Source organism: Streptomyces termitum (assembly GCF_014650175.1).
GTDB lineage: Bacteria > Actinomycetota > Actinomycetes > Streptomycetales > Streptomycetaceae > Streptomyces > Streptomyces termitum.
In genome coordinates this window covers 1-57671 of the sequence record NZ_BMUL01000017.1, presented here as the reverse complement: position 1 = coordinate 57671, position 57671 = coordinate 1, and the positions used below count along the sequence as shown (strand labels likewise).

Sequence of the window (57671 nt, the reverse complement as noted above, 5' to 3'; positions counted from 1 at the left end):
CATCGCCATCGGCAACGCCCGGCTCTACGAGGCGGCCCGCCAGCGCGAGCGGTGGATCGACGGCTCGGTCGCCGTCACCACCGCGCTCCTCTCCGGCGGGGACGCCGACGACGCCCTCGCCGTCGTCGCCGAGCAGGCCCGGCGGCTCGCCGACGCGGACGCCGGGATCGTGCTGCTGCCCGCCGAGGAGGGCGGCCTGGAGATCGCCGCCGTCTCCTCGGGGCGGGCCACCCGGCTGCTCGGCGTGGTGATCCCGCCGGAGAGCGCGATCGTGGAACAGCTCCTGGAGGGCGAGGCGGTCTTCGTGCGGGACAGCTCCACGGACCCGCGCATGCTCAGCGGCATGCACCTCGCGTACGGCCCCAGCATGCTCCTGCCGCTCCAGAGCGGCGGCCGGGTGCTGGGGGCGCTGGCGATGCCCCGGGCGCGCGGCGCCAAGCCCTTCGCCGAGGCCGAACGGACCCTCGCCACCCAGTTCGCCTCGCAGGCGGCGCTCGCGCTGATGATGGCCGAGGCCCAGCGCGACCGGGAGCGGCTGGCCGTCTTCGAGGACCGCGACCGGATCGCCCGCGACCTGCACGACCTGGTCATCCAGCGGCTCTTCGCCACCGGGATGATGCTGGAGAGCGCCCAGCGCAAGGCGATCGTGCCGGCCGTCCGGGAGGGCGTCGGCAAGGCCGTCGACGAGCTGGACGTCACCATCCAGGAGATCCGCACGGCGATCTTCGCCCTCCAGCAGGGCCCGGCCGAGGCGCCGTCGGGGCTGCGCACCCGCGTCCTGCGGGAGATCAACATGGCGGCGGTGCCGCTGGGCTTCAAGCCCGCGCACCGGTTCCTCGGCGCGGTCGACGCCACCGTCGGCGAGCTGACCGGCAAGAACCTCATCGCCGCGCTCCGCGAGGCGCTCTCCAACGCCTTCCGGCACGCCGAGGCGGGCCGCATCGAGGTCGTCGTCGACGCGACGGTCACCCTGCCGGACGGCTCCCCCGGGGTGCGGCTGACGGTCGCGGACGACGGCATCGGCCTCCCGGAGGGCGGTCGGCGCAGCGGTCTGCGCAACCTCGCCCGCCGCGCCGAATCCCTGGGCGGCGCGAGCCGGTGCGGGCCGGGGATCGGCGAGGACGGCGGCGGGACGACGGTGGTGTGGGAGGCGCCGCTGTAGGGGCCCGGGGCCCGCGCGCCCGGTGGGGCGGGCTATTCGGCGCGGGTGGCGAGGGCTTCGGCGACGAGCTGTTCGAGGACGACGGCGACGCCGTCCTCGTTGTTGCCCGCGGTACGGCCCGAGGCGGCGGCGAGCACCTCCGGGTGGGCGTTGCCCATGGCGTAGGAGCGGCCGGCCCAGCTCAGCATCTCGATGTCGTTCGGCATGTCGCCGAAGGCCACGACCTCCTCCGCAGTGATGCCGCGCTCGGCGCAGCACAGGGCGAGGGTCGACGCCTTGGAGACGCCGAGGGCGCTGATCTCGATGAGCGCGGTGGGGCTGGAGCGGGTGAGGGAGGCCAGGTCGCCGGCGGCCGCGCGGGCCGTCGCCAGGAAGGCGTCGGGGTCCAGGTCCGGGTGCTGGGCGAGCAGCTTGAGCACCGGCGCGGCGGCCCCCGGCGCCTCCTCGTACAGCAGTTTCTCGGCGGTGGCGACGGTGGCGCCGGGGTCCAGGAAGAAGGGCGGGTACTGGGGCTCGTAGTGGATCCCGGTGGTCAGCTCGACGGCGAAGCTGGTGCCGGGGGCGGCGGCCCGCAGGGCCCGTACGACGTCGAGGGCGACGGGCCGGGCCAGCGGGCGGACCTCCAGGAAGGTGCCGCCCGCGTGCAGGTCGACGACGGCGGCGCCGTTGGCGCAGATGGCCAGGCCGTGGCCGTGGACGTGGGCGCTGACCGCGTCCATCCAGCGGGCCGGGCGGCCGGTGACGAAGAAGACCTCGATCCCCGCCCGCTCGGCCGCCGCGAGGGCGGCCACGGTGCGCTCGGAGACGGTCTTGTCGTCCCGCAGGAGGGTGCCGTCGAGGTCGGTGGCGATGAGTCGGGGAGAGGTCACCCCGCCATTGTTCCGCACCGGGCGCACGTGCGTGCGGGTCCTCGCACATCTGAGTGCGGCGGAGGGGAAGAGGCGCCGGAGCGGATGGAGGGGACGGTCATGCCCGCTGCTCCTCGTGGGGCGTACGGGGCCCGGTGCGGGCACGGACACGCGGGTCGGAGCGGTGGCGCGGCAGCAGGAAACCGGCCGCGATCAGCCACAGCAGGCCGCCGAAGCGGGCGATCGGGAGGAGGACGGCGGCGCCGTCGAACAGCAGCGTGAGGGTGGACAGCTCGGCGACGGCGGCGAGGACGAGCCCGCCGAGGGCGAGCGCGCGCGGCAGCAGTCCGGCGAGCAGGCCGGGGACGGCGATGCCCGCGACGAGCAGGCCGAGCGCCACCACGTGGCCGGGGCCGCCGGTCGCGAAGGCCAGGGAGTGGAGGGCGCGGACGACGCCGGGCTGGCCGAGCGACTCGGGCCGGGAGAGGACCCAGCCCAGCAGTCCGCACAGGCCGAGGAAGGCGGAGGCGAGCAGGCCGCCGGCGAGGGCGATGGTGGCGCCGGGGGCGCGGACGCCGAGCCGGTGGAGGCGGGCGGAGGCGGTGGCGGCGTAGAGGGCGAGCGGCACCGAGGAGCCGAACTGGAGGGCGCCGGCGATCCGGACGGCGTCCGTGTGGTCGCGGAAGTACGCCGTGATGCCGGCGGTCGCTCCGGCGCCGCCGAAGGGCGAGGGGAAGACGGCGCCGTCGGCGAGGAGGGTGCTCGTGACGAGTCCGGCGACGAAGAGGGCGGTGGAGACGAGGGCGAGCGGTCCGAGCGGGGGCCCGCCCTGGGCCTCGTGGCGCCGGGCGGTCGGGTTCTGGACGGCCATGGGTCCGGTCCGTTCTCTCGTGAGAATGGTTCACCTTGGAGAATCGTTCTTTTCGAGTACGATAACTCCGTGAGCAGCCAGGGGCAACGACCGGAGGAAGAGGGCGCGGAGGAGCACGCGGCTCCCGCGCCGCGCGGGGCGGCGTTCCTGCTCGCCCAGCTGGGGGCGCACGCGGCGGGCCGCTTCGGCGAGCGCGTCGGCGCCCTGGGGCTCGCCCCGCCGGACGTCGGCCTGCTGCGGATGATCGCCACCGCCCCGGGCCGCAGTCAGCGCTCGCTCGCCGCCGACCTGGGCGTGGTCCCGAGCCGCGTCGTCGCCCTCATCGACGCCCTGGAGCGCAAGGGCCTGGTGGAACGGCGCCGCAGCACCGAGGACCGCCGCAACTACGAGCTGTACGTCTCCGAGGACGGGCGCCGCGCCCTCGCCGGGGTCCGCGAACTCGCCACCGCCCACGAGGACGACCTCCTCGCCGCCCTGGACGGTGCCGAACGGACCCTCCTCGCCGGCCTCCTCGCCCGGGTCGCCGCCCAGCAGGGCCTCACCCCGGGCGTCCACCCCGGCTACCGCACCCTCGGCGGCGGGAAGCGGCGGGGCGGCGGGAACGGTGACGGGGGCGGTGACGGTGGCGGAGAGCGGCCGGGCAGCGGGAACGGCGGCGGGGGCGGGAAGCGGCGCGGGGGCGGCGGGGACGCGGAAGGGTGAGCCGGGGTGGCGGACACGTTCTCGTGCCCGCCACCCCGGCTCACCCTCGGCGCGTGCGCGTGCCGGCCTCTTCGCCCTCCCCGTGCGCACGCCGGGGAGGGGGTCGTGCGCTCAGCCGAGCTGGGCGAGGGCCTCGGTCGCGACGGCCTCGAAGACCCGCTGGTCGGCGGCGAAGTCCGAGTCGGGGATCGGCCAGTGGACCGCGATCTCGGTGAAGCCGAGCTCGCGGTGGGTCCCGGCGAAGTCCACGAAGGCGTCCACCGAGTCGAGCATGGTGTTCTTGTCCGGGGTGAAGCCGGTGAGCAGGACCTTCTCCAGCCCGGCCACGTCCCGGCCGGCCTCCGCGCACGCCTTGCCCAGCTTCTCGATCTGGCCGCGCAGCGCCGCCACCGACTGACCGGGGGTCCCCTCCTCGTACAGCTTCGGGTCGCCGGTCGTCACCCACGCCTGCCCGTACCGGGCGGCCAGCCGCAGCCCGCGCGGGCCGGTCGCCGCCACCGCGAAGGGGAGCCGGGGGCGCTGCACGCAGCCGGGGATGTTCCGGACCTCCTCGGCGGAGTAGAAGGTGCCCCGCTCCGACACGGCGTCCTCGGTGAGCAGCCGGTCGAGCAGCGGCACGAACTCGGCGAACCGGTCCGCCCGCTCCTTCGGCGTCCACGCCTCCTGGCCGAGCGCGGTGGCGTCGAAGCCGCTGCCGCCCGCGCCGATGCCGAGGGTGACCCGGCCGCCGGAGATGTCGTCGAGCGAGATCAGTTCCTTGGCGAGCGTCACCGGGTGGCGGAAGTTCGGCGAGGTGACGAGGGTGCCGAGCCGCAGGCGCTCGGTGGCCGTCGCGGCGGCGGTGAGGGTGGGCAGGGCGCCGAACCAGGGGCCGTCCCGGAAACTGCGCCAGGACAGGTGGTCGTAGGTGTACGCGGTGCGGAAGCCGAGTTCCTCGGCGCGCCGCCACGTGGCGGCGCCGCCCTCGTGCCAGCGGTCGACGGGCAGGATCACGGTGCTCAGACGCAGGCTCATGCGGCCGAGCCTATGCCGGAACCGGCCAGGGCCTCCTCCCGAACGGTCGTGCGGAGGAGCGGGGCGGGCGGGTCGCGGCGGGTCGCGGCGGCGGGCGGAGACGTGGGTGGGGCCGGGGTCAGCGGACGCTGCTGCTCAGCCAGGGGGTGAGGGTCATCAGGGGGACCAGTTCCTTGTAGGTGGCGCCGCCGGGCACCGGGACGATCAGCCACTGTCCGGGCGGGAAGAAGCGTCCCTTCACGTGGGCCAGACCGGTGTGGACCGCGCGGACGAATCCCGGTACCGCGTCCCTCGGCACGTCGTGGAAGTCGACGCCGTCCACCGTGATCAGCGCGTCGTCCTCGGGGAAGAGGCGCACGGTGACGGACGGGCTGCCGCCCAGTTCGACGAACGCCTCGTGCGGCAGCGAGCCGTCCTCGTCGAGGACGACGAAGGCGCCGGCGGAGGTGCGGCGGGAGGTCTGGTCCGCGCCGATGTCGTCGGTGACGGTCATCTCCAGGGCGAACTCCCGGGCGAGCGCGCGAACGGCCTCGACGGCGGCCTGGGTGCTGGGCAGATGCGGAGGAACCATGCTCCGATCATGCCCCAGAGGGTCCGGCGCCCGCGTCCCGGCCGCTCCCGGTGGCCTCACCCGGGGAAGCGGATGAACTCCGGTGGGACGGCGGGGGTCAGCCAGACCCCGTTCGCGCTGACCCGGAAGACGTGCCCGGCCCGGTGCATCGCCCCGGTGTCCACGCTCAGCACCACCGGCCGGCCGCGGCGCGCCCCGACGCGGGTCGCCGTCTCGCGGTCGGGGGAGAGGTGCACGTCGTGCCGGGCCATGGGCCGCAGTCCCTCGGTCCGGATCGCGGGGAGCCGGTCGCCGACCGTGCCGTGGTAGAGGTACGCGGGCGGCTCGGCGGGCGGCAGGTCCAGGTCGACGGCGACGGTGTGGCCCTGGCTGGCGCGGATCCGGCCGTCCTCGACCGCGAACCGCTTCTTGTCGTTGGCGGCGACCACGTGGTCCAGTTCGGCGCGGCTGATCGGGAAGCCGTGGGCGGCCGTGGCGGCGAGCAGGGTGTCGATCCCGGTCCAGCCGTGCGGGTCGAGGACGAGGCCGATCCGCTCGGGCTGGTGGCGCAGGTGTTTCGCCAGGTACTTCGACACCTTCACCGTGCGACGTTCGTCCAAGATTCTTCCCCGTTCGGGTTTGGTCCACAGCCAAGCCGAGTTATCCACAGCCTGATGAAGGATTCTGTGGACAACACCCCGTCACGGGCAAGGGATTTATTAGAGGCTGGGCGAATCAGGGTGGTATGTCGCCAATGCGTCCAATGTTCTTTTGTTGACCTCGCGTTCGGCCGCCGCCGCCACGAAGGCGGCCACGTTCTCCGTGCCGACCAGCGCCTGTACGGCCCTGATCGTGCCCGCCGGCAGCTGCACCGGGCGCGGCTCGTCACCCTGCGCCGGAGGCTCCTCGGGCGACAGGTGGAACTGGAGGTGACGGGTCGCCAGGATCCGCATCGCCCGCGCCAGCTCGGCGTCCACGGTCTGCTGCGCGAGCGGGCGCAGCCGCCGCACCATCGTCGCGGCCTCCGCCGCGTCGGAGTCCGTCGGCGGCCGGTGCTCCAGGTACCGGGCGAAGACGTGCTCGGTGGTGAACTCCAGGAACCGGGACGCTATGTGCTCGACCTGGTCCCGCAGCTCCCTCAGATGCCCGGTGATCGCGGGCAGCGGCACCCCCGCCGCGTGCAGCTCCACGGCCACCGCCAGCTCCTGGGGGCTCGGCACCAGATAGATCTCGGCGTCCGTGCCGGGCAGCCGCTCCAGGACGCCCAGCTCCACCGCCTCCCGCACCGCCTCCTCGTCCGGGGTGCCGCCGAAGCGGGCGTCCAGCTCCGCGCGGGTGATCCGGGCCGCCTCCTCGTCCGTCCACGGCCCCTGCACCTCCGCGACCAGCCCGAGCACCCCGCCGAGGCCCCGGCCGGTGTCCCACGCCTCCAGGAGCTCCTTGATCGAGGCCAGCGTGTAGCCCCGGTCGAGGAGGTCGGCGATCTGGTGCAGCCGGGCCAGGTGGCTGTCCCCGTACACGTTCGACCGGCCCCGCCGCTCCGGGCGCGGCAGCAGCCCCCGGTCCTGGTAGGCGCGGATGGTCCGGACCGTGGCCCCGCTGTGGTGGGCGAGATCCTCGATCCGGTACTCCGGCCGCACTGCTGACTGCTCGGACAAAACCGCTCCCACCGACCGCTCGTTCCACCCCGCACGGGGCCCCTCCTGCGAGGGATCGTACGACCGCCCCCCACTCCCCGGCCCCGCCCGGTCCCGCCCGGCCCCGGGCCGGCCCGCCACCTGCCGGCCCCGCCCGGCGGCCCGGTCCCGCCCGCCGACCCGGGGCCGTCCGCCCCATCCGGAGCCGTACGCCGGACCGGAGCCGTACACCCGGCCCGGAGCCGTTCCCCTCCGGCTCCCGGGACCACGGCCCGCCCGGTACGTCCCCGGGGCGGGCGGGCTACGCCGGCGGCTGCCAGCGGGCCAGGGCGCGCAGGGCGTTGGGCGCCAGCCGGGACAGGACGTGCGCGCCCCGGGCCTCCGGGGTGACCGGGACCACCGCCCGGTTGTGCAGCACCGCGTCGAGGATCGCGTCCGCGACCTTCTCCGGCGGGTAGTTCCGCAGCCCGTACATCCGCGACGCCTTGCGCTGCCGCCGCTTCTCCTCCGCCTCGTCCGCGACTCCGGCGAAGCGGGTGGTCGCGGTGATGCCGGTGTTCACGATGCCCGGGCAGATCGCGCTCACCCCGATGTCCTGGCCCGCCAGTTCGGCCCGCAGGCACTCGCTCAGCATCAGCACCGCCGCCTTCGACGTGCTGTACGCGGGCAGCGCCCGGGAGGGCTGGAAGGCGGCCGCCGAGGCGGTGTTGACGATGTGGCCGCCCTGGCCGCGTGCCGCCATCTGCGCCCCGAACGTCCGGCAGCCGTGGATCACGCCCCACAGGTTGACGTCCAGGACCCGCTTCCACTCCTCGGGGGTGGTCTCGAAGAAGGAGCCGGTGAGCCCGATGCCCGCGTTGTTGACCAGCACGTCGACGACCCCGTGGTCGGCGGCGACCTTGGCCGCCAGCTTCTCCATCTCCTGCTCGTCGGAGACGTCTGCCGTCTCGCCCCACGCCTCCGGCGCGCCGATCAGCCGGGCCATCTCCGCCGTCCGGGCCGCCCCCTCGGCGTCCCGGTCGACCGCGACGACCCGCGCCCCGGCCTCCGCGAAGGCGAAGGCGGTGGCCCGCCCGATGCCGCTGGCCGCCCCCGTGACCAGCACCAGCTGGCCGCCGAAGCGCTCCGCGTGCTCCGGCCGCACGCCCTTGCGCACGGGCTGCCCCGCCGGACGGGCGCCCCGCGCCGAGGGCTCCTCGTGGGCGCGGACGAACTCGCCTATCCAGGCGGCCAGCTGGTCCGGCCGGGTGCGCGGCACCCAGTGCTTGGCGGGCAGCGTCCGCCGGGTCAGCTGCGGCACCCAGCTGCCCAGGTCGTCGTAGAGCCGCTCGGAGAGGAAGGCGTCCCCGGTCGGCGTGATCAGCTGCACGGGCGCGTGCGCGAAGGCGTCGGGGCGGGGCCGGGAGAGCCGGGCCCGGACGTTGTCCCGGTAGAGCCAGGCGCCGTGCGCCGCGTCGCCGGGCAGCGAGGCCGTCGGGTAGTCGCCGGCCGGGATCTTCTCCAGCCGCTCCAGGAGCTTGGGCCAGCGCTTGCCGAGCGGGCCGCGCCAGGCCAGCTCCGGCAGGACCGGGGTGTGCAGCATGTACACGTACCAGGACTTGGCGCCCTGGCCGAGGAGCTGCCCGACCCGGCGGGGGGTGGGGCGGGTCATCCGGGTCTTGATCCAGTGCCCGAAGTGGTCGAGCGACGGCCCCGACATGGAGGTGAAGGAGGCGATCCGGCCCTCGGTGCGGGGCACGGTCACGAACTCCCACGACTGCACCGAGCCCCAGTCGTGCCCGACCAGGTGGACCGGCCGGTCCGGGCTGACCGCGTCGGCGACAGCCAGGAAGTCGTCGGTCAGCTTCTCCAGGGTGAAGCCGCCCCGCAGCGGCGCCGGCGCCGTCGAGCGCCCGTGGCCGCGCACGTCGTACAGCACGACGTGGAACTCCTCCGCGAGCCGCGTCGCGACCTCGGACCAGACCTCCTTCGAGTCCGGGTAGCCGTGCACCAGCAGCACCGTGGGCCGGGCGGCGTCGCCCAGCTCGGCGACGCACAGCTCGATCCCGCCCGTCCGGACCCGGCGCTCCCGCGCCCCCTTGAGTCCCGCGCCCGCCATCACACCGCTCCTTCGTTCCAGCGCCGCACGTGCGGCAGGTCGTCGTCCAGCCAGAACGCGCTCTGCTCGGGGTCCCGGGAGTCGGTGACGACCAGGATCTCCTCGAACTTCGCGCCCGTACCCCGGAATCCGAGGTGCGGCTCGACCGCCCAGAGGCCCGTCGTGGGCGGGTGGTCGGAGAACTTGTAGGGGGACCAGAGCGGCGACCAGCCGTCCCGGTGGCCGTGCAGGGCGTCGCTCGCCAGCCCCTTGAGGGACTGGGTGCCGAAGCCGAAGAGGGTCGGCGCGAACCGGCGCTCCCGCACCCGGTCGATCTTGTGGGCGATCACGCCGAAGGGATAGGCGCGGTGCCGGTTCGCGTACCCCTGGCGGACCATGAGCCGGTCCACGTCCTCGTATATCTCGCGCAGGCTGCGGCGCTCGCGCACTTCGCGGAGGATCAGTTCGCGGTGCTCGCGCAGGTCGGCGAGGAGCTTGTCGTGCAGGGGGTCGAGCCCGAGGCAGCCGCTGTACCCGATGTCCGCCGTGTACCCCTTGTACACGGGCGCCATGTCGAGGATGAACGGCATCCCCGGCTCCAGGCGCCGGTTGGTGGGGAAGAACTGGAGCGGGATCCGGAAGTCGACGAAGGCGGTGCGGTCGCCGAACCAGGCGAACGGCCGGTGGAACCAGTCCCTCACCCCGCGCTCGTACAGCCACTCCCGCTGCATCCGCGCCGCCTCGCGCTCGGTCACCCCGGGCCTGAGCTGCGCCGCGACGGCTTCCGCGCAGGCGTAGGAGAGCCGCTGGACTTCCCTGAACCCCCGCAGTTCCGCGGTCAGTTCGCTTGCCACTGCTGAGGTCATGCCACCCGCCCGTTCCTGTGAGCGCCCGATCGCCCTACGCGTTCGTAACTTGACATCGACGAATGTGACAATGACCGGCGGCTGCGTCAAGGGGTGGGGACGAGTCCCTGTGGAAAACTCCGTCCGGCCGGGACCCGACGACTTTCGTCGCGACCCGTCTCGGGGTTCGTACTCCGTAAGTCGGAGAGGCATCGATCCGTAGGGCTGACGACCCCTGTGGCATCCGCCACTACCTTCGAACCGTGACTGTGATCGCCACCGAAAGCCTCAGCAAGCGGTTCCCCCGGGTGACCGCTCTCGACCGGCTCTCCCTGGACATCGGGCCCGGTGTGACCGGACTGGTGGGTGCCAACGGAGCCGGCAAGTCCACGATGATCAAGATCCTGCTCGGGCTCGCCCCCGCCACGGAGGGCCGTGCCGAGGTCCTCGGCCTCGACGTCTCGACGCACGGCCCCGAGATCCGCGAGCGCGTCGGCTACATGCCCGAGCACGACTGCCTCCCGCCGGACGTCTCGGCCACCGAGTTCGTCGTCCACATGGCGCGGATGTCCGGCCTGCCGCCGGCCGCCGCCCGCGAGCGGACCGCCGACACCCTGCGCCACGTCGGCCTGTACGAGGAGCGCTACCGCCCCATCGGCGGCTACTCGACCGGCATGAAGCAGCGGGTGAAGCTGGCCCAGGCCCTGGTCCACGACCCCAAGCTGGTCCTCCTCGACGAGCCGACCAACGGCCTCGACCCGGTCGGCCGGGACGAGATGCTCGGCCTGATCCGCCGCGTCTGGACCGACTTCGGCATCTCGGTCCTCGTCACCTCCCACCTCCTCGGCGAGCTGGAGCGGACCTGCGACCACGTCGTGGTCATCGACGGCGGCAAGCTGCTGCGGTCCAGCTCCACCAGCGACTTCACCCGCACCACCACGACCCTCGCGGTCGAGGTCACCGACTCCGACGCCCACCCGGACGGCACCGGCGCCCTGCGCGCCGCCCTCGCCGCCGCCGGCGTCGCCCTCCACGACGGGGTCGAGGAGGGCCTGCCCGGCGCCGGCCACATCCTCCTCCTGGAGGCCGCCGGGGAGGAGACGTACGACCTGGTGCGCGACACCGTCGCCGGCCTCGGACTCGGCCTGGTCCGCATGGAGCAGCGCCGCCACCACATCGCCGAGGTCTTCCGTCCCGAGACCGCGCAGCACGAGGAGGCCCAGGCCCGATGAGTACTCCCGCCCCCGAGGCCGCCCCCGGCACCAGCCGGATCCACAACATCGGATACCGGTCCTACGAAGGCCCCCGGCTCGGCCGCGCCTACGCCCGCCGCTCGCTCTACTCGCAGTCCCTGCGCGGCGCGTACGGCCTGGGCCGCAGCGCCAAGTCGAAGGTGCTGCCGATGCTGCTGGCCGCGGTGATGTTCATCCCGGCGCTCATCATGGTCTCCATCTCGGTCTACCTGGAGGCCAAGACCCTCTTCTGGGAGTACACCCAGTACGCGGTCTTCCTCCAGCTCGTCATCGCCGTCTTCCTCGCCTCCCAGGCGCCCCAGTCGGTCTCCCGGGACCTGCGGTTCCGGACGGTGCCGCTGTACTTCTCCCGCCCCATCGAGCGGGTGGACTACGTGCTCGCCAAGTACGGGGCGATGTCCTCGGCCCTCTTCATCCTCACCGCGACCCCGCTGGTGATCATGTGGATCGGGTCGATGCTGGCCAAGATGGACTTCGCCGAGCAGGCCAGGATGTTCGGCCAGGGGCTCGTCTCCGTCGCGGTCCTCTCGGTCCTCTACGGCGGCATCGGCCTGGTCATGGCCGCGTTCACGCCGCGCCGCGGCTTCGGCGTCGCCGCGGTGATCGGCGTCCTCACCATCCCGTACAGCGCGGTCTCCGCCCTCCAGGGCATCGCCTACGCCACCGACAACACCGGCGCCATCGTCTGGCTCGGCCTCTTCTCCCCCATCACCCTCGTCATCGGCCTGCAGAACGCCTTCCTCGGCGCCCCCGCCTCCTTCCCCGCCGAGGCGCAGGTCGGGGCCGGGGCCGGGGCGGTCTACCTCGCGGTGATCCTCGCGCTCGTCGCCGCCTGCTACGGGATCCTGATGCGCCGCTACCGAAAGGTCGGACTGTGAGCACCCTGCACATCGACCACGTCTCACGCTGGTTCGGGAACGTCGTCGCGGTCAACGACATCACCATGTCGATCGGCCCCGGCGTCACCGGCCTCCTCGGTCCGAACGGCGCCGGGAAGTCCACCCTCATCAACATGATGGGCGGCTTCCTCGACCCGTCCACCGGCACCGTCACCCTCGACGGCACCCCGGTCTGGCGCAACGAGTCGGTCTACCGCTCCATCGGCGTCGTCCCCGAGCGGGAGGCGATGTACGACTTCCTCACCGGCCGCGAGTTCGTCGTGGCCAACGCGGAGCTCCAGGGCCTCGGCGCCAAGGAGGCCCAGCGGGCCCTGGCGACCGTCGAGATGGAGTACGCGCAGGACCGGAAGATCGCCACGTACAGCAAGGGCATGCGGCAGCGCGTGAAGATGGCCTCCGCCCTCGTCCACGAGCCGGCCGTGCTGCTGCTCGACGAGCCGTTCAACGGCATGGACCCGCGCCAGCGGATGCAGCTCATGGAGCTGCTGCGGCGGATGGGCGCCGAGGGCCGCACGGTGCTGTTCTCCTCGCACATCCTGGAGGAGGTCGAGCAGCTCGCCTCCCACATCGAGGTCATCGTCGCCGGCCGGCACGCCGCCTCCGGCGACTTCCGCCGGATCCGCCGCCTCATGACCGACCGGCCGCACCGCTACCTGGTCCGCTCCAGCGACGACCGGGCGCTCGCCGCCGCGCTGATCGCCGACCCGTCGACGGCCGGCATCGAGGTGGACGCCGCCGAGGGCGGACTGCGGATCCAGGCCGTCGACTTCGGCCGGTTCACCGAACTGCTGCCGCGGGTGGCCCGTGAGCACGGCATCCGGCTGCTGACGGTCTCGCCCTCCGACGAGTCCCTCGAATCCGTCTTCTCGTATCTCGTCGCGGCCTGAAAGGAGCCTGACCGATATGTACGACCCCACTGTCGCCCGGCTCACCTACCGGGCCCTGCTCGGCCGCCGCCGGGCGGGGATCCTCTTCCTCCTGCCCGGCCTGCTCCTGGTCATCGCCACGGTCGTCCGCGCGCTGCACGGCGTGGACGACCAGGTCGCGGCCGACCTCCTCGGCGGCTTCGCGCTCGCCACCATGGTCCCGCTGATCGGCGTCATCGCCGGCACGGGCGCGATCGGCCCGGAGATCGACGACGGCTCGATCGTCTACCTGCTCTCCAAGCCGGTGAAGCGGTGGACGATCATCACCACCAAGCTGATCGTGGCGATCGCCGTCACCATGGCCTTCTCGGCGGTGCCGACGCTGATCGCCGGCTTCATCCTGAACGGGAACGGGCAGCAGGTCGCCGTCGCCTACATGGTCGCGGCCCTGGTCGCCTCCATCGCCTACAGCGCCCTCTTCCTCCTGCTCGGCACGGTCAGCCGGCACGCCGTGGTGATCGGCCTGGTCTACGCCCTGGTCTGGGAGGCGCTGTTCGGCTCCCTGATCGAGGGCGCCCGGACCCTCAGCGTCCAGCAGTGGGCGCTCTCCCTCGCCGAGAAGGTCACCGGAGACGGGATGATCCGGTCGGACGTGGCCCTGCCGACCGCGGTGACCCTGCTGGTCGCGGTCACCGTCGGCGCCACCTGGTTCGCCGGGTACAAGCTGCGCCGGCTGACGCTGGCCGGCGAGGAGTAGCCGACGGGCCGGGCCGTACGGTCGCGGATCAGACCGTACGGTCCCGGGCGGCGAGCAGTCCGACCCCGGCCGCCGCCGCGCAGACGCCCAGGACCAGCGAGATCGGCAGTGCCCAGGAGCCGGTGGCCTGGTGCAGGGCGCCGGCCGTCAGCGGACCGGCGGCGGCCATCAGGTAGCCGACCGTCTGCGCCATCCCGGAGAGCCGGGCGGCCGTCGGGGCGTCCCCGGTCCGCAGCACGATCAGGGTCAGGGCGAGCCCCAGGGCTCCGCCCTGGCCGACGCCCAGGACGGCCGACCAGAGCCAGGCGCCCTCGGCGGGGGCGATCAGCAGCCCCGCGTAACCGGCCGCGACCAGGGACGTCACCAGCACCACCAGCGGCCGCTGGCTCCGCCGCCGGCCCGCCAGGAGCGGCACCGCGAAGGCCCCGGCGACCTGGATCAGGTTGTTGAAGGCGAAGACGACACCGGCCTCGGAGCGGCTCATCCCGTGGTCGGTGAAGATCGTCGGCATCCAGGCGATCAGTACGTACGACCAGAGCGACTGCAGGCCCATGAAGAGGGTCACCTGCCAGGCGAGCGCCGAGCGCCAGACCCGCACCGGGGCGGTGTCGGAGGCCGGGGCGGTCCGCACCTCGTGGCCGGTGCGGCCCCGGGCGATCAGCACCTGCGGCAGCCAGGCCACCGCGGCGACCAGGGCGAGCAGCGACCAGAAGCCGAGCGAGCCCTGCCAGCCCCCGCCGAGCGCCTCCTCCAGCGGCACGGCCGCCGCGGCGGCCACCGTCGCGCCCGCGATCATCGCCCCGGTGTAGACGGAGGTCATGGCGGCGGCCCGGTCCGGGAAGTCCCGCTTGATCAGGCCGGGCATCAGCACGTTGAGCAGGGCGATGGCGGTGCCGACGAGGACCCCGCCGCCGTAGAGCGCGGCCACCGAGGGCAGCAGCCGCAGCAGGATGCCGCCCGCGAGCAGCAGCAGCGCGGCGAGGATCGTCCGTTCGGCGCCGAAGCGGCGGCCCAGCCAGGGCGCGACCAGCGCGCCGAGGCCGAGGAAGAGGACCGGCACCGAGGTGACCAGGGAACTGGCGGTCGAGGAGAGGCCGAAGTGCCCGGCGATCTCGCCGACCAGCGGGGCCACGGCGGCGAGCGCCACCCGCATGTTGAGCGAGGCGAGGACGATGCCGACGAGGAGCAGCACCGGGTGGGCGAGCAGGGCCCGCCGGGCGGCGGTCCCGGCCGGGGAGGGGCAGACGTCTGCCTCGGCGTCGATGAGCGTGCCGGCGGGCCCGCCCCGCCCCGCGCGCGTGCCGCTCGCCGCGGTCCCCGCGCGCGTGCCGGGCGTTTCCGTGCCCCCGTACGCTCCGCGTATCCCCGCGTCCTCGTGAGTGCCGAGCGCCTCCGCCGCTCCGTGCGTCTCCCGGGCGCCGCGTGTCTCCGCGTCCGGTGCGTCGTGCGTGTCCGTGCCGCTCATCGGGCGTCCTTCCCGGGCTCCCGGTCCTGCGCTGCCGTCCGGGCGGTCAGGGCCGCGACGGACTCCAGGGGGACGCGCAGCAGGTCGCGGGCCCGCCGCTCGGCGGCGTCCGCGTCGCCCGCCTCGACCGCGGCGACGAGGGCCTCGTGGGCGTCCAGGTCGACCGGCGGCATCTCCTGGTCGCCGAGCGCCTCCACCAGGACCTCGTGGACCTGGGTGGAGAAGAAGCGGTAGACCTCGATGAAGGCCGCGTTGTGGGTGGCGGCGACCAGCGCGAGGTGGAGGGCGAGGTCGGCGTCGGCGTTCCGGTCGCCCTCCTCGCGGAGCGTGGTGAGGGCGGCCCGCAGTCGCAGCAGGTCGTGGGTGTCGCGCCGCTCGGCCGCGAGCCGGGCGGCCTCGGCCTCCAGGGCGGTCCGCAGTTCGAGGACGTCGCGCGCGCCCGCGTGCCGGACCTCGCGCAGTACGGCGGAGGGGTCGGCGGTGGAGCGGACGAAGGTGCCGTTGCCCTGGCGGGACTCCAGGAGCCCGGCGTGGACGAGGACCCGGATCGCCTCACGGACGGTGTTGCGGCCGACGCCGAGCTGCTGGGCGAGGTCGTGCTCGGTCGGGATGCGGTCGCCGACGGACCACTCGCCCTCGGCGAGCTGGGCCCGCAGCTGGTCCACCGCGGAGTCCACCAGCGAGGTGCGCCCCGCCGCTCTCAGTGCCGCCATCCGTGCCACCCCTCCGGCCGCTTGTCCGGCCTTCCCATTCACCCGATTGCCCAGTCATCCTACAAGTAATCCACAGGTGGCTCGTTCCGGCGGGGCGAGGCGGGGCGACCGGACTACTGTGGGCTCGTACGTGGACCGAACACCCTCATCCACCTTCGGGAGTCAGACATGTCAGACCGCTTCGACGTCGTCGTACTCGGAGCCGGCCCCGGCGGTTACGTCGCCGCCATCCGCGCCGCCCAGCTGGGCAAGCGGGTCGCGGTCGTCGAGGAGAAGTACTGGGGCGGTGTCTGCCTGAACGTCGGCTGCATCCCCACCAAGGCGCTGCTCCGCAACGCCGAACTCGCCCACATCTTCCACCACGAGGCCAAGACCTTCGGCATCAAGGTCGACGGCACGGTGACCTTCGACTACGGCGACGCCTTCAGCCGCAGCCGCACGGTCGCGGACGGCCGCGTCAAGGGCGTCCACTTCCTGATGAAGAAGAACGGGATCACCGAGTTCGACGGCCGGGGCACCTTCCTCGACGCGAACACCCTCCAGGTGGCGAAGGCCGACGGCACCACGCAGACGATCACCTTCGACAACTGCATCATCGCCACCGGCGCCTCCCCGCGCCTGCTGCCCGGCACCGCCCTCAGTGACCGCGTCGTCTCGTACGAGCAGCAGATCCTCGCCGAGCAGGCCCCGAAGTCGATCGTCATCGCCGGCGCCGGCGCGATCGGCATCGAGTTCGCGTACGTGCTGAACAACTACGGGACCAAGGTCACCATCGTCGAGTTCCTCGACCGGATGGCCCCGCTGGAGGACGAGGAGGTCTCGAAGGAGCTGGCGAAGCAGTACCGCAAGCTCGGCATCGACGTCCTCACCTCGACCCGCGTCGAGGCCATCGACGAGTCCGGCCCGCAGGTCCGCGTCACCGTCACCGGCAAGGACGGCGCGAGCAAGGTCCTGGAGGCCGACAAGGTCCTCCAGGCCATCGGCTTCGCGCCGAACGTCTCGGGCTACGGCCTGGAGAGCACCGGCGTGGCGCTGACCGAGCGCGGCGCGATCGACGTGGACGGCCGCTGCCGCACCTCCGTGCCGAACATCTTCGCCATCGGCGACGTCACCGCGAAGCTGATGCTCGCGCACACCGCCGAGGCCATGGGCGTCATCGCCGCCGAGACCATCGCGGACGCCGAGACCATGGAGCTCGACTACGCCATGATCCCGCGCGCCACCTACTGCCAGCCGCAGATCGCGAGCTTCGGCTACACCGAGGCGCAGGCCCGCGAGAAGGGCTACGACGTCAAGGTCTCCAAGTTCCCCTTCATGGCGAACGGCAAGGCGCACGGCCTCGGCGACTCCACCGGCTTCGTGAAGATCGTCGCCGACGCCACGCACGGCGAGATCGTCGGCGCCCACCTCATCGGCCCCGATGTCACCGAGCTGCTGCCCGAGCTGACGCTGGCCCAGCAGTGGGACCTCACCGTCCACGAGGTCGCGCGGAACGTGCACGCCCACCCGACCCTGGGCGAGGCCGTCAAGGAAGCGGTGCACGGCATCGCCGGTCACATGATCAACTTCTGAGGCGCCGCCCGCCGCTCCCGGCGCGGGGCGCAAATGGGGAATCCCGGTATGAAGGGGTGATAGGCACAGGGCGTGCCGAGTGAATCCCCTTCCCGTGCTCCGGGTGGCGAGCCGTCCCGACCGATCAGGTCGTGGATCGCCTCGTCACCCGGCACGCACGTCTGGCTCGCGATCATCGCGGTGACCAGCCTGGTCGTCGCCTTCTCCCCGGACGGCCTGGAGCACTACCTCCTGCACCGCAACAGCAGCAATCTGCACCAGCTCGCCCACCACCCCGCGCGGGCGTTGTCCGGCAGCGCGTTCTGGATCGAGAACCCGGCCTCGCTGTTCTTCTACGCGATCCTCTTCGAGGTCTTCCACGCGCCCGTGGAGCGCTGGCTCGGCACCGCGAAGTGGTTCTTCACCGTCGCCACCGCGCACATCGCCGCGACCCTGATCAGCCAGCAGGTGGTACTGCTCGCCATCGCCCACCACCGGGTGCCGCGCAGCATGGCCCACGTCGTCGACATCGGGGTGAGCTACGGGCTCGCCGCCTCGGTCGGCATCCTCACCTACCGGCTGCCCCGCCCCTGGCGCCGGCTCTACCTCGCGGGCGCGATCGCCTTCTTCCTGGTCCCGCTGCTCACCGACCGGACCTACACCGACCTCGGGCACGCGATCTCGCTCGGCATCGGACTGGCCTGCTATCCGCTCACCCGACGGCCGCACGGAAAACCGTTCGCTCCCGAACGGGGGCCCGGAGCACACTAGTTGTGCGGGGGGAACGGGGGATCCCCCGAGGGGCGGCCGCTTCGAGCGCGCGGATCCAGGTCCGCGCGGGCCGCCTCCTCCCGGCGCGAGCCGGTACGCGGAAGGGCCCGCTCCCAGTCGGGGGCGGGCCCTTCTTCACGTACGGCTCCGGCGTCAGCCGGCGAGCAGGCGCTCCAGGACGACGGCGATGCCGTCCTCCTCGTTGGAGGTGGTCACCTCGTCGGCGACCGCCCGCAGTTCCTCGTGCGCGTTGCCCATCGCGACGCCGCGCGCGGCCCAGCCGAACATCGGGATGTCGTTGGGCATGTCGCCGAAGGCGATGGTCTCCCCGGCCTTCACGCCGAGCCGGCGCGCGGCCAGCGACAGGCCGGTGGCCTTGCTCAGGCCCAGCGGCAGGATCTCCACGATCCCGGGCCCGGCCATGACCACGTCGACCAGGCCGCCGACGGCCGCGCGGGCGGCCGAGGTCAGCTCGTCGTCGCTCAGCACCGGGTGCTGGAGGTAGACCTTGGTGAGCGGGGCCGCCCACAGCTCGGCCGGGTCCTCGTACGGCACGTACGGCAGCGGGCCCTCCTGGGACCGGTAGCCGGGACCGGTCAGGACCTCGCCCTCCAGGCCGTCGCGGCTGGCGGCGAGCGCCAGCGGGCCCACCTCCGCCTCGATCTTGGAGAGCGCGAGTCCGGCGAGCTGCCGGTCGAGGGTCAGCGAGGTCAGCAGCCGGTGCTCGCCGGCGTGGTAGACCTGCGCGCCCTGGCCGCACACCGCGATCCCCTCGTAGCCGAGGTCGTCGAGGATGTGCCGGGTCCAGGGCACGGCCCGGCCGGTGACGACGATGTGCGCGGCACCCGCCTCCGTCGCCGCGACGAGGGCCTCCCGGGTGCGGTCCGAGACGGACTCGTCGGCCCGCAGCAGCGTGCCGTCGAGGTCCGTCGCGACCAGGCGGTAGGGGAAGGCGCTCACTTGGCGATCGGCTCCAGGACCTCGCGTCCGCCCAGGTACGGCCGCAGGACCTCGGGGACCCGCACCGAACCGTCGGCGAGCTGGTGGTTCTCCAGGATGGCGACGATGGTGCGCGGGACGGCGCACAGCGTGCCGTTGAGGGTGGCGAGCGGCTGGACGGTCTTCTTGCCGCCCCGCTCCTCGCGCATGCGGACGGAGAGGCGGCGGGCCTGGAAGCCGTCGCAGTTGGAGGCCGAGGTCAGCTCGCGGTACTTGCCCTGGGTCGGGATCCACGCCTCGCAGTCGAACTTGCGGGAGGCGGAGGAGCCGAGGTCGCCGGTGGCGACGTCGATGACCTGGAAGGGCAGCTCCAGGGAGGTGAGCCACTGCTTCTCCCAGTCCAGGAGCCGCTTGTGCTCGTTCTCCGCGTCTTCGGGCGCGACGTACGAGAACATCTCGACCTTGTCGAACTGGTGGACGCGGAAGATGCCGCGGGTGTCCTTGCCGTAGGTGCCGGCCTCGCGGCGGAAGCAGGGGGAGAAGCCGGCGTAGCGCAGCGGCAGCTTGTCCGCGTCGATGATCTCGTCCATGTGGTACGCGGCGAGCGGGACCTCGGAGGTGCCGACCAGGTAGTAGTCGTCCTTCTCCAGGTGGTACACGTTCTCCGCGGCCTGGCCGAGGAAGCCGGTGCCCTCCATGGCGCGCGGGCGCACCAGGGCGGGGGTGAGCATCGGGATGAAGCCGGCCTCGGTGGCCTGGGCGATGGCCGCGTTGACCAGGGCCAGTTCCAGGAGGGCGCCGACGCCCGTCAGGTAGTAGAAGCGCGAGCCGGAGACCTTGGCGCCCCGCTCGACGTCGATGGCGCCGAGCGCCTCGCCGAGCTCCAGGTGGTCCTTGGGCTCGAAGCCCTCGGCCGCGAAGTCGCGGATCGTGCCGTGCGTCTCCAGGACGACGAAGTCCTCCTCGCCGCCGACCGGCACGTCCTGGTGGACGATGTTGCCGAGCTGGAGGAGCAGGTTCCTGGCCGTCTCGTCGGCCTCGTGCTGCTCGGCCTCGGCGGCCTTGACGTCGGTCTTGAGCTGCTCGGCCTTCTGCAGGAGCTCGGCGCGCTCCTCCGGGGTGGCCCTGGGGATCAGCTTGCCGAGCGACTTCTGCTCGGATCGGAGCTCGTCGAAGCGGACGCCGGACGACCTGCGCCGCTCATCGGCGGAGAGCAGGGCGTCGACGAGGCCGACGTCCTCTCCACGGGCGCGCTGGGAGGCGCGAACACGGTCGGGGTCCTCACGGAGCAGGCGAAGGTCAATCACCCCACCAGGCTACCGGTGCGCACTCATGCGACCCCACTCGATTGGTGGGCGCGTATTGATTTGCCGGAATTGGGGCTCTTGGGGATTCTCCGGAGACCCTGGTGGGGTGGGTTATCCACAGGGTGTGCGGAAGTTCTGTGGATGACGTTGGGGATCCTGCGGATTTCGGCCCCGCGGCCTCGGAATCCGCTGATCAAACTTCATTCCCGCACCCATTTCGAGGGGAATCGCTCCCTCCGGAGGGTGAGTGGCGCGGACCTCCTCTGACGTGGCGCCCCAGGGGGAGTTGTGGACAGGGGGCGTGTGCGCGAGGGGTGGGTGGGGTGATTTGTCGACCTTGTCGGGCGCGGGTGTCGACTTGTCCCCAGGTGGGGTGGGAAGCCTGTGGATAACCAGTCCGAGAAACAGAAAAGTATGCAGGTAGGACTATTGGTGGGCACCTGTGGACGACCGAACGCGTGAAACGCCGCGATCGGTCACGATCGGGGAGTCGTCACCGGTCCGGTGGCGGAAGCCCGTGTGCCGGGCCGCCGCCGGACCGCGGTCAGGCCCTGCCGTCCTGGGCCCTCGCCAGCCAGTCGGAGGCAGCCGTGAACTCCTCGTCCGACGTCCCCCGCCGCAGCGGCCGGACGTCCGCGCGGGACGCGCCCGCCCTCGGGTACGAGCCGAGGAAGCGCACCTGCGGGCAGATCCGCTTCAGACCCATCAGCGCCTCGCCGACCCGCCGGTCCGAGACGTGGCCCTCGGCGTCCACGGCGAAGCAGTAGTTGCCGATCCCCGCCCCCGTCGGCCGGGACTGGATCAGCATCAGGTTCACCCCACGCACCGCGAACTCCTGGAGGAGTTCCAGAAGGGCACCCGGATGGTCTTCACGCAGCCACAGCACCACCGAGGTCTTGTCCGCTCCGGTCGGCGCCGCCGGCCGGGCCGGCCGGCCCACGAGCACGAACCGCGTCTCCGCGTTCTCCGCGTCGTGGATCTCCTTGACCAGGGGCTCCAGGCCGTACGTCGCCGCCGCGAACTCACCGGCGAACGCCGCGTCGAACCGCCCCTCCTGCACCAGCCGGGCCCCGTCCGCGTTCGACGCGGCCGACTCCCACACCGCCTCCGGGAGGTGCTTGCGCAGCCAGTTGCGCACCTGAGGCTGGGCCACCGGATGGCCCGTCACCGTCTTGATGTCCGACAGCGCGGTCCCGGGCCGCACCAGCAGCGCGAAGGCGATCGGCAGCAGGACTTCGCGGTAGATCATCAGCGGCTCGCCCGAGGCCAGCTCGTCGAGGGTCGCCGTCACCCCGCCCTCGACCGAGTTCTCGATCGGCACCAGCGCGGCGGCCGCCTCCCCGTTCCGTACGGCGTCGAGCGCGGCCGGGACCGAGACCATCGGGACGAGCTCCCGGGGCGCCGCCTCGGGCAGGCTCCGCAGCGCGGCCTCCGTGAACGTTCCTTCGGGGCCGAGGTATGTGTACCGGTTGGCGGACATGCCGTCACCCTAATGCGCCCGGCCCCCCGGCCCCGCCCCGTCTCAGCCTTCAAACAGCCGTCGGCCCCCGGAACACCCCCGACTTTCGGACAGCCGCCGGCCCACGTACAGCCCCCGGCCTCCGAACGGCCGCCGTCCCGTCGGCTTCCCTCAGCCTTCGAGGAGTCGCTGGCCCACGTACTCGCCCTCGGCGGCACCGCCCGGGACGGCGAAGAGGCCGCTCGCCTCGTGCCGGATGAACGGGGAGAGCGCGTCGCCCCGGTCGAGCTTCCGCTGCACCGGCACGAAACCGCGCAGCGGGTCGGCCTGCCAGCAGACGAACAGGAGCCCCGCGTCCGGGACGCCGTCCGCGCCGATCCCGTCGTGGAAGGAGAAGGGCCGCCGCAGCATCGCCGCCCCGGCGTTCTGCTCGGGTGCGGAGATCCGGGCATGGGCGTTGACGGGAATCACCGGCTTCCCGTCCGGGCCCCGCTCGTCCAGCTTCAGCGGGGTGGTCTCGGTGTCGCCGGTGAGCGGGGCCCCGTCGGACTTCCGGCGCCCGATGACCCTCTCCTGCTTCTCCCGCGACAGCCCCTCCCAGTCGTCGAGGAGCATCCGGATCCGCCGCACCACCGCGTACGAGCCGCCGGCCATCCACGCCTGGGGCCCGGACGCCCCCTCCGGGACGAAGACCCGCCGGTCGAAGTCCGGGTCGGAGGGCCGGGGGTTGTTGGTGCCGTCGACCTGCCCCATCAGGTTCCGGGAGGTCATCGGGCGGGCCGTCGCCCCGGCCGAGCGGTTGAAGCCGTTCATCTGCCAGCGGACCCGGGCCGCGCCCCCGGCGTCCTTCTGGAGCGCGCGCAGCGCGTGGAAGGCGACGAGGGAGTCGTCCGCCCCGACCTGCACCCACAGGTCGCCCTCCGAGCGCTTCGGGTCGAGCGCGTCGGAGGAGAAGGCGGGCAGCGGGTCGAGCTGGGACGGGCGGCGGGCGGCCAGCCCCGTCCGGTCGAAGAAGGTGCGGCCGAAGCCGAAGGTGACCGTCAGCGAGGAGGGGCCCGCGTCCCGGGCGACGTCGGTGTCCTCGGCCGGCGCCCCGCCCGCCATCAGCGTCCGCGCCGTCGCCGACCAGCGGCGCAGCAGCGCGGCGGCCTCCTTCCGGCCGGCGCCCGGGGCCAGGTCGAAGGCGACCAGGTGGCCCCGGGACTGGAGCGGGGTGGTGATGCCGGACTGGTGCCTCCCGTGGAACGCCACCGCGGTCGCCCCCACCGAGGTGAGCGCCCCGGGGGCACCGGAGCCGTTCGCGGAGCCGTCCTCCGAGACGGCCGCCGTGATCCCGGCCGCGCCGGTCACGAGCCCCGCCGCGCCGGCCGCGCCGGCGGTGCCGAGCAGCCGGCGCCGGGAGATGTCGTGGGTGTCGCTGTCGGTCACGGGGGCTCAGCCGATCTTGATGGTCTGTTCGACGGTGGTCTGGTCGATCTCGGAGGTGCGGATCGTCACCTGGACGAGCCACTCGCCGGGCAGCGGGATCTGGACGCCGCCCACGCTCCAGTGTCCGGGCAGCAGCCGCTCCGGGGCGACGGGCAGCGGGCCGATCCCCTTCTCCTTCAGCGTGAGGTTCACCTTGACCTCGGGGGCGTCCAGCGGCTTGCCGTCGGGCCGGTCCGCGAAGAGGTGGAGCGTGTTGGCCCCGGTGCTGCCCGGGTCGAGGGTCAGCCGGACGGTCCCCTTGCCGTTCGCGCCTCCGGTGTCGAAGGGCAGCCGGATCTCGCCGGGGGCGGCGGGGATGGCGTCCACGCCGGTGGCGACCCCGCCGCCCTGCCCGGTCTCCTCCACGGTGCGGCCGGGCTCGGTGGCGGTGAGGACGGTGGTCACCGCGAGCAGCACCACGGCCACCGCGGCCTCGGCCAGCACCGAGCGGCGCAGGCCGGAGCGTTCGAGGTCCGCGTCCCGGGTCCGCTTGCGGCGGGCCGTGGCGATGGCCGCGCGCTGCCGGGCGAGCTGGGCGGCCCGCTCGGGATCCCGCTCCTCCTCGATCGCCTCGTCGAGGGCCGCCTCGTCCTCCTGCTCCTCAAGCTCCTCTTCGGTGGGCTCCGGCTGGGCCTCCGCCTCCGGGGCCGCCGTCCGCCCGGCGAGCCGCCCGGTCCAGCGGCGGGAGATCCAGGCGAGGGCGACGAGCAGCGCCATCAGGCCGATCTTCACCAGGAGCAGCTGCCCGTACCGGGTGCCGGTGAGCGCGGACCAGGAGCCGACCTGGCGCCAGGACTGGTAGAGGCCGGTGAGCACCAGGACGACCACCGACACGAAGGCGACCCGGGAGAAGCGCTCGACCGCCGAGCGGTCCACCGACGGCGTCCGGTGGAGGGCGACCAGCAGGACGGTGAGCCCGCCGAGCCAGGCGGCGACGGCGAGCAGGTGCAGGATGTCGACGGGCATGGCGATGCCCGGCTGGAGACCGGCGGAGGCGTGCTCGGCCAGCGCCCAGGTGCCGGCGATGCCCGCGGCGACCACGGTGCCGCCCAGGCCCAGGCCGAAGGCGAGGTCCTTGCGCTCCTTCGGGTCGGTGCGCCGGGCGTACGCGCCGAAGAGGACGGCGACGAACAGCGCGGCCGCGCCGAGCAGCAGCAGCCGGGAGGTCAGCGCGGCGCCGGTCTTGGTCTGGAGGACGGCCTGGAGACCGGCCAGGTCGAAGGCGTCGGCGAGCTTCCCCGAGCCGGTGTACGGGGCGCGGAGCAGCAGCAGGACCAGGGTGGCGCCGGTGAGGACCAGCCAGCCCCGGACCACGGTCCGCTGCACCGGCCGCACGTCCGCGCCGCGCGGCCAGCACAGCAGGACGAAGGCGCCGCCGCCGACGAGGACGGCGAAGCCCGCGTACGACAGGTAGCGCGCGATCCCGTACAGCACGCCGACGGCACCGCCGCCGGCCGCCTGGTCGGGCAGTACGGCGGAGGTGGCGGAGGGAGCGCCGATCGAGAAGGTGAAGGCCCCGGCGATGGGGTGGCTGTCGGCGGAGACGCCCTGCCAGGCGACGGTGTACGTGCCGTCGGGCAGTCCGGCCTTCATGCCCACGCCGTAGGTGGCGGGGCCGCCGCCGGTCAGGTCGGAGATCTTCCCGTCGTCGGCGCGCCGGCCCGACGGGTCGAGGACCCGTATGGAGTCGGCGCCGAGCGCGACCTGTTCCGAGAAGCTCAGGCTGACCTGCTTCGGAGCGAGGGCGACCACCGTCCCGTCCGCCGGGGTGCTCGCGGTCAGCGTGGCGTGCGCCGAGGCGGGGGAGGCTCCGGCGAGGAGCGTGCCCGCGAGCGCGGCCACGAGGACCAGCAGCCGGGCCAGGGTGGTGCCGAGGCGCGGGGCGGTTCCCGGGCGCGGGGCGGTGCGTGTCGTCACTGTCTCACTCCGTCGGCGGGGTCAGCGCTGCTGGGGGTTGTAGTTGGGGACCTCGACGGGGACGTCCACCTCGATCGGCCCGGTCTTCTCGAAGTGCAGCTCGATGCTGACCTTCTCGCCCTGCTTCGGCTTCTTCTTCAGTTCCATGAACATGAGGTGGTTGCCGCCGCGGGCCAGCTCCAGCTCGCCGCCTGCGGGGATGTCGAAGGACTCGACCCGCCGCATCGTCTGCCCCTTCGTCTCGTGCATCGTGACGTCGTCCGAGACGGTGCTGGTGACGGAGGTGAGCCGGTCGGCGGAGCCGCCGGTGTTCTTGATGGTGAGGAAGCCGCCGGCGATGTCCATGACCGGCTGGGGCATGTAGGCGCCGCTGACCTTCAGCTCCGGCTCCCCGCCGCCGGACGAGCAGCCGGTGAGGGCGAGCGCGGCGGCGAGGGCCACGGCGGAGGAGAGGACGGTGGTGCGGCGGGTCACGGGTTCTCCCCCTTGATGAGCTTCGGCAGGTCCTTGGCGTAGTCCTCGGGGGTGGTGTCCTCCCCGTACAGGACGTAGCCCTGGTCGGTGGTGGGGGAGAAGGCGACGACCTGGGCGCCGTGCATGGAGATGACGTCGCCGTTCGCTTCCTTCTTCGCCGGGTCGATGCCGATGCCGATGGACTTGGCGGCGGCCTGGATCGCGGGGAAGTCGCCGGTGAGGCCGACGAAGGAGGCGTCGCCGGCGGCGGGCAGCCACTTGGCCAGCTCCGCGGAGGTGTCCCGCTCGGGGTCGGTGGTGACGAAGACGACCTGGAGCTTGTCCTGGTCGGCCTGGGGGAGCTTCCTCTTGGCGATGGCGATGTTGCTCATCGTCGTCGGGCACACGTCGGGGCAGTGGGTGTAGCCGAAGTAGATCAGGGTCGGCCTGCCCTTGGTGCGCTCGCGCAGGTCGTACTCCTCGCCCTTGGTGTCGGTGAGGACGAGGTCGGGCTTGGTGAACGGCTGGTCGAGGACGGTGGCGGCACCGGTCTTCTCGATGACGCCCTCGACCTGGGCGATGCCTGCGGCGGCGGGGTCCTTGCCGTCGTCGCCGAGGCCGACCGCGGCGGCGGTGATGCCGAGGGCGGCGACGAGCGCGACCGCGGCGACGATCAGCGGGGTGCGCCGCGCCGAGCGGCCGGCGGGGGCCTCCCCGTCGCGGGGGGAGGAGGGCGTCTTCTCAGTGGACATGCGATGACTGTCTTTCGGAAGTACGGGAAGTACGGGGGGTACGGGACGTGCGGGGGGCGAGGGGCGCGCGGGGCGCCCGTCGGTACCGGGCGCCGGGACGCGCCGGTACTGACGGGGTGTACCGGCCCACCGGCGCGCCGGACGGGCCGACGCGCCGGTGGGGACGGGGGATGTCAGGCGGAGCGGCGGCGGCCGGCGAGGACGCCGAAGGCGACGCCGGCGATGCCGACGAGGATGCCGAGCGCGCCGAGGACGCGGGCGGTGGTGTCGGTGCCGGACTCCGCGGCGGCCTCGGCGTGGCCCTCCTTCTCACCGGCCTTCGCGCCGTCCTTGGCGTCCGCGGCCGCCGGGGCGCCGTGGTCACCAGCGGGGGCGGAGAGCTTCAGGACGGGGGCCGGGTTCTGCGGCTCCTCGCCGCCCTTCGGCTCCTCGATCCAGCGCACGACCTCCTTGTTGTCGTACGTCTGGATCGCCTTGAGGACGAGCTCGTCGGTGTTCTCGGGCAGCCGGCCGAGGGAGAGGGGGAACTGCTGGAACTCGTTGGGGCCGATCTTCGAGCCGTTCGCGGTCCAGGTGACCTTGGAGACGACCTCGGTGATCTGCTTGCCGTGCATGTCCAGCGGCTTGTCGAGCTTGGTGCGGGTCACCTCGGCCTTCCAGCCGGGGACCGGCTGCGGCATGACGGAGGCGAGCGGGTGGTCGGCCGGGAAGTTGACCTCGACCTTCACGGTGGAGGCGTTGTCGCGCTCGTTGGGGACCTTGACGTTCACGGTGGCGTAGCCGCCCTTGGCGGCCTGGCCCTCCGGCTGCACGCCCACGTGGGCGAAGGCGGTGCCGGAGAGCAGCACGACGGAGGTGGCGGCGGTGCCGGCGGCGATCAGGACACGGGAGACGTTCACGGTGAGGAGACTCCAGCTCGGTGGGGGACCCGTGACGGGTCCGGAAGAGGAAGGCGGTCCGGTCCGGGCGCGGCGGCCGGCGGGGCGGACCCCGGGCGGACGCGTACGGACGGGCGCGGCCCCGCTCCCCTGTGGAGCGGACCGCGTCAGGCTGCGAGGACGCAGGCGGCGGCCGGCGGGCCGCGGCGGATCACCGTGTGCTGGAGTGCCTCGGCCACCGGCGGCGGCGAGGAGTCGAAGGCGGTGCGGAGCGGGCCGCGCGGACCGGCCGGGGCGGGCGCCGGGATGCCGGCGAGCAGGGCCCGGGCGAGGCGGAGCGCGGCGCGCAGGGCGCGGACCGGCGGGGTCTCGGCGAGGTCGGCGGTGCCCTGCCCGGAGAGTTCGGCGAGCCGGACCAGGGCGAGGTCGCCCCGGCGCAGCAGCCAGCCGGCGACCAGGGCGGCGAGCAGGTGGCCGAGGACCATCGGCAGGCCGGGCAGCATGAGGTGCGCCCCGCCGGCCAGGTGCACTCCGGCGGTCGCCCGCGCCGTCTCCGGGTCGAGTCCGGCGCGGGTGACGATCCCGGCGGCGTCGGCCGGGGTGAAGGAGCCGGGGACGTCCCCGCAGGTGATCCTGGCGGCCAGCCGGATCAGCGCGTCGTCGGCGCCGGTGCCGGGGGCGGACCGGTGTCCGCCGAGGCCGAAGAGGAGGTGCAGGCCGAGCTGCCCGCCGGCGAGGGCGGTGACGACGAAGCCGAGGGAGTGCTGCCGCCCGGTGAGCAGGAGCGTGGTGCCGAAGACGCCGAGGAAACCGGCGAGGAGGGACCACGCGGGGACGCCCGAACCGGCGGCGAGGGAGTGTCCCAGCGCGGACAGCACGACGCAGACCGCGGTGAAGACCGCGGCCCTCAGCAGCCGTGGAGCGAGCGCGGGGGCAGTCATGGCGGGCCCATCATCGCACCAGGCCCGCCGTCGCCGTGCGGCAGGTCCGCAAGGTCGTCCTTGGGGGTGTTCGCCATGACATACACCGGCTCCCCGGCCCGGTGTATCCGCCGTACGGGCGCTCTTGGCGCCCCGGAGCGCTTACGGAGGGCCGCCACCGGCAATAGCTAGGGGTATGTCGAGCCGCTGCCGGGAGGCTGGAGCATGAGCATCTGGTGGTCACTCCATCTGCGGCGCGAGGCCGCGAGCGTGCCGCTCGCCCGGCGCCTGTTCCTCGGCACCATGGAGACGGCCGGGGTCGATCCCGACGTGTCCTACGAGCTGTCGGTGGCCCTGACCGAGGCGTGTGCCAACGCGGTGGAGCACGGCGGCGGCGCGGGTGCGGGGCGGGCGTCGGAGGCGTACCGGGTGACGGCCTTCCTCGACGGCGAGACGTGCCGCATCGAGGTGGCCGACGCGGGTCCGGGCTTCCCGGGGGCACCGGCGCCGGTGGCCCGCGCGGACGCGGAGAGCGGGCGGGGGCTGCGGCTGATCGAGGAGCTCTCCGACCACGTGCACTTCGGCCGGTCGGGCCGGGGCGGCGCGGTGGTCAGCTTCGACAAGCTCCTGAAGTGGAAGGACTCCCCGACCCTGCTGATGGCCTGACGCCCCGGGAACCGGCGACCGGCGGCCCGGGGTCCGGCGACGCGAGGACCGGGGCCTCCGAGGACCGGGCGGGCGCACGGGAAGGGGCCCCGCCGGATTCCGGCGGGGCCCCTCAAGCCTGGCGGGGGTCAGCCCTTGAGGGCCGCCATCCACGCCTCGACCTCGTCCGAGCGGCGCGGCAGCTGGTCCGAGAGGTTCCGGTTGCCGTCCTCCGTCACGAGGATGTCGTCCTCGATCCGGACGCCGATGCCGCGGTACTCCTCCGGCACGGTCAGGTCGTCGGCCTGGAAGTAGAGGCCGGGCTCGACGGTCAGGCACATGCCCGGCTCCAGCGTGGTGTCGACGTACGCCTCGGTGCGCGCGGCGGCGCAGTCGTGGACGTCCATGCCGAGCATGTGGCCGGTGCCGTGCAGGGTCCAGCGGCGCTGGAGGCCGAGCTCCAGGACGCGCTCGACCGGGCCCTCGACGAGACCCCACTCGACGAGCTTCTCGGCGAGCACGCGCTGCGCGGCGTCGTGGAAGTCGCGGTAGGCGGCGCCGGGCTTCACCGCGGCGATGCCGGCCTCCTGCGCCTCGTACACGGCGTCGTAGATCTTGCGCTGGATCTCCGTGTACCGGCCGTTGATCGGCAGGGTGCGGGTCACGTCGGCGGTGTACAGCTCGGTGGTCTCGACGCCGGCGTCGAGGAGGAGCAGGTCGCCGGAGCGGACCGCGCCGTCGTTGCGGACCCAGTGGAGGGTGCAGGCGTGCGGGCCGGCGGCGGCGATGGTGCCGTAGCCGACGTCGTTGCCCTCGACGCGGGCGCGCAGGAAGAAGGTGCCCTCGATGTAGCGCTCGCTGGTGGCCTCGGCCTTGTCGAGGACCTTCACGACGTCCTCGAAGCCGCGGGCGGTGGCGGCGCACGCCTTCTCCAGCTCGGCGACCTCGAAGCCGTCCTTCACGAGGCGGGCCTCGGAGAGGAAGACCCGCAGCTCCTCGTCGCGCTCGGCGGTCACCTTGTCGGTGAGGGCGGCCTCGATGCCGGCGTCGTGGCCGCGCACTGCGCGGACCGGGCCGGTGGCCTCGGCGAGCGCGGCGGCCAGTTCGCGGACGTCCTTCGCCGGGATGCCGAGGAGCTGCTCGGCCTCGGTGAGGGAGTGGCGGCGGCCGACCCACAGCTCGCCCTGGCCGTCGAGCCAGAACTCGCCGTTCTCGCGGTCGGAGCGCGGCAGCAGGTAGATCGTGGCCTCGTGGCCCTCGCCGGCGGGCTCCAGGACGAGGACGCCGTCCTGGGTCTGGTCGCCGGTGAGGTACGCGTACTCGGTGGAGGCGCGGAAGGCGTACTCGGTGTCGTTCGACCGGGTCTTCAGCTTGCCGGCGGGGACCACCAGGCGCTCGCCCGGGAAGCGGGCGGAGAGCGCGGCGCGGCGGGCGGCGGTCTCGGCGGCCTGCGGGATCGGCGCGAGCCCGGTCAGCTCCGTGTCGGCCCAGCCGGACTTCATGCTCTCGGCGAGTTCGTCGGAAACACCCGGGTACAGCCCGTTCTTCCGCTGCTTGATCGGCTCCTCGGCCTCGTCCGGGGTCTCCGGAGTGAGCTCATCGGCCACGGGTCTGCCTCCTCTTGGTACGACACTGAACCCCCTCCATCGTACGGTCGTACGGAAGGGGGCCCAGGGCCGGAAGACCTGTTACCGGGTGTGATGGCTCATATCCGGCGAACGGGGCGCCGCCGGTGCCGTCCTCCGGGGTCAGTCGAAGCGGGCCGCGAGCAGCACCACGTCCTCGCCCTCGACGGCGGGGTCGAGCCCGTCGGGGAAGAGGGCGCGCAGCACGTGGTCGGCGAGCGCGCCGGGGTCGGCGCGGTCCGCCGCCGGGGCGCTCGCGGCGGCGGCGTGCAGCAGGGCGAAGGCCCGGTCGGTGGGTTCGCCGGTACGCCGCAGCAGCCCGTCCGTGTACAGCAGCACCGTTTCTCCCGGGGCGGGTGACAGCTCCACGCTGGGCGCCTCCCAGCAGGAGAGCATCCCGAGCGGGGCGGAGAGCGAGGTCTCCACGTACGAGGTGCGGTGCTCGCCGACGAGGAGCGGCGGGGCGTGTCCGGCGCCGGCCAGCACGAGCGTGCGGCGGGCGGGTTCGGCGAAGGCGAAGAGGGCGGTGGCCGAGCGGGCGGGTTCGGTGAGCCGGAGCAGCAGCTCCAGGTCGGAGAGGACGGCGACGGGGTCCTCGCCCTCCATGACGGCGTACGCGCGCAGGGAGGCGCGCAGCCGGCCCATCGCGGCCAGCGCGCTCGGCCCGGTGCCGGAGACGGAGCCGACGGCGAGCCCGAGGGCGCCCTCGGGGAGCGGCAGGGCGTCGTACCAGTCGCCGCCGCCCCGGGGGCCGGTGCGGTGGCGGGCGGCGAGCCGGACGCCGGGGACGCGGGGGAGCCGGCTCGGGAGCAGCTCCTCGGCGACGGTGGCGGCCTGGACGCGGGCCCGCTCGACCTGGAGGAGGCGGGCGAGGTGCTCGGTCGCGAAGCGGCCGTAGAGGCCGATGAGGTGGCACTGGCGGTCGGTGGGCGCGGCGGGCTCGTCGTAGAGCCAGACGCCGGCGCCGAGCCGGCCGGCCTCCTCGGTGGCGAGGGGGAGGGTGTAGCTGGCGGCGTAGCCGAGGCGGGCCGCGACCTCGCGCTGGCGGGGGTCGACGTTCTCCTCGGCGCTCAGGTCGTGGACGGCGACGGGTTCGGGGACGCGGGTGGGGTCGGCCGGGTCGGGGAGCCCGTCGAGGAGCCGTCCGTGGGCGGTGGCGCCGCGCGGGACGGTCTCGATGGTGCCGAGGTCGGCGTGGGCGAGGCCGAGGCCGACGGTGGTGGTGGGGCCGAGGCCGTCGGCGGGTTCGAGGATCACCAGGCCGCGGCGGGCGCCGACGAGGGCGGCGCCCGCGCCGAGCAGCTCGCGGAGGGCCTCGTCGAGCGTGGCGGTCCTGATGAGCCGCTCGGTGAGCTCGTGGAGGGTGGTGAGGTCGGAGACCCGGCCGGCGAGCCGGTCGGTGATCAGGGTGCCGGGGGCGGGGGCCGTCCCGGCGTGGGCCGCGTCGGCGTGCGCCGGAGCGGCGGGGACGCCGCTGAGAGGCGCCTTAGTGTGCGGTGGAGCCGGAACCGTGGAATCGATTCCGGCCACTTTCGGAAGGTGCTTCGGCAGGTGTGGGGAGCTCATCTCGGTCGGCTTTCCGACCGGTGCGTTTGACGCCATGGCATCACAAACCCCCATGTCATAGTGCGCCGCTCGATGTCTCCACATGTACACGCACCCGAGGAGCGATGTCCAGCATTGTCCCCATGGGACTTGTGGTGTCCGGGAGGTGTTCCGGGAGCCCGTGCACAGGGGTTGAAGTGGGCCGGAAGTTGGCTGAAAATTGCCCCCAGTGTGCACCATTTGCGGTCGACTGGCGTCGTTTCAAAGCGCGTCATCCTGAGCGTGCGGGGTACGTAATCGGTGACAGGCAGGGGCAGTTGTACGCGCCCCCGGACCGAGAAGCGGGACCCCGGCGTCGCACGTGCCGCGGGCCGCGACCCGTCCCCGTGTGGCGGGGATGTGTTCCGAACCGGTTTCGACCCGACTGTGACCCGGCCCCGTCCCGGCCGGTTCCGCCCCCGAGCGGGACCGCGCACCGCCGACGCTGTACGCGCTGATACGCACGGTGAAGAGATCCGCACGAGGTGTGATGTGGATTCGGCGTTCAACGGAAAGGAACGAGCGCTCATGCGCGAGATCCTCGGAAGGCGACGCAGGCTCCGGTCCCGGCGCGGGGCGAGGAGCGCACGGCAGGACGCGGCGGTCTCCTTCGCGGTCGAGTGGGGCTGGCCGGTGGTGCCGGGCGTGGGCCTCGAAGCGGCCGGCCCCGCGGCGAAGACCTCCGGGCCCGCGGGCGCGGCGGCCCGTCTCGTCGGCACGGCGGCCCGGCTGGGCGGCCGCGCCCGGCGCCTCGGCAGAACGGACGGAGCGGAGGCCGGTACGCGTGCCGGTTCCGGTACGTCCGCCGGTACGGGTGGGGCTCCGGGTGTCGCGCGCGGTGGGCCGGTGTGCGCCTGCCCCGACGCCGACTGCGTGGTCCCCGGCGCCCACCCCTTCGACCCCGGCCTCCTCGCCGCCACCACCGACGAGCGGATGATCCGCTGGTGGTGGACCCGGCGCCCGGACGCCCCGGTCGTGCTGGCCACCGGCGGCGGCGCGCCGTGCGCGGTGAGCCTCCCGGCGCTCGCCGGGGCCCGCGCCCTGCGGGCCCTGGACGCGCGGGGCATGCGGCTCGGCCCGGTGGTGGCGACCCCGACCCGCTGGTCGATCCTGGTCGCCCCGTACGACCTCGAACGGCTCGGCGAGCTGCTGTACGCGAAGGATGGCGTGCCCAGTTCGCTGCGCTTCCATGGAGAGGGCGGCTATCTGTTGCTGCCGCCGTCCGCCACCGGCGCCGGTCAGGTCCGCTGGGAGCGCGCCCCGCTCGCGGGCTCCGCCCGGCCGTGGCTCCCGGACGTGGAGGCGGTGGTGGACGCCCTGGTCGAGGCGAGCACCGCCACTCCGGGCGGCGGGAGCAGGCTGGCGTACTGACGCGCCCGTTCGCCCGGACGGGTGCGGCCGGGGCCGACGCGTACGGGAATCGGGCGCACGGCCCGCCGGGCGTTCCTCCGGCGCCGGTAGGTTCGGCCCACCGTCGGTGATCGTTCCTCGCGCGGAGCAGGTGGACAGGTGGGTCGCACGGGTCGTACGGGGCGGCTGGGCGCGGTGGGCCGGGCGGGTCCCGCGGGGCTCCGCGCGGCCGGGTTCGGCGCCGTCGTCGTCCTCGCCGTCCTGGTCCCGTTCGCCGGGAAGGCCGAGCGGCTGCCCGGCGGGGCCGGTCCGGAGGCCCGTACCGGAGTCAACTCCGCCGCTCCCGGGCCGACTCGGGCGGCGGTACGGCCCGGGTCCGGGGAGGACGCCGGGGAGGGGGCGTACGAGCGGGTCGCCCGGTGCGGGCCCGAACTCGCCTCCCCCGAGGGGGTCGAGGCGCAGACCTGCGTCCTGGCCGAGGGGCCGGACGTCTGGGCGCGGACGTACTACCGCAATGCCACCGGCCGGCCGATCGACGCGATTCTGACCCTCCTGGCGCCCGGCGGGCGGACCGTCCAGGTGCGCTGCGCGGGCTTCGCCGGGGACGAGCCGGGCACCTGCGAGACGCCGAGGGAGCCGGGGGCGGGGGCGGCCCGCGCGCACGCGGCGGTGGCGGAGTTCGCCCGGACGGACGGAGGCGGCGGGGCGGCGCTGCTGCTCCGGTCGGGCAGCAACACGGCCGACGACGAAGCGAGTTGAGGAGCGGCCCCGGCGCGACGGCGGGGCGGGCATGGAAACGCCCGGTCGCTGGCGACGGGGGATGCACCAGCGACCGGGCTTCCAGAACGGTAACAAGAGATCTGCTGTTCGCAAATTCGATCTCGGTTATTCGGACAGGGAATTACCGCTCCGTAGGTTCCGCTGTGGCGGAAGTCACCGACTGGTCGGTCTGTCAGTCACGGATACCACCTGGGGTATCAGCTGAGAGTGACCTGACGGTTCGTGAGGCCGCCGCGCACCCGGCGCTCCTCGGCGGTCAGCGGGGTGTCCTGGGCGAGGGCCTCGACGAGCCGGCCGGCGAACTCGGCGGCGGGCTTCTCGCACTCCTCGGCCGTCATCGCCGACGGCAGGTCCCACACCGGGACCATCAGACCGTGGGCGCGGAAGGAGCCGACCAGCCGGGTGTCCTCGCCGAGCGAGGTGGCGTCGGCGGCCTGGAGGCGGGCGAGCGCGTCGAGGAGCTTCTCCTCCGGGTGCGGCATGACCCAGCGCAGGTGGTTCTTCTCCGGGGTCTCGCACCAGTAGGCGGCGTCGACCGAGTCCAGCTTGACGGTCGGGATCGCGGCGGCGTTGGCCCGCTCCAGGGAGGCGGCCACCTCGGGGTCGGCGCCGTCCGCCGACTTCGGGATCCAGAACTCGAAGCCGGTGTGGACCTCGGGCGCGAACGGCGCGTCCGCGTCCAGCAGGTCCTGGAGGCGCGGGCCCTCGGGCTCGACGCGGCGCGGCGGCACCGGGTTGCCGGGCTCGGTCTCCAGCGCGCGCTGGAGGGTGTCGGCGAGGTCGCGGGCGAGGTCGCCGGAGGTGCCGTCGTTCTGGAGGGCGAGCAGCACGGAGCCGTCGTCGCGGCGGAGCGCCGGCCAGGCCATCGGCAGGACGGTCGCGAGCGTCACCGACGGCACGCCCTCGGGCAGCCCGGCCTTGAGGGTGAGCGGCACGGTGGCGGCGGGCACCAGCTCGCGCAGCGCGACCAGGTCGCACTCGCCGGGCAGGCCCTCGAAGGGGCGCTGGACGTGCTCGGTCGCGGCCTGCGCGGCGGCGCGGCCGTGACACGCCTTGTAGCGGCGGCCCGAGCCGCACGGGCACGGCTCGCGCGCGCCGACGACCGGGATCTCCCCGTTCGTGACCTGTGCCTGGCCGCTCTTGGCAGCCTTCGTCTGGGGGCGCTTCTTGGCCATGGTGTGGCTTTCTCCCGATCGCGGTGCTGTGTCGGGCGCGAGCCTAGTCGCCCGGGCGTCCCCGGGAGCCCAGCCGTGCCCGGACCACCCGATGGCGCGACGGCCCCACCCGAGCCCGCGCGGTCCGCGCCCGCGCCGCGTGATCCCGCGCCGCCCGGGGCCCGACCACCCGGGCCCGCACCGTCCGGGACTCCGCCGCCCGGGGCCGTACCGCCGGGGCTCGGACCGGAGCCGGGGCGGTACGGGTCCCGGGCCGGACCGGGCCGTCCGGAAGGGGTCAGTCGAGGTCGTCGTACGCGTCGAGGAGGTCGAGGCCGGAGCCGCCGGTGCCGACCCGGGCCGCGAAGTCCTCGCGCCGGTGGCCCGCGGTGACGACCGCCCAGACCGTGACCTCGCCCGTCGCGCTGTCCCGTACGCCCCAGTCCTGGGCCAGGGCGCCGATGATCGTGAGCCCGCGACCGCCGCGCGCCGTGACCGAGGGGGTGGACGGGACGGGTCTGGTCGGACCGCCGCCGTCCGTCACCTCCACGGTCAGACCGCCCGACGGATCGAGCCGCCAGGCCGCCAGCACGTCGCCCTCGCCCCGGTCGCCCCGTCCCAGCGGCCTGCCGTGCCGGCAGGCGTTGCTGAGGAGTTCCGACAGGATCAGCACCGCGTCGTCGACGACCGATTCCGACACCCCGCCGCGGTACAGCTCGTCCCGCATCCGGTGTCGCGCTTCCCCCACGCCCGCAGGGCCATGGGGTACGGCCATGCTCGACGACGCGGGCACCTTCTGTGCCACCACCAACGCCACCCCCGAGACCTCCTTCGCCCCACGCCACGGTGTGGATGCCCCGGCTGACACGACCGGAAACCGCCTGTTCCGGGTGGGGTGGAGCACAAGTGACGATCGCGTACGCGCCGAATGCGCCGGTGTGCACCCCCCTGACGGCTCCCGCCGGGCCCCGGCGGTGTGGCTCAGGAGCGCCCGAGGTGCGCGAGGACCTGCTTGGGGCGGTTGGTGATGATCGCGTCGACCCCGAGCCGCAGGCAGAGCTCGACGTCCTCGGGGGCGTCCACCGTCCAGACGTGCACCTGGTGGCCGGCCTTCTGGAGCCGCAGGATGACGGCCGGGTGGTTCCGGACGATCCGGATGGACGGCCCCGCCACGCGCGCGCCCGCGGGGAGGCGCCCGTCGCGCAGGCGCGGGGTGACGAACTGGGTCAGCGAGACCGTCGGCAGGGTCGGGGCGGCGGCGGAGACCCGCTGGAGGGAGCGGGCCGAGAAGCTCATGATCCGTACGGGGGACTCCTCGGCCGCCACGGGCGCGTGCAGGCCGAAACGCTTCAGGAGCGCGAGCAGCCGCTCCTCGACCTGGCCCGCCCAGCGGGTGGGGTGCTTGGTCTCGATGGCCAGCTCGACCCGGCGGCCGGCGTCGGCGACCAGCTCCAGGAGCCGTTCCAGGGTGAGGACCGAGGTGTAGCCGGGATCGCTCCAGTCGGGGCTCTCGCCGGGCTCGCCGGAGTTCTCGCGCTCCGCGAACTCGCGCCGGGCGCCGAAGTCGAGCGCGGCCAGGTCGGCGAGTTCGAGGGTGGAGACGGCGCCCCGGCCGTTGGAGGTCCGGTCGACGCGGCGGTCGTGGACGCAGACGAGGTGCCCGTCGGCCGTCAGCCGGACGTCGCACTCCAGGGCGTCGGCGCCGTCCTCGATGGCCTTCACGTAGGCGGCCAGGGTGTGTTCGGGGGCGTCCTCGGAGGCCCCGCGGTGGGCGACGACCTGGACGGGGACACGATGCGGGTGCTGCCGTGCGTGGGTCACCGCGTCATGGTGCCATTGGCGGGGGCGCCCCGGCACCCGAAACCTGCCCGTTCTGTCCGGTTATAAAGGATGGAGGGCAGATGCACAGCTCCGCCTTACCGCCGTCTGACGCCGGGTGGGAAAGGCTGGGCACAGCACCCTGGAGCGAGCGCCGGAGGGGACGGGGGACGACCCCGCTCCCGAGGCGGTGGACGATGATGAACGCACGGCGGTGATCGGTACGAGACGCTGATCAGCGCACGGCGGCGACCGGCGCGCGACACCGGTCGGCGCACGACGAGCAGTGGCCCACGAGCAGTGAACGACGAGGAGAGCGAGCTGTGAGCACCGAGAACGAGGGCACCGAGGTTCCGGCGGACCCGACTGCCCCGTCCGCCCCCGCCGCGCCTCCGGTGCCCGCCGCGCCCCCCGCCCAGCCGCCGGCGGCGCCCGCGTCCCAGGCGCCCGCGCCCCAGGAGCAGCCCGCGGCCCCGCCCGTACCCCCGGTCCCGGCGTCCGCGCCGACCCACGCGCCGACTCCCGCCCCGGAGGCGGCGCAGGCCCCGGCGCCCGCTCCCGAAGCGGCGCAGCCGGCCCCCGCGTACGCGCCCGCTCCCGCTCCCGTCCCGGCGCCCGCCCCCGCTCCGGCCCACGCCCCCGCTCCGGCGCCCGCCGCCGCGGGCGCCGGGTGGCCGCCCGCGCCGCCGGCCGTGCCGGTGTGGGGCGAGCCGGCCCCCGCGCAGCCCCCGGCGGCCCCGCGCAGGCGCAACGGCGGCCTGGTGGCGGCGGTCCTGGTGGCGGCGCTGGTCGCGGGTGGCATCGGCGGCGGCGTCGGCTACTGGGCGGCCCAGCGCGAGGACGTCGGCCGGAACGGTTCGACGACGGTCTCCTCGTCCGAGGCCCCGGCCTCCTTCAAGCGGGAGCCCGGCACGGTCGCGGCGGTCGCGGCGCAGGCGCTGCCGAGCGTGGTCACCATCCAGGCGAAGTCCGGCGGTGCCCAGGGCGAGGGCGGGACCGGCACCGGTTTCGTCTACGACCAGGAGGGCCACATCGTCACCAACAACCACGTGGTGGCCTCGGCGGCGGACGGCGGCACGCTCTCCGCGACCTTCTCGGACGGCAGGACGTACGACGCGGAGGTCGTCGGCCGGGCCGAGGGCTACGACGTGGCCGTGATCAAGCTGAAGGAGGCCCCCAAGGGCCTGAAGCCGCTGCCCCTGGGGAACTCGGACCGGGTGGCGGTCGGCGACTCGACGATCGCGATCGGCGCCCCCTTCGGGCTGTCCAACACGGTCACGACCGGCATCATCAGCGCCAAGAACCGCCCGGTGGCCTCCGGTGACGGCGGCCGCAGCAACTCGTACATGAGCGCCCTCCAGACGGACGCGTCGATCAACCCGGGCAACTCGGGCGGCCCGCTGCTCGACGCGGGCGGCGCGGTCATCGGCATCAACTCGGCGATCCAGTCCACCGGCGGCAGCGGTTTCGGCCAGTCGCAGGCGGGCTCGATCGGCCTCGGCTTCGCGATTCCGGTCAACCAGGCGAAGGCGGTGGCCGAGCAGTTGATCAAGACCGGCAAGCCGGTCTACCCGGTGATCGGCGCGACCGTGAACATGAACGAGGAGGGCAAGGGCGCGCGGATCGCCGAGCAGGGCGCGGGCGGCAGCGACCCGGTGACGCCGAACGGCCCGGCGGCCAAGGCGGGCCTCAAGCCCGGCGACGTGATCACGACCTTCGGCGACCACGTGATCGACAGCGGCCCGACGCTCATCAGCGAGATCTGGACCCACAAGCCGGGCGACTCGGTGAAGCTCACCTACGAGCGCGGCGGCAAGGCGACGACGACCACGGTCGTCCTCGGCGAGCGCACCGGCGACAGCTGAGGCACGCGCGCGCGTACGGGCGGACCTCGCGGTGGTGGGACACGCGGTTTCGCCGGTACGCGCGCGTGGGGGTGGAAAAAGGGGAACGGCGCCGGGGAGGAGAGACCCCGGCGCCGCTCTTCCGCGCGTGGTGCGGGCACCGCCCGCGTCCGGCCTAGGCCGTGTCCCGCGAAGATCCGCCGGACAGGACCTAGCGGCGCGGCTGCTCCTGCCCCGGGTAGCCGGTCGCGGAGGGGGCGCCCCAGTTGTTGTCGGCGTTGAGGGTGGCCTGGATGTCGCCGATGTCGATGCGCTGGACGGGGCGGGCGGTGGTCTCCTCGTCGCCCATGATGAGCATGGGGTCGAACATCACGATGGCGGCGGCGAGCACCAGGAAGACGAGCGGTCCGACCAGCAGCGGCAGCACGTCGAAGATGGTGGTGGCGGCGGAGGTGGAGACCGCGTGGGCGCTGTGGTCGACCTGCACGCCGACGGCGGCCATGCCCGTGTAGTGCATGCCGGTCACGGCGATGCCCATGATGACGCTCGCGCCGAGGCTGGCGCCGAAGCCGCGGACGGAGACGGCGGCCCAGAGGGCGGCGGTCGCGGCGACGACGGCGATGAGGATGGAGAGGGCGACGGTGCCGGGCGCGTACGTCATGGTGCCGTTCATCCGCATCGCGGCCATGCCCAGGTAGTGCATGCCGGCGACGCCGAGGCCGGTGAAGAGGCCGGCGGCGCCCAGCGGGACCGGGCCGGCGCCGCGGTAGCCGACGGTGAAGACGCCGGCGCCGACGACGACCACGGCGACGAGCAGGCTGAGGAAGGTCAGCGTCATGTCGTACGAGATGGTCGCCTCGCGCACCTGGAAGCCGAGCATCGCGATGAAGTGCATGGTCCAGATGCCGCACCCGATGGACGCGGCCCCGAGCGCCAGCCACCCGGGCTTCCGGGTCCGGCCGGTCACGAGCGAACGCACGGTGCAGCGCAGCCCCAGCGCACTGCCCAGGCATGCCATCACGTAGCCCACGAGGGGCGTGACCATCCCGTAGCTGAAACCGTCGATCGTGCCCTGCACCGTGTGTCCCTCAGTTCTTCTCGCGGAAGCGGAATGCCGTGAGCGGACTCTAACCCGGCCATTCGGATGATCTTCAGGCACCCGGGGCACTCCGGATCCACCGGGCGCTCCGCCACCCATCACCGCGAACCACCACAAGATCATCCCCGCCGTCCCGCCCCCTCCGGAGCGGTCCGGCGGCCGCCGTGGTCGGTACGGCCGCCGGGCCGCGGGTGCCGGGTGCCGGTCGGTGGTCGGCGGCCGGCGGGTGTCGGTCAGCGGGTGCCCGGTGCGGGGACGCGGCCCCGGTCGAAGGGGAGGTCGAGCATGCGGATGGCGTTGCCCCGCAGCAGCTTGTAGACGACCTCGTCGGGGAGTCCGGCGACGTGGTCCGCCGCGACCTGCCTGGTGTGCGGCCAGGTCGAGTCGACGTGGGGGTAGTCGGTCTCGAAGGTGGCGTTGTCGACGCCGACGGTCTCGATGGCCTCGATGCCGTGCTTGTCGCGGAAGAAGCAGCAGAAGATCTGCCGGTAGTAGTACAGGGACGGGGGCTCGGGGATCAGGTCGCGGACCCCGCCCCAGGCCCGGTGCTCCTCCCACACGTCGTCCGCGCGCTCCAGGGCGTACGGGATCCACCCCATCTGGCCCTCGCTGTACGCCAGCTTCAGCCTCGGGAACTTCACCAGGACCCCGCTGAACAGGAAGTCCATCATCGAGGCCATCGCATTGTTGAAGCTCAGCGCCGCCTGCACCGCGGGCGGCGCGTCCGGCGACGCCGCGGGCATCTGGCTGCTCGACCCGATGTGCATGTTCACCACCGTCCCCGTCTCCTCGCAGGCGGCGAAGAACGGGTCCCAGTACCCGGAGTGGATCGACGGCAGTCCCAGGTAGGTCGGGATCTCCGAGAACGTCACCGCCCGCACCCCGCGCGCGGCGTTGCGCCGGATCTCCGCCACGGCCAGTTCGACGTCCCACAGGGGGATCAGGCAGAGCGGGATCAGCCGGCCGCCGCTGTCACCGCACCACTCCTCCACCATCCAGTCGTTGTACGCGCGCACGCACGCCAGGGCGACCTCCTTGTCCCGGGCCTCCGCGAACGTCTGGCCGCAGAAGCGCGGGAACGTCGGGAAGCACAGGCTGGCCTCCACGTGGTTCATGTCCATGTCGGCGAGCCGCGCCTTCGGGTCCCAGCACCCCCGCCGCATCTGCTCCCGGGTGATCCCGTCCAGCGTCATCTCGTCCCGGGAGAACCCGACCGCGGCGATGATCCGCTTGTACGGGAAGATCCCGTCCTCGTACCGCCACCAGTCGGTGAGCTGGCCCTCGGGGTCGGTCGTGAAGCGGTACTTGCCGCCGACGTACTCCAGCTCCCCGATGCCGGCGGTGAAGGGTTTCGGTCCCCGGTCGCGGTACTTGCGCGGCAGCCAGGTCTCGAAGAGGTGGGCGGGTTCGATCACGTGATCGTCCACGCTGATCACCTTCGGGAGATCCATGGTGCCGCTGTCGTCGGTGGCCACGTCGCTTACCCCCTGCCGTTCGCCGGTCTCCCGGCAAGAATCTGACGATCCGTCAGTTGGAGGTTATGGCGAACCCCCGCAAGCGGCAAGGCTGACGCGGCGACGGCACCTCTTGTCAGATGAGCGCCGATCCGCTGAACTGACGCATCGTCAGAATCGGTGTCGGAAGGAGCCCGATGGAAACGCTCTGGCTCGACGGAGCCCAGTGGACAGCCGTCCTCCGGATCGGACTCGGCCTGTGGTGGCTGGAGAGCTGGCGGCACAAGGACAAGAAGGACTGGTTCGCGGGCGGCGGCATCCGCTGGGCGGCGGGCGTGGCGGCCGAACACCGCTGGGACGTCGTGCGCCGGGGCTTCGACCTCGTGGTGAAGCCCCGCCCCCGGCTGATGGCCCACCTCGTCGCCCACGCGGAGCTCGCCCTCGGCCTCGGCCTGGTCCTCGGCTTCCTGACACCGATCGCCCTGCTCGCCGGCCTGGCCCTCAACCTGATCTACCTGGTCCTGATGATCCACGACTGGGGCGAGCAGGGCCAGAACCTCATGATGGCGCTGATCTCGTCCGTCGGCTTCTTCACCCTGTCCTGGCAGACGTGGTCGCTGGACGCGGCTCTGGGCCTCTTCCCGTGACCCCGGCGCCCCACCCGCCCGGCGGCCCGGCCCGGCACGGGGTGTGCGGGCAGCCGGTAGGCTGTAGCCGCTCCGTGCCGGGTGCGGCGGGGCGTGGGTGGGTTGCCCGAGCGGCCTAAGGGAACGGTCTTGAAAACCGTCGAGGCAGCGATGTCTCCGTGGGTTCAAATCCCACACCCACCGCAGTGGGCCAGGGCGCGTGCGCACCGGCCGGAAGGGGTGTCCCGGATCAGGGGCACCCCTTCGTCGTACGGTCCCGGGGAGGGCGAGAGGGAGGGGTGGGTGTGGGGGCGGAGCGGGTGGCGTATGTGCGGTTCGAAGGGGTGGTGCGGCATGAGCGGGGGCACTTTCCCGGGGTGTTCGTGCTCGCCAACGAGCTGGCCGCGCAGGGGCGGTTGACCGAGGAGCAGTACCGCTTCTGGCGGGCCAACAACGACTGGTACGACGCCCGTTACCCCAACCCGACCCACGTCGACCCGAGTGTCTACGACCCCCGGGAGCATCCTGGGGCCGTCGCCTGGTTCAAGACCTCCGCACACGAACTCATCGCGCGCGTCGACGGTTACCTGGAACTCCTGGCCGCCCATGGTGTCGTGTGCCGCCGCCGCGAGTCCTCGGACCCCGGCCGGGTCCTCTACGAGGACGAGTACCAGGTCGTGGTGGCCGGGGACGCCTAGGCGTGGGGGTGGCTGCGGGCCTGGGGGCTGTTCAGGCAGAGGGCGATGTTCCGGACCGCCGCCGTGAGTTCCTCGATCACCCGGGCCGCCTGCTCGGCGTTGTGGAAGGCCGGCGGGGAGGTGAGCGAGCGGCTCAGCTCCTCCGCGGCCCGGACCGCCGGTGCCGCGTCCCCGAACGACTCCGCCAGGGAGGACGCGGCGGTGGCGGCGGCCGTGGCTGTCGCCGTGGCCGTGTCCGTGGCTGTGGGGGAGGTCGTCGGGAAGGCCGATGCGGGATCGGTCTCCGGGGATGCGGACGGGGCGGAAGAAGGGGCCGGGAAGGGGTACTGCTCGGTGGGGTCCGGGCGGTGTTCCTCGAAGGAGGGCGGTGCGAAGGAGGGCCGGGGCGGGGTGGGCTGGGGGAAGGCCGCCGAGGGGAAGGGGGCGGTGGCCTGCGGGTCCTCTTGCGGGTGCGGCGCCGTCGGGCCCTGGGCGTGGGCCGGGGAGGGCGACGGAACGTGGGCCGACGCGTGGGCGGGTGTGTGGGACGGGATGTGGGGCTGGGGGTGCGGGGGGACCGTGAGGTGGCCGTACGCCATCGGGGTCTCCGGGGCCTGCGGGGCCTGGGGGATCAGGGGGGCCTGCGAGGGCTGCGGGGCCGGAGGAGCCAGAGGAGCCAGGAGGGCTTGCGGGGACTGGAGGGGCTGGGGGGATTGAGGGGCCTGGAGGGTCTGTGAAGGCTGCTGGGTCCGGAGGGACGGAGTCTGGGGCGCCTGGAGGGCCTGCGGAGACTGGGGCGCCTGGAAGGGATGAGGGGCCTGCGGAGTCTGGGGAGCCAGGAGAGGCTGCGGGGACTGCGGGGACTGGAGGGGCTGGGGGGCCTCGTGGGTGTGGCGGGCTCGGGGGAGGAAGAGGTGGTCGAAGCCGGGGAAGGCCGGGGTGCCGGGGTGCGCGGCCGGCTGCGGGTACTCGCTCTGCCACTGCGCGCGGTAGTGCGCGACCTGGTCCTCGCAGGTGGCGCGGGCGTGGAAGACCGCCGTGTCCTCGCCCAGGTCCGGGTACCAGAGGTTCGGCCCGGGGAAGCGGACGGTCCGCATGCGCGGCTTGATCTGCTCGGCGCAGCCCATGCAGCAGCCCTCCGGCACGAGCAGCGGGATGCCGCCGCTCTGCTCGGGGACGCGGGGGCCGCCCTCGGGGGAGTACTCGCCGTGGTGGCAGGGCGGGAGTTCGCCGCAGGCCCGGCAGACCGCGTAGTGCTCGGGCAGGACCTGCCAGTCCTGACTGGCGGGCGCGCACCAGTGCTTCGGCGCGGAGCGGGGCAGGTTCTCGTCGCGGAGGACCAGGACCACCGGCCGCTTGTAGAAGTCGGTGCGGTCGGAGGCCGGCTTGACCGGCTGGTTGTTGAAGCGCCGCAGTTCGTTGGCGTGCCACCAGAGTTCGACGTGGTCGCGCCACGCCTTCTCGTACGCCTCGGGCCAGCGCTCGCCGGGGTATCCGGTGATCTCCAGGACCCGCCACGCGCGCCGGTCGAGCACGACCAGGGCGCCGGCCCGCAGCCGCAGATGGGTTCCCTCGTCCATCTCGTCCGGCCAGTCGTGGCGGCCGATGAGGGTGGGCTGGTCGGGGAGCCACCTGCGAGTCTGCATGCCACGCTCCTAGACGATGGAACTTCTGGGTTTCAACTGGGGCAGTAGGTGACATTCTCAATAATTTAGGCGGAGGTGTGGGGCTTAGACACGCGCATATCTCCTTTCGCTTGCGGGGCGAAAGAAGCCGCCGGACCGGCCATTTCGCCTCTCCCACCGGGGCGGTGGGGCACGGGCGCCGGGGCCGGGGCGGGGAGCCGCGGGGGCGTCCCGCAGGGGCCGGAACACCCACTCGTACGTGTGACACCGCGTCCTCCGTGACGGCCCGTAGGTATGCATTGCCCCGGGCGCGGGCCGTTTCGGGTCCCGGGAGGGGTTTCGCGGGCCGGTGGAGTGGTAAAAGCGGTGTCCTTCGCCGGTGGGCTTCCGCGACGATGCGGGAGCTCCGGAGTGCCGGGGCACCGGCTCGGGCGCCGGAAGGCGCCGTACGCGACGGCGTGGAGGGTTTCGTGGTCAGGATCGTGCTCGTGCGGGGGGACATCACCGCCCAGGCGGCGGACGCCGTGGTCAACGCCGCGAACTCCTCCCTGCTCGGCGGCGGCGGGGTGGACGGCGCCATCCACCGGAAGGGCGGCCCGGAGATCCTCGCCGCCTGCCGGGAGCTGCGCCGCTCCCACTACGGCAAGGGGCTGGCCACCGGGCGCGCGGTCGCGACCACGGCCGGGCGGCTGCCGGCGCGGCACGTGATCCACACCGTGGGGCCGGTCTGGTCGGCGGACGAGGACCGGTCCGGGCTGCTGGCCTCCTGCTACCGCGAATCGCTCCGGGTGGCCGACGAGTTGGGGGACCGTACGGTCGCCTTCCCGGCCGTCTCCACGGGCGTCTACGGCTGGCCGCTCGACGACGGTGCGCGGATCGCGGTCCGTGCGGTGCGGGAGGCGGAGGCGGCGGGCACGGCGGTCGAGGAGGTTCGCTTCGTCCTCTTCGACACGACCGCGTACGCCTCCTTCGCGGCGGCCGTCGCGGAGGACGCGGCGGCCGTCGCGGACGGCGCGGCGAAGGACGCGAACGGCGCGGAGGGCGCGGGGAAGACCGGCGAGGCCGGGGAGGTCGGCGAGACCGGTGAGGCCGACGGGGGCGACGCGGGGAAGGCGTAGCCGCTCCCCTCGCGCGCGGGCGCGGGCCGAAGCGTCATCTACACGTCCGGCTCGACCGGGCGCCCCCCCCGCGCGGGCGCGGGCCGAAGAGGTCGGTGACGCGGCCGAACAGAAGGGCTCCCCTGGCGCGCGGGCGCCGGAAAGGCGGAGCCCTTCTCGTGATCGGCGGGTGCGAGCGGAGGCTTTTCGCGGCACCCCGCTCGAAAGCCTTTTCCTCTCCCTCCTCTTCCGTTCGGGACCGTGCGGGGCTCGCGCGTTCCCGTGGTCCGTTTTTCCGGAGGGGGTGGCGGAACGCTTCCTCTCTTGCGGCGTACCGGTTCCGGGGTCTCCGGGCCCGCCGTCCCGCCCCCGAACTGGGAGTTCTCGGTGGTGAGGGGTTTATCGGCTTGTCCTCACGCTTGAGGGGGAATCGGACCGTCCGGTGTGGTTCGCCGGGGATTCGGTGGGCAATTCTGGTGTCGCGACGTCGAGCAGAGAACGACCGGGGCGGAGGGCCGACCTCCTTGGTCAGGGCCGTGGTTCACGGCTTTCGTACAACGGGCGAGTCCCGGTTTTTCCTTCGCAGCACCCTGCGTAGCACTCAGTCTTCAGTTCCCGGAGGAACAGACATGGCAAGCATCCGTACCGCCCGCATCGTTGCCTTCGCCGCCGCCCTGCCGCTCGCCGCCGCCCTCTTCGGCGGCGTGGCCCAGGCCGACAACGGCGGCTTCGCGGACGACGGATCGAACACGAGCGTCGCCACGATCATCGGCAGCGGCGTGGGCGGCAGCAACAACGGCAACGCGACCACCACACAGCAGGTGGCGACCGGTTCCGGTGCCTCCAACCAGAACAACACGGCCAGCGTGAACGGCTCCGCCTTCACCCACATCTCCCAGGCGAACAACACCGTCAACTTCCTCCCGTGGTGGTGACGACCCCGGGGGACCGGCCCGAGGGGGCGGTCCGAGGGGGCGTGACCACGAGGTGAACGGCGGCCCGTGCGGCGGTACTTCGGTACCGGCGCGCGGGCCGCCGCCGTGTTCTCCCGTGGCACCCTCCGACCGCCCCCGGGCCGCCGCCGTGTTCTCCCGTGGCATCCTCCGACCGCCCCCGGCCCGCCGGTCCGTTTCCCGGGTGCGCCTTGACACGACGGAGGTATCTGACGGACAGTCAGAAACCTCCATCGTCCCCCTCGGGAGGCCGTCCCGTGCACCTCGCCCCGACCGAGCGGCAGCTCCGGCTGCGCGCCGAACTCCGCGCGTACTTCCGCGAGACGATGCCCGACGGGCCGCCCCCGTCCGGCGACGGCCCGGCCCAGCGCCGGCTGCTCCGGAGGATCGGCGCCGACGGCCTCCTCGGCCTCGGCTGGCCGGAGGAGTACGGCGGGCAGGGGCGCGGCCCCGACGAGCAGTTCGTCTTCTTCGACGAGGCGTACCGGGCCGGCGCCCCCGTCTCGATGGTCACCCTCAACACCGTCGGCCCCACCCTCATGCGGTACGGCACCGAGGAGCAGAAGGCCGCCCTGCTGCCCGGCATCCTGCGCGGCGAGACCGTCTTCGCCATCGGCTACAGCGAGCCCGAGGCGGGCACCGACCTGGCCTCGCTGCGGACCCGGGCCGTCCGCGACGGCGACTCCTGGGTCGTCGACGGGCAGAAGGTCTTCACCTCGAACGCGCAGAACGCCGACTGGATCTGGCTGGCCTGCCGCACCGACCCCGGGGCGCCCCCGCACCGGGGCATCTCCATCGTCCTCGTGCCCACCGACGCCCCGGGCTTCTCCTGGACCCCGATCGAGACCGTCGGCGGCCTCACCACCACCGCCACCTACTACGACGGCGTGCGCGTCCCGGCCGGGAACCTCGTCGGCGAGGAGCACGGCGGCTGGGGGCTCATCACCAACCAGCTCAACCACGAGCGGGTCGCGCTGGCCGCGATCGGCATGCAGGCCGAGGACTTCTTCGCCGCCGCGCTGGACCGCGCCCGCACCCCCGATCCGGCGACCGGCGCCCGCCGGATCGACGAGCCCTGGGTGCGCGTCCGGGCCGCCGAGGCGCACGCCCGGCTGGCGGCGACCCGTCTCCTCAACTGGCGGTTGGTGGGCGAGGTCGGGGCCGGCCGGCTGAGCCCCGGCGACGCCAGCGGGGTGAAGTTCGCGGGCACCGAGTCGGCGGTCGAGGTGTACCGGATCTGCCAGGAGATCGCGGGCGATGCGGGGACCGTACGGGCGGGATCGCCGGGCGCGGTCGACGGCGGCGAGCTGGAGCGGATGAACCGCGCCGCCCAGATCAACACCTTCGGCGGCGGGGTCAGCGAGGTGCAGCGGGAGATCGTCGCCCGCGCCCGCCTCGGCATGAGCGGAAGGGGACGGCGATGACGGCGGGGCCGGAGGACGAGGACGGCTTCCACGCGCGCCTGCGCGCGTACGAGGGGAAGCCCGCCGCCACCGCCGGGCGCGGCAAGGACCCGGTGAACCTGCCGATGATCCGGCACTGGTGCGAGGCGATGGGCGACGCCCACCCCGCGTACCGGGGGCCGGACGCGGTCGCGCCGCCCGCGATGCTCCAGGCGTGGACGATGGGCGGCCTCTCCGGGCACGCCGACCGGTCGGAGGCGTACGGGGAACTCCTCGGCCTCCTCGACGGCGCCGGGTACACCTCGGTGGTCGCCACCGACTGCGAGCAGGAGTACCTGCGCCCGCTCCGCCCCGGCGACACGATCACCTTCGACACGGTCGTCGAGTCGGTCTCGCCGCGCAAGACGACCAGGCTGGGCACCGGCCACTTCGTGACCACCCGCACCGACGTGCGGACCGGCGGGGAACTCGCCGGCACCCACCGCTTCCGCATCCTCAAGTACGCCCCCGCCGCCCGCGGAACGGCCCCCGGCCCCCCGGAGCCCCCGAAGGCGGCGCCCCGGCGGCCCCGGCCGGTGGTCAACCGGGACAACGCCGGTTTCTGGGAGGGCGTCGCCGAGCACCGGCTGCTCATCCAGCGCTGTACGGCCTGCGGCGCCCTCCGCTTCCCCTGGCTGCCGGGGTGCGCCGCGTGCGGGTCGCCGGAGTGGGACACCGTCGAGGCGGGCGGCGGGGGGACCGTGCACTCGTACGTCGTCATGCACCATCCGCCGTTCCCCGCCTTCGATCCGCCGTACGCGGTCGGGCTGATCGAGCTGGCCGAGGGCGTCCGGATGATCAGCAACGTCGTCGGGGTGCCGTACGACGAGGTGCGGATCGGGATGCCGGTGCGGCTGGAGTTCCAGCGGGTCGACGAGGAACTGGAACTGCCCGTCTTCCGGGCGTCGGAAGGGGAGCGCTGACATGGACTTCACGCCCACCGAGGAGCAGGAGGCCGCGCGGGAGCTGGCCGCCCGGATCCTCGGCGACCTCGCCACCCACGAGCGGCTCGCCGCCGCCGGGAGCGGCACGGACGCCGAACTGTGGAAGGCGTTGTGCGCGGCCGGACTGCCCGCCGCCGTCGAGGAGATCGGGCTGCTGGGCCTCGTCCTGCTCCTGGAGGAGCAGGGCCGGGTGACCGCGCAGGTCCCGCTCGCCGCGACCGGGGCGTACGGGCTCCTCGCCGTCGCCCGGCACGGCACCGCCGAGCAGCGGGACCGGCTCCTGCCCGGACTGCGCGAGGGGACGGCCGTGGCGACCGGCGCCTTCCCGGCGACCGGGGCGGTGACCGCGACCGGTACGGTCATCGCGACCGGTGCGGGGGACCCCGGGCGCGGTCGGCTCACCGGCGGGGTGGGCTGGGTGCCGTGGCTGCGGGACGCCACCCACGTGCTCGTGCCGGACGCGGAGCGCGTGCTGTGGCTGGTGCGGACCGAGGACGCCGGGGTCGAGCCCGTCGAGCTGACCGCGCCCTGGTCGGCCGGGCGGCTGGTCCTCGACGACACCCCCGCCGAACGGCTCGGGCGGGCACCGGAGGCGTACGAGGACGTGCTCGCCGTCGCCCGGACGGCCTTCGCGGGGCTCCAGGCCGGGGTCTGCGCCGGTTCGCTGGCGCGGGCCGTCGCGTACACCTCCGTACGGGAGCAGTTCGGCCGCCCGCTCGCCACCCGCCAGGCGGTCCAACTGCGCGCCGCCGACGCCTACATGGACACCGAGGCCATCCGCGTCACCGCCTACGAGGCGGCCTGGCGCGCCGACACCGGCCGCCCCGGCGCGGCGGCGGCGCTGACGGCGGCCTGGTGGGCGTCCGAGGCGGGCAAGCGGGTCGTGCACAGCGGACAGCACCTGCACGGCGGCATGGGCGCCGACCTCGACCACCCCGTCCACCGCCACTTCCTGTGGGGCCGGCAGCTCGACGCCTACCTGGGCGGCGGCACCGCGCTCCTCGCCGCACTCGGCGACCTGCTCGCGGAAGCGGAACCGGGAGCGGGCCCGGAAGCGAGCCCAGGACCGGACCCGGACCCGACCCCCGAGGGAGAGAGCCGGTGAAGGCGCTGCCGCAGGCCGGGGACGCACTGCCCCCGCTGGAGATCGCGGTCACCCGCACCCTGATCGTCGCCGGGGCCGTCGCCTCCCGCGACTACCAGGACGTGCACCACGACGCCGAGGCGGCCAGGGAGAAGGGCTCCCCGGACGTCTTCATGAACATCCTGACCACGAACGGGCTGGTCGGCCGGTACGTCACCGACCACTTCGGCCCGCGCTCGGTGCTCCGCGCCCTCACGATCCGGCTCGGCGCCCCCAACCACCCCGGCGACACCATGACGCTGACCGGCACGGTCGTGGAGGTGGCCGAGGGGCCGGACGGCACCGCCACCGCCCGGGTCCGGATCGCCGGGGCCAACGGCCTGGGCCACCACGTCACCGGCACGGCCACCGTGGAGGTGCCCCGATGAGCCTGCGCCACCCCGACCTGCTCGGCGGCCGGGCCGCCGTCGCCGGCATCGGCGCGACCGCGTTCTCCAAGGACTCCGGCCGCAGCGAACTCTCCCTCGCCGTCGAGGCGGTGCGCGCCGCCCTCGACGACGCCGGGCTCGCCCCCGGGGACGTGGACGGCCTCGTCACCTTCACCATGGACACCAACCCGGAGATCACCGTCGCCCAGGCGGCCGGCATCGGCGAACTCTCCTTCTTCTCCCGCGTCCACTACGGCGGCGGCGCCGCCTGCGCCACCGTCCAGCAGGCGGCGCTCGCCGTCGCCGCCGGGGTCGCGGAGGTCGTCGTCTGCTACCGGGCCTTCAACGAGCGCTCCGGCCGCCGCTTCGGCTCCGGGGTGCAGCACCGCGAGCCCTCCGCCGAGGGCGCCGCGCTCGGCTGGCAGCTGCCCTTCGGACTGCTCACCCCCGCCTCCTGGGTCGCCATGGCCGCCCAGCGGTACCTGTACGAGTACGAGCTCACCCCGGAGGTCTTCGGGCACGTCGCGGTCACCGACCGCCGCCACGCGGCGAACAACCCCGCCGCGTACTTCCACGGCAAGCCGATCACCCTCGCCGACCACGCCGCCTCCCGCTGGATCGCACAGCCGCTCCGGCTCCTCGACTGCTGCCAGGAGACCGACGGCGGCCAGGCGATCGTCGTCACCACCCCCGAGCGCGCCCGCGACCTGCGCCACCCGCCCGCCGTCGTGCTCGCCGCCGCCCAGGGCGCGGGCCGCAGGCAGGAGGCCATGACCAGCTTCTACCGGGACGGGCTCGCCGGACTGCCGGAGATGGGGGTGGTGGCCCGGCAGCTGTGGCGGACCTCGGGACTGCGCCCCGCCGACATCGACGTCGGCATCCTCTACGACCACTTCACCCCGTTCGTGCTCATGCAGCTGGAGGAGTTCGGCTTCTGCGGGCCGGGGGAGGGCGGGGACTTCGTCGCGGCGGACGCGCTGCCGCTCAACACCCACGGCGGGCAGCTCGGCGAGGCGTACCTGCACGGGATGAACGGCATCGCGGAGGCGGTCCGGCAACTGCGGGGGACCTCGGTCAACCAGGTGCCGGGGGCGGCCCGCGCCCTCGTCACCGCCGGCACGGGCGTCCCCACCTCGGGCCTCGTCCTGGGCACGGACGACTGACCCGGGGGCGTACGGCGGACGGGCACCCGGCAGGCGCCCGGTCGGCGGACGGCCGCCCGGAGGAAAGGGTTCCGCCCGGCGACCCTGACCCTGGTCCGACGGCGGCTCCACCCAGAGGAGGTGGGGCTGTCCCGACCCGTCCGACTTGAGGGGGACCCGGGGTCGGGACCTGGGGGCGATCCCTCCGGGGGGCCTCCGCTCCTAGCGTGGAGGCATGACTCCGCGACCCACCGGCCCCGTCTGCGCCGGCGCCTCGACGCCCGCCGTCCGGCCCGTAGAGCGCACGGCCCCGCGCACCTCCCCGCGCCAGGGCCAGAGCCCGTTCGCGTACCCCTCGTTCTCCTCGTTCGTCCGGGCCAGGGGTCCGCTGCTGCTGCGCACCGCGCGCTCCCTGACCGCCAACCCCAGCGACGCCGAGGACCTGCTCCAGACCGCGCTCACCAAGACCTTCGTGGCCTGGGAGCGCATCGAGGACCACCGTGCCCTGGACGGGTACGTGCGCCGGGCGCTGGTGAACACGCGCACCTCGCAGTGGCGCAAGCGCAAGGTGGACGAGTTCGCCTGCGACGAGCTGCCGGAGCCCTCCGGACCGGCCGCGCCGGACCCGGCCGAGCGCCAGGTGCTGCACGACGCCATGTGGCGGGCCGTGATGAAGCTGCCCGAGCGGCAGCGGCAGATGGTCGTGCTGCGGTACTACGAGGATCTCAGCGAGGCCCAGACGGCCGAGGTGCTCGGGGTGTCGGTCGGCACGGTCAAGAGCGCGGTCTCCCGGGCCCTGGGCCGGCTCCGCGAGGACCCGGAACTGACGGCGGACGTCACGGTCTGAGCGACCGGAGGAGGCCCACCGGCCCCCCCCACCGACCTCCACCGGCCCCCCCCACCGACCTCCACCGGCCCCCCCCACCGACCTCCACCGGCCCCCCATCGGCGGCCCCCACCGGCCCGCTCCGGGGTCGTCCCGAGGCCGTTCCGCACCCCCCGCCCGACCGTAGCGCTGGGCGCATCCCCCGTCTCCGCCAGTGAACACTGGCAATTTCCGTACTCCCGGGTAGTGACATACCGCGTGGTACGTGCGCAGAATCTCCACATCCCTACTGCCACGTAGCGCCCACCGGGAGGACGCCCCGTGTACAGCACCATGCAGGACGTACAGCTCACCATCAGCCGCATCCTGGAGCACGGCCGCCGGGTCCACGGCGCGTCCACCGTGACCACCTGGACGGGCGAGCCGGAGCCGCAGCGCCGCACCTTCGCCGAGATCGGGGACCGGGCCGCCCGGCTGGCCCACGCCCTGGCCGAGGACCTGGGCGTCCGGCAGGGCGAGCCGGTGGCCACTCTCATGTGGAACAACGCCGAGCACGTGGAGGCGTACTTCGCGCTGCCCTCCATGGGCGCCGTCCTGCACACCCTCAACCTGCGCCTTCCCCCCGAGCAGCTGGCCTGGATCGTCGGCCACGCCGCCGACCGCGTCGTCCTCGTCAACGGCTCCCTCCTCCCCCTCCTCGCCCCGCTCCTGCCGCACCTGCCGACGGTCGAGCACGTCGTCGTCTCCGGCCCCGGCGACCGCTCCGTCCTGGACGGCGCCGCGCCGCGCGTCCACGACTACGAGGAGCTGATCGCGGGCCGCCCGACCGCCTACGCCTGGCCCGAGCTGGACGAGCGCACGGCCGCCGCCATGTGCTACACCTCCGGCACCACCGGCGACCCGAAGGGCGTCGTCTACTCCCACCGGTCCATCTACCTGCACTCCATGCAGGTGAACATGGCCGAGTCGATGGGCCTGACCGACCAGGACACCACCTTGGTGGTCGTCCCGCAGTTCCACGTGAACGCCTGGGGCCTGCCGCACGCCACCTTCATGACCGGCATCAACATGCTCATGCCGGACCGCTTCCTCCAGCCCGCCCCGCTCGCCGAGATGATCGAGCGCGAGAAGCCGACCCACGCCGCCGCCGTCCCCACCATCTGGCAGGGCCTGCTGGCCGAGGTCACCGCGCACCCGCGCGACCTCTCCTCCATGAAGAACGTGACCATCGGCGGCGCGGCCTGCCCGCCCTCCCTGATGGCCGCGTACGACCGCCTCGGCGTCCGGCTCGTCCACGCCTGGGGCATGACCGAGACCTCCCCGCTGGGCACGATGGCGCACCCGCCGGCCGGGCTGAGCGCCGAGGAGGAGTGGCCGTACCGCGTCACGCAGGGACGTTTCCCCGCCGGCGTGGAGGGCCGGCTCGTCGGCCCCGGCGGCGAGCACCTGCCCTGGGACGGCGAGTCCGCCGGCGAACTGGAGGTGCGCGGCACCTGGATCGCGGGCGCCTACTTCGGCGGCACCGGCGGCGACCCGATCCGCCCCGAGGACAAGTTCAGCGAGGACGGCTGGCTGAAGACCGGCGACGTCGGCGTGATCAGCCCCGACGGCTACCTCACCCTCACCGACCGCGCCAAGGACGTCATCAAGTCCGGCGGCGAGTGGATCTCCAGCGTCGAACTGGAGAACGCGCTCATGGCCCACCCGGCCGTCGCCGAGGCCGCCGTCGTCGCCGTCCCGGACGAGAAGTGGGGCGAGCGCCCGCTCGCCACCGTCGTCCTCAAGGAGGGCGCCGAGGCCGACTACGCGACCCTGCGGGAGTTCCTCGCCACCGAGGGAGGCATCGCCAAGTGGCAGCTTCCGGAGCGCTGGGCGATCGTGTCGGCGGTCCCGAAGACCAGCGTCGGCAAGTTCGACAAGAAGGTTATCCGCAAGCAGTACGCGGAGGGCGGGCTGGACGTCACCCGGCTCTGACCCGCACCCGCGCGAGGAAGGGGGGCGGAGGCCGGAAACGGCCCCCGCCCCCTCGCGGTCGGTTTCCGGCCCCTTCTCAGTTGGTCCCGATCTTCGCGAGCAGGTCCACGATCCGCGCCTGCACCTCGTCGCTGTTGGAGCGCTCGGCGAGGAAGAGGACGGTCTCGCCGGAGGACAGCTCCGGCAGCCGGTCCGCGTCGAGCCCGAGCGAGGTGTAGACGACGAGCGGGGTGCGGTTGAGCTGCCCGTTCGCCCGCAGCCAGTCGATGATCCCGGCCCGGCGGCGGCGCACCTGCATGAGGTCCATGACCACCAGGTTCGGCCGGGTCTCCCCGGCCAGGGCGACCGCCTCGGTGTCCGTCGCGGCCCGCGCCACCCGCATCCCGCGCCGCTCCAGGGCGGCGGAGAGGGCGTCCGCGATGTGCTCGTTCTCCTCGATGACCAGCACCCGGGAGGGGTGCTGCTCGCTGTCGCGCGGCGCGAGCGCCTTGAGCAGGACGGCGGGATCGGCGCCGTACGCCTCGTCCCGGCCCGCCTGCCCCAGCCCGGCCGCGAGCAGCACCGGCACCTCGGCGGCGACGGCGGCCGTGCGCAGCGACTGGAGGGCGGTGCGGGTGATGGGCCCGGTCAGCGGGTCGACGAAGAGCGCGGCCGGGAAGGCGGCGATCTGCGCGTCGACCTCCTCGCGGGAGTGCACGATCACCGGCCGGTAGCCGCGGTCGCTCAGCGCCTGCTGGGTGGCGACGTCCGGCGCGGGCCAGACGAGCAGCCGGCGCGGGTTGTCGAGCGGCTCCGGGGGCAGTTCGTCGTCGACGGGCAGCGGGGCGGGCCGGTTGACGACCTCGACCGCGCCCCCGGGGCCGTCCAGCGGCTCGGGCCCCTCCGCGGAGCCCTCGGCGGGCGCCCCTATGGCGTAGGCGCGGCCCCGCCCCTCGGACGGCGCGGGCACCGGCACGGGCGCGGGCAGGGGGACGGAAGCGGGCGCGGGCGCGGCGGCCGGCGGATCGGCCTCCGGCGGCGTCGCCAGCCTGCGACGGCGCCCGGAACCGCCCGACGGAGCCGGCGCGGGCGCGGGCGGGGCGAACGGCACGCCCTGCCCCAGGGTGCGCACGCTGAACGCCCGCCCCTGCGTGGCGTCCTTCGGCATCGGCAGCTCGGGCGGCAGCGGAACGGACCCGGTGCCGTTCGCCCCGGCCGCCGGAAGCGGGTGCGGCTGCGGCGGCGTGTGCCCGGCGGGCACGTCCCGCACGGCCTCGTGACCGCCCGCCCGCACCATGTCGTTCTTCGTTACGGGCTCCGCGCCGGTCACCGTCACGCCCCCGGCCGAGCCCTCCCCCCCAGGCCCCGCCCCGCTCTCCCCCTCTTCCCGATCCACCTCGGCCGGCGGCAGCGCGAACGGCGTCCGGGGCCCGGCCTCGGCCGCGGCGGCCCGCTCCTGCGCGGCGGCGAGCGCCCGCCTGCGCCGCCCGCTCGGCGGCCGCTCCCCGTCCGTCTCGACAACGGCGGGCAACACGGCCGCGGGCGCACCACCGGGCACGGGGGCACCACTGGGCACGGGCGCACCACCGGGCACGGGCATGCCGCTCGGCACGGGCGCATCGCTGGGCATGGAGGCATTGCCGGGCACGGGCATGCCGCTGGGCACGGGCGCATCGCTGGGCATGGAGGCGCCACCGGGCATGGGCGCACCACCGGGTGCAGGCACACCACTGGGCAGGGGCACCCCGCTCGGCACGGGCATCCCGGCCGGAGGCACGGGCATTCCGGCGGGGGCCGCAGGGGTCCCGGCCTGCGCCACCGGCATCCCGGCCTGGGCCGCGGGGGTTCCGGTCTGTGCCACCGGCATCCCGGCCTGGGGCGCGGGTGCTCCGGTCTGCGCCGTCGGCAGTCCGGCCGGAGCCACGGGCATCCCGGTCTGCGCCACCGGCGCTCCGGTCGCAGCCGCGGGCAGCGCCGGGGCGGGGGCCGGAGCCGGGATCCGGGGCTTCGCGGGCGCCGGGACCGGCGCCTGGGTCTGGTTCGACGCCTGGCCCGGAGCCTGGTCCGGGGTCTGGTTCGACGCCTGGCCCGGGTTCTGGCCCGGGGTCTGGTGCGCAGCCTGGCCCGGGTTCTGGGCCGGGTTCTGGTCCGAGGCCGGGGCCGGGGCCCCGGTCGGCTCGACGGCGACGCCCTGCGGCGGCACGGCGGCACCGAGCGCGGCCCGCTCCTGGGCCCCCTCGGCGGCCGTCACCACGGCGCCCTCCGCCGGACGGCCCCGGCGGCGGCCGGTGGGCTCGACGCCCGTGGTCTGCTGGGCGGGGATCAGCTCGGCGGAACCGGCGGTCTCCTCCGCGACGCGCGCCCGGCGGCGCCCGCCGCCCGTGGACACCGCCACGGCGCCGGGGCCCTCCTCCGGGGCGACCGGGCTCTCCAGGAAGGCGTCCGTGGAACCGCGCCGGGCCCGCCGCCGACCGGAACCGGGAGCGCCGCCGGAGCTCTCGCCCCCGGACGCCTGCGCGGGAAGCGCGGCCACGGCCGCCCCCGGCGCACCGGCGGCGGGCTTCGGCTCCGCCGCGGCCCCGGGCGCGTCCGCCCGCTCGGCGCCCCGCTCCGGCACCGTTTCGAGGTCGGTGGAGGGGACGGTGCCCCGGCCCGCGCCGATCGGCACCTCCAGGACGTACGCGCCGCCGCTCGTCCCCGGCACCTCGTGGGTCTGCACGACACCGCCGTGCGCCGCCACGATGCCGCGCACGATGGGCCCGTGCACCGGGTCGCCGCCCGCGTACGGACCGCGGACCTCGATGCGGACGACCTCGCCGCGCTGGGCCGCCGCGACCACGATCGTCGAATCGGCGGGCGCGGCGGAGCCCTGCGCAGAGGCCCGCGTCTTGCCGGTGGCGTCCACCCCGGCGACGTCCGCGACGAGGTGGGCGAGCGCGGTCGTCAGCCGCTCCACGTCGATCTCCGCCTCGATCGGCGGCGCGTGCACGGCGAACTGCGCCCGGCCGGGGCCGATCAGCTCCACGGCCGCGTCGATGCCGCCGGTCACGATCCCGTCGAGCCGCGCGACCACCTTGTCCAGCTTCTCCTGGCCCGCGTCCAGCCGCTGGTAGCCGAGGACGTTGTCGACGAGCGCGGTCATCCGGGCGTATCCGGCGACCAGGTGGTGCAGGACCTGGTTGGCCTCCGGCCACAGCTGCACGCCGTCGTCGGCCGCGAGCGAACCCAGCTCGCCCCGCAGCTCCTCCAGCGGCCCGCGCAGCGAGTCGGTGAGGACGGCGGTGAGCTGGGCGTGGCGGGCGGCGAGGGCGGCGTACCTGTCGGCCTGCGCCTCGCGTTCGGCGGCGTGGCGCTCGGCGCGGTCGGCGAGTTCGGTGGTGTGTTTCTCGACGAGTTGTTCGTGGGGGCGGCGGTCGGTGAAGGTCATGACGGCGCCGACGAGCTGGTC

Annotated in this window: 50 protein-coding genes, 1 tRNA gene and 1 pseudogene (1 of these 52 running past the window's edge); 24 read left to right on the top strand and 28 right to left on the bottom strand. The window is 74.0% G+C overall.

The genetic code is table 11. The annotated features are described in order from the left end of the window. On the top strand, window positions 1-1162 hold the 3' portion of the coding sequence (locus IE219_RS26145) for a sensor histidine kinase (protein WP_189981813.1). 548 nt of this gene lie to the left of the window's left edge; 1162 of the gene's 1710 nt are visible here — the last part of the coding sequence; its start codon lies beyond the left edge, outside the window; it ends in the stop codon at window positions 1160-1162. Between the two features lie 32 nt (window positions 1163-1194). On the opposite strand, the gene IE219_RS26140 is transcribed toward IE219_RS26145, so the two are convergent. Continuing rightward, entirely contained in the window at window positions 1195-2031 is an 837-nt protein-coding gene (locus IE219_RS26140) for a Cof-type HAD-IIB family hydrolase (RefSeq protein WP_229850014.1), read from the bottom strand. A gap of 97 nt (window positions 2032-2128) precedes the next feature. Continuing rightward, window positions 2129-2881, bottom strand: a complete 753-nt coding sequence (locus tag IE219_RS26135) for a hypothetical protein (protein WP_189981809.1) — start codon at window positions 2879-2881, stop codon at window positions 2129-2131. Between the two features lie 69 nt (window positions 2882-2950). Between IE219_RS26135 and IE219_RS26130 the strand changes: the two genes are divergently transcribed. After that, window positions 2951-3583, top strand: a complete 633-nt coding sequence (locus IE219_RS26130; RefSeq protein WP_189981807.1) for a MarR family winged helix-turn-helix transcriptional regulator — start codon at window positions 2951-2953, stop codon at window positions 3581-3583. 111 nt (window positions 3584-3694) lie between these two features. On the opposite strand, the gene IE219_RS26125 is transcribed toward IE219_RS26130, so the two are convergent. The 6 genes from IE219_RS26125 to IE219_RS26100 all read right to left on the bottom strand — a co-directional run bounded on the left by IE219_RS26125 (window position 3695) and on the right by IE219_RS26100 (window position 9727). Next, complete coding sequence (locus IE219_RS26125; RefSeq protein ID WP_189981806.1) at window positions 3695-4597, bottom strand: LLM class flavin-dependent oxidoreductase; 903 nt, start codon at window positions 4595-4597, stop codon at window positions 3695-3697. A gap of 118 nt (window positions 4598-4715) precedes the next feature. Beyond that, complete coding sequence (locus IE219_RS26120; protein ID WP_189981804.1) at window positions 4716-5168, bottom strand: hypothetical protein; 453 nt, start codon at window positions 5166-5168, stop codon at window positions 4716-4718. A gap of 56 nt (window positions 5169-5224) precedes the next feature. Next, complete coding sequence (locus IE219_RS26115) at window positions 5225-5767, bottom strand: RNA 2'-phosphotransferase (RefSeq protein WP_189981802.1); 543 nt, start codon at window positions 5765-5767, stop codon at window positions 5225-5227. 99 nt (window positions 5768-5866) lie between these two features. Further along, window positions 5867-6817: a MerR family transcriptional regulator gene (locus IE219_RS26110; protein ID WP_229850013.1), complete on the bottom strand. Its 951-nt coding sequence runs from the start codon at window positions 6815-6817 to the stop codon at window positions 5867-5869. 268 nt (window positions 6818-7085) lie between these two features. After that, window positions 7086-8882, bottom strand: coding sequence for an SDR family oxidoreductase (locus IE219_RS26105; RefSeq protein WP_189981800.1), 1797 nt, complete (start codon window positions 8880-8882; stop codon window positions 7086-7088). Continuing rightward, on the bottom strand, window positions 8882-9727 hold the full coding sequence (locus tag IE219_RS26100) for a M24 family metallopeptidase (RefSeq protein ID WP_189981798.1): 846 nt from the start codon (window positions 9725-9727) through the stop codon (window positions 8882-8884). The genes IE219_RS26105 and IE219_RS26100 overlap by 1 nt, the downstream gene beginning before the upstream one ends. Window positions 9728-9975: 248 nt before the next feature. On the opposite strand from IE219_RS26100, the gene IE219_RS26095 reads away from it, so the two are divergent. The 4 genes from IE219_RS26095 to IE219_RS26080 are packed head-to-tail and all read left to right on the top strand — an operon-like array spanning window position 9976 to window position 13481. Then, window positions 9976-10938 (top strand): ABC transporter ATP-binding protein, encoded by a 963-nt coding sequence (locus IE219_RS26095; protein WP_189981963.1) that lies wholly within the window; start codon window positions 9976-9978, stop codon window positions 10936-10938. Then, window positions 10935-11837, top strand: a complete 903-nt coding sequence (locus tag IE219_RS26090) for an ABC transporter permease (protein WP_189981796.1) — start codon at window positions 10935-10937, stop codon at window positions 11835-11837. The genes IE219_RS26095 and IE219_RS26090 overlap by 4 nt, the downstream gene beginning before the upstream one ends. Then, window positions 11834-12745, top strand: a complete 912-nt coding sequence (locus IE219_RS26085) for an ABC transporter ATP-binding protein (protein WP_189981794.1) — start codon at window positions 11834-11836, stop codon at window positions 12743-12745. Before IE219_RS26090 ends, IE219_RS26085 begins: the two co-directional genes overlap by 4 nt. A gap of 16 nt (window positions 12746-12761) precedes the next feature. Continuing rightward, on the top strand, window positions 12762-13481 hold the full coding sequence (locus IE219_RS26080; protein WP_189981793.1) for an ABC transporter permease: 720 nt from the start codon (window positions 12762-12764) through the stop codon (window positions 13479-13481). 28 nt (window positions 13482-13509) lie between these two features. On the opposite strand, the gene IE219_RS26075 is transcribed toward IE219_RS26080, so the two are convergent. After that, window positions 13510-14946, bottom strand: coding sequence for a CynX/NimT family MFS transporter (locus IE219_RS26075; protein ID WP_229850012.1), 1437 nt, complete (start codon window positions 14944-14946; stop codon window positions 13510-13512). After that, window positions 14943-15659: a FadR/GntR family transcriptional regulator gene (locus IE219_RS26070; RefSeq protein ID WP_189981791.1), complete on the bottom strand. Its 717-nt coding sequence runs from the start codon at window positions 15657-15659 to the stop codon at window positions 14943-14945. Before IE219_RS26070 ends, IE219_RS26075 begins: the two co-directional genes overlap by 4 nt. A gap of 168 nt (window positions 15660-15827) precedes the next feature. On the opposite strand from IE219_RS26070, the gene lpdA reads away from it, so the two are divergent. Together lpdA and IE219_RS26060 are read left to right on the top strand one after the other, a co-directional pair. Continuing rightward, the gene (gene lpdA, locus IE219_RS26065) at window positions 15828-17231 is read left to right on the top strand and encodes a dihydrolipoyl dehydrogenase (RefSeq protein ID WP_189981789.1); all 1404 of its coding nucleotides are present in this window, start codon (window positions 15828-15830) and stop codon (window positions 17229-17231) included. Window positions 17232-17411: 180 nt separating this feature from the next. Continuing rightward, entirely contained in the window at window positions 17412-17981 is a 570-nt protein-coding gene (locus IE219_RS26060; protein ID WP_373298887.1) for a rhomboid-like protein, read from the top strand. 153 nt (window positions 17982-18134) lie between these two features. Here IE219_RS26060 and IE219_RS26055 read toward each other — a convergent pair whose 3' ends face one another. From IE219_RS26055 to IE219_RS26015, 9 genes are all read right to left on the bottom strand, one after another. Beyond that, window positions 18135-18941: an HAD family hydrolase gene (locus tag IE219_RS26055; protein ID WP_189981785.1), complete on the bottom strand. Its 807-nt coding sequence runs from the start codon at window positions 18939-18941 to the stop codon at window positions 18135-18137. Then, window positions 18938-20227 carry a serine--tRNA ligase gene (gene serS / locus IE219_RS26050; RefSeq protein ID WP_189981784.1) on the bottom strand — a complete coding sequence of 430 codons (1290 nt, stop codon included), beginning with the start codon at window positions 20225-20227 and terminating at the stop codon, window positions 18938-18940. The genes IE219_RS26055 and serS overlap by 4 nt, the downstream gene beginning before the upstream one ends. 544 nt (window positions 20228-20771) lie before the next feature. Continuing rightward, window positions 20772-21707, bottom strand: a complete 936-nt coding sequence (pheA, locus tag IE219_RS26045; RefSeq protein ID WP_189981781.1) for a prephenate dehydratase — start codon at window positions 21705-21707, stop codon at window positions 20772-20774. A 150-nt stretch (window positions 21708-21857) separates the two neighbouring features. Further along, window positions 21858-23114 carry an iron uptake transporter deferrochelatase/peroxidase subunit gene (gene efeB / locus IE219_RS26040; RefSeq protein ID WP_189981779.1) on the bottom strand — a complete coding sequence of 419 codons (1257 nt, stop codon included), beginning with the start codon at window positions 23112-23114 and terminating at the stop codon, window positions 21858-21860. 6 nt (window positions 23115-23120) lie between these two features. Then, window positions 23121-25070, bottom strand: a complete 1950-nt coding sequence (locus tag IE219_RS26035; RefSeq protein ID WP_189981777.1) for a copper resistance CopC/CopD family protein — start codon at window positions 25068-25070, stop codon at window positions 23121-23123. 21 nt (window positions 25071-25091) lie between these two features. Next, window positions 25092-25544, bottom strand: coding sequence for a copper chaperone PCu(A)C (locus IE219_RS26030; protein WP_189981776.1), 453 nt, complete (start codon window positions 25542-25544; stop codon window positions 25092-25094). After that, a complete protein-coding gene (locus tag IE219_RS26025; RefSeq protein WP_189981774.1) occupies window positions 25541-26275 on the bottom strand; it encodes an SCO family protein in 735 nt (244 codons plus the stop codon). The genes IE219_RS26030 and IE219_RS26025 overlap by 4 nt, the downstream gene beginning before the upstream one ends. 173 nt (window positions 26276-26448) lie before the next feature. Beyond that, entirely contained in the window at window positions 26449-27174 is a 726-nt protein-coding gene (locus IE219_RS26020; protein WP_189981772.1) for a YcnI family copper-binding membrane protein, read from the bottom strand. A 146-nt stretch (window positions 27175-27320) separates the two neighbouring features. After that, complete coding sequence (locus IE219_RS26015) at window positions 27321-28094, bottom strand: hypothetical protein (RefSeq protein ID WP_189981770.1); 774 nt, start codon at window positions 28092-28094, stop codon at window positions 27321-27323. Window positions 28095-28298: 204 nt separating this feature from the next. Here IE219_RS26015 and IE219_RS26010 point away from each other — a divergent pair, with 204 nt between their 5' ends. Further along, window positions 28299-28739, top strand: a complete 441-nt coding sequence (locus IE219_RS26010; protein WP_189981769.1) for an ATP-binding protein — start codon at window positions 28299-28301, stop codon at window positions 28737-28739. A 128-nt stretch (window positions 28740-28867) separates the two neighbouring features. Here IE219_RS26010 and IE219_RS26005 read toward each other — a convergent pair whose 3' ends face one another. Then, the gene (locus IE219_RS26005) at window positions 28868-30325 is read right to left on the bottom strand and encodes an aminopeptidase P family protein (protein ID WP_189981767.1); all 1458 of its coding nucleotides are present in this window, start codon (window positions 30323-30325) and stop codon (window positions 28868-28870) included. Between the two features lie 141 nt (window positions 30326-30466). After that, complete coding sequence (locus tag IE219_RS26000; RefSeq protein WP_189981765.1) at window positions 30467-31963, bottom strand: PP2C family protein-serine/threonine phosphatase; 1497 nt, start codon at window positions 31961-31963, stop codon at window positions 30467-30469. Between the two features lie 492 nt (window positions 31964-32455). Here IE219_RS26000 and IE219_RS25990 point away from each other — a divergent pair, with 492 nt between their 5' ends. Together IE219_RS25990 and IE219_RS25985 are read left to right on the top strand one after the other, a co-directional pair. Beyond that, window positions 32456-33298, top strand: coding sequence for a bifunctional DNA primase/polymerase (locus IE219_RS25990; RefSeq protein WP_229850011.1), 843 nt, complete (start codon window positions 32456-32458; stop codon window positions 33296-33298). A 138-nt stretch (window positions 33299-33436) separates the two neighbouring features. Next, window positions 33437-34036, top strand: coding sequence for a hypothetical protein (locus IE219_RS25985; protein ID WP_229850010.1), 600 nt, complete (start codon window positions 33437-33439; stop codon window positions 34034-34036). Window positions 34037-34254: 218 nt separating this feature from the next. Here IE219_RS25985 and IE219_RS25980 read toward each other — a convergent pair whose 3' ends face one another. The 3 genes from IE219_RS25980 to IE219_RS25970 form a co-directional block, all read right to left on the bottom strand. Next, window positions 34255-35232, bottom strand: coding sequence for a DUF5926 family protein (locus IE219_RS25980; RefSeq protein WP_189981764.1), 978 nt, complete (start codon window positions 35230-35232; stop codon window positions 34255-34257). 277 nt (window positions 35233-35509) lie between these two features. Continuing rightward, entirely contained in the window at window positions 35510-36028 is a 519-nt protein-coding gene (locus tag IE219_RS25975; RefSeq protein WP_373298886.1) for an ATP-binding protein, read from the bottom strand. A 164-nt stretch (window positions 36029-36192) separates the two neighbouring features. Continuing rightward, window positions 36193-37032, bottom strand: coding sequence for a glycerophosphodiester phosphodiesterase (locus tag IE219_RS25970; protein ID WP_189981760.1), 840 nt, complete (start codon window positions 37030-37032; stop codon window positions 36193-36195). Between the two features lie 320 nt (window positions 37033-37352). On the opposite strand from IE219_RS25970, the gene IE219_RS25965 reads away from it, so the two are divergent. Beyond that, the gene (locus IE219_RS25965) at window positions 37353-38894 is read left to right on the top strand and encodes a S1C family serine protease (RefSeq protein ID WP_189981758.1); all 1542 of its coding nucleotides are present in this window, start codon (window positions 37353-37355) and stop codon (window positions 38892-38894) included. Between the two features lie 190 nt (window positions 38895-39084). On the opposite strand, the gene IE219_RS25960 is transcribed toward IE219_RS25965, so the two are convergent. Beyond that, the gene (locus IE219_RS25960) at window positions 39085-39951 is read right to left on the bottom strand and encodes an MHYT domain-containing protein (protein WP_189981756.1); all 867 of its coding nucleotides are present in this window, start codon (window positions 39949-39951) and stop codon (window positions 39085-39087) included. A 254-nt stretch (window positions 39952-40205) separates the two neighbouring features. After that, window positions 40206-41423 carry an amidohydrolase family protein gene (locus IE219_RS25955; protein WP_189981955.1) on the bottom strand — a complete coding sequence of 406 codons (1218 nt, stop codon included), beginning with the start codon at window positions 41421-41423 and terminating at the stop codon, window positions 40206-40208. A gap of 200 nt (window positions 41424-41623) precedes the next feature. Between IE219_RS25955 and IE219_RS25950 the strand changes: the two genes are divergently transcribed. The 3 genes from IE219_RS25950 (at window position 41624) to IE219_RS25940 (ending at window position 42750) form a co-directional block, all read left to right on the top strand. Further along, window positions 41624-42073 carry a DoxX family protein gene (locus IE219_RS25950; RefSeq protein ID WP_189981754.1) on the top strand — a complete coding sequence of 150 codons (450 nt, stop codon included), beginning with the start codon at window positions 41624-41626 and terminating at the stop codon, window positions 42071-42073. Window positions 42074-42169: 96 nt separating this feature from the next. Beyond that, window positions 42170-42256, top strand: a tRNA-Ser gene (locus tag IE219_RS25945). 116 nt (window positions 42257-42372) lie between these two features. Continuing rightward, on the top strand, window positions 42373-42750 hold the full coding sequence (locus IE219_RS25940; RefSeq protein ID WP_189981953.1) for a hypothetical protein: 378 nt from the start codon (window positions 42373-42375) through the stop codon (window positions 42748-42750). Here the strand turns inward: IE219_RS25940 and IE219_RS31985 are convergent. Continuing rightward, window positions 42747-44375: a hypothetical protein gene (locus tag IE219_RS31985; RefSeq protein ID WP_229850009.1), complete on the bottom strand. Its 1629-nt coding sequence runs from the start codon at window positions 44373-44375 to the stop codon at window positions 42747-42749. The genes IE219_RS25940 and IE219_RS31985 overlap by 4 nt on opposite strands. Window positions 44376-44824: 449 nt before the next feature. On the opposite strand from IE219_RS31985, the pseudogene IE219_RS25930 reads away from it, so the two are divergent. The 9 genes and pseudogenes from IE219_RS25930 to IE219_RS25890 form a co-directional block, all read left to right on the top strand. Next, window positions 44825-45340: pseudogene (locus tag IE219_RS25930) on the top strand (O-acetyl-ADP-ribose deacetylase); the annotation flags it as partial. A gap of 740 nt (window positions 45341-46080) precedes the next feature. Beyond that, window positions 46081-46386, top strand: coding sequence for a hypothetical protein (locus IE219_RS25925; RefSeq protein ID WP_189981750.1), 306 nt, complete (start codon window positions 46081-46083; stop codon window positions 46384-46386). Between the two features lie 275 nt (window positions 46387-46661). Next, a complete protein-coding gene (locus IE219_RS25920) occupies window positions 46662-47828 on the top strand; it encodes an acyl-CoA dehydrogenase family protein (protein ID WP_189981749.1) in 1167 nt (388 codons plus the stop codon). Continuing rightward, entirely contained in the window at window positions 47825-48769 is a 945-nt protein-coding gene (locus IE219_RS25915; protein ID WP_189981747.1) for a bifunctional MaoC family dehydratase N-terminal/OB-fold nucleic acid binding domain-containing protein, read from the top strand. Before IE219_RS25920 ends, IE219_RS25915 begins: the two co-directional genes overlap by 4 nt. 1 nt (window position 48770) lies before the next feature. After that, window positions 48771-49895, top strand: a complete 1125-nt coding sequence (locus tag IE219_RS25910) for an acyl-CoA dehydrogenase family protein (protein WP_189981745.1) — start codon at window positions 48771-48773, stop codon at window positions 49893-49895. After that, complete coding sequence (locus IE219_RS25905; protein WP_189981743.1) at window positions 49892-50302, top strand: MaoC family dehydratase; 411 nt, start codon at window positions 49892-49894, stop codon at window positions 50300-50302. Before IE219_RS25910 ends, IE219_RS25905 begins: the two co-directional genes overlap by 4 nt. Continuing rightward, complete coding sequence (locus IE219_RS25900) at window positions 50299-51465, top strand: lipid-transfer protein (protein WP_189981741.1); 1167 nt, start codon at window positions 50299-50301, stop codon at window positions 51463-51465. The genes IE219_RS25905 and IE219_RS25900 overlap by 4 nt, the downstream gene beginning before the upstream one ends. Before the next feature lie 214 nt (window positions 51466-51679). Beyond that, a complete protein-coding gene (locus IE219_RS25895) occupies window positions 51680-52291 on the top strand; it encodes a SigE family RNA polymerase sigma factor (protein ID WP_189981739.1) in 612 nt (203 codons plus the stop codon). A gap of 300 nt (window positions 52292-52591) precedes the next feature. Further along, complete coding sequence (locus IE219_RS25890) at window positions 52592-54244, top strand: long-chain fatty acid--CoA ligase (protein WP_189981737.1); 1653 nt, start codon at window positions 52592-52594, stop codon at window positions 54242-54244. A 76-nt stretch (window positions 54245-54320) separates the two neighbouring features. On the opposite strand, the gene IE219_RS25885 is transcribed toward IE219_RS25890, so the two are convergent. Next, window positions 54321-57671: hypothetical protein (locus IE219_RS25885; RefSeq protein ID WP_189981735.1), on the bottom strand; the 3351-nt coding region annotated here is incomplete at its 5' end.

Coding starts and splice junctions, on each gene's coding strand:
- IE219_RS26070 (WP_189981791.1), bottom strand. CDS start 15,659: ATGGCGGCACTGAGAGCGGCGGGGCGCACCTCGCTGGTGGACTCCGCG.
- IE219_RS26000 (WP_189981765.1), bottom strand. CDS start 31,963: ATGGGGGTTTGTGATGCCATGGCGTCAAACGCACCGGTCGGAAAGCCG.
- IE219_RS26100 (WP_189981798.1), bottom strand. CDS start 9,727: ATGACCTCAGCAGTGGCAAGCGAACTGACCGCGGAACTGCGGGGGTTC.
- IE219_RS25915 (WP_189981747.1), top strand. CDS start 47,825: ATGACGGCGGGGCCGGAGGACGAGGACGGCTTCCACGCGCGCCTGCGC.
- IE219_RS25895 (WP_189981739.1), top strand. CDS start 51,680: ATGACTCCGCGACCCACCGGCCCCGTCTGCGCCGGCGCCTCGACGCCC.
- IE219_RS26010 (WP_189981769.1), top strand. CDS start 28,299: ATGAGCATCTGGTGGTCACTCCATCTGCGGCGCGAGGCCGCGAGCGTG.
- IE219_RS26105 (WP_189981800.1), bottom strand. CDS start 8,882: ATGGCGGGCGCGGGACTCAAGGGGGCGCGGGAGCGCCGGGTCCGGACG.
- IE219_RS25980 (WP_189981764.1), bottom strand. CDS start 35,232: ATGGCCAAGAAGCGCCCCCAGACGAAGGCTGCCAAGAGCGGCCAGGCA.
- IE219_RS25950 (WP_189981754.1), top strand. CDS start 41,624: ATGGAAACGCTCTGGCTCGACGGAGCCCAGTGGACAGCCGTCCTCCGG.
- IE219_RS25925 (WP_189981750.1), top strand. CDS start 46,081: ATGGCAAGCATCCGTACCGCCCGCATCGTTGCCTTCGCCGCCGCCCTG.
- lpdA (WP_189981789.1), top strand. CDS start 15,828: ATGTCAGACCGCTTCGACGTCGTCGTACTCGGAGCCGGCCCCGGCGGT.
- IE219_RS26075 (WP_229850012.1), bottom strand. CDS start 14,946: ATGAGCGGCACGGACACGCACGACGCACCGGACGCGGAGACACGCGGC.
- IE219_RS25900 (WP_189981741.1), top strand. CDS start 50,299: ATGAGCCTGCGCCACCCCGACCTGCTCGGCGGCCGGGCCGCCGTCGCC.
- IE219_RS26125 (WP_189981806.1), bottom strand. CDS start 4,597: ATGAGCCTGCGTCTGAGCACCGTGATCCTGCCCGTCGACCGCTGGCAC.
- IE219_RS25910 (WP_189981745.1), top strand. CDS start 48,771: ATGGACTTCACGCCCACCGAGGAGCAGGAGGCCGCGCGGGAGCTGGCC.
- IE219_RS26080 (WP_189981793.1), top strand. CDS start 12,762: ATGTACGACCCCACTGTCGCCCGGCTCACCTACCGGGCCCTGCTCGGC.
- IE219_RS25990 (WP_229850011.1), top strand. CDS start 32,456: ATGCGCGAGATCCTCGGAAGGCGACGCAGGCTCCGGTCCCGGCGCGGG.
- IE219_RS25955 (WP_189981955.1), bottom strand. CDS start 41,423: ATGGATCTCCCGAAGGTGATCAGCGTGGACGATCACGTGATCGAACCC.
- IE219_RS26090 (WP_189981796.1), top strand. CDS start 10,935: ATGAGTACTCCCGCCCCCGAGGCCGCCCCCGGCACCAGCCGGATCCAC.
- IE219_RS26135 (WP_189981809.1), bottom strand. CDS start 2,881: ATGGCCGTCCAGAACCCGACCGCCCGGCGCCACGAGGCCCAGGGCGGG.
- IE219_RS26120 (WP_189981804.1), bottom strand. CDS start 5,168: ATGGTTCCTCCGCATCTGCCCAGCACCCAGGCCGCCGTCGAGGCCGTT.
- IE219_RS26025 (WP_189981774.1), bottom strand. CDS start 26,275: ATGTCCACTGAGAAGACGCCCTCCTCCCCCCGCGACGGGGAGGCCCCC.
- IE219_RS26015 (WP_189981770.1), bottom strand. CDS start 28,094: ATGACTGCCCCCGCGCTCGCTCCACGGCTGCTGAGGGCCGCGGTCTTC.
- IE219_RS31985 (WP_229850009.1), bottom strand. CDS start 44,375: ATGCAGACTCGCAGGTGGCTCCCCGACCAGCCCACCCTCATCGGCCGC.
- pheA (WP_189981781.1), bottom strand. CDS start 21,707: ATGTCCGCCAACCGGTACACATACCTCGGCCCCGAAGGAACGTTCACG.